Raw genomic sequence first — 56247 nt, forward strand, 5'->3', positions numbered from 1 at the left:
TTACGGGCGTGTGGTGACGGTCGACGACCCGTGGGGTTTCGGGAACTCGCTGGAGTGGGCGACGTCGTGCCCGCCGCCGCGGCACAACTTCACCGAGCTGCCGCGTATCCGGTCCGAGCGGCCGGCGTTCGAGCTGCACTATCCGCACCTGGTCGAGCAGTTCCGACGTGAGGCGCACGCAGGCGGTCATGCGTCGCCGTACGAGATGGCGGCATCGGCGACGGGTCAGGAAGTGATGTCGGGCGACGACCCGAAGGACCGTTGACCCCGCACAGTTCGTCGCCGACCCCGGGGCAGTGCCGGTGAACGACTCGACCGGTACCCGCGAGCTGGACACGGTGCTCGTCACCGTGTCCGGCCCGGACCGCCCCGGGGTCAGCTCCGTCCTCTTCGCGGCGCTGACCGCGCACGGGGTCGACCTGATCGACATCGAGCAGGTCGTCGTGCGCGGCAGGCTCACCCTCGCCGCACTGGTCGCCGCGCACCGCGACCCCGAGGGGTTGCAGGAGTCGGTCGAGCAGGCGATGGACAGCATCGGCATGGAGGTGCAGACGTCGCTGCACCACGGCGACGACCCCAACCCGAGGCCCACCTCCACGCACGTCGTCGTCGTGCTCGGGCGGCCGATCACCGCACGCGCGTTCGGCGCGGTCGCCCAGGAGCTGGCCGCGGTCGGTGCCAACATCGACTCCATCCGCCGGGTCGCCGACTACCCGGTGACCGGCCTGGAGCTGCACGTCTCGCCCGACCCCGACGGTCGCACCGACTACCCGCACGGGACGCTGCGCGCCCGTCTCGTCGAGGTCGCCCGCTCCGCGGGTGTCGACGTGGCCGTCGAGCGCGCGGGGCTGGCCCGCCGGGGGAAGCGGCTCATCGTCTTCGACGTCGACTCCACCCTGATCCAGGGCGAGGTCATCGAGATGCTCGCCGCCCGCGCCGGCAGCCAGGCCGAGGCCGAGGTCCGCCGGGTCACCGAGGAGGCGATGCGCGGCGAGCTCGACTTCGCCGAGTCGCTGCGCCGGCGAGTCGCCGTGCTGAAGGGGCTGCCCGCGAGCGTCCTCGACGACGTGGCCGCCGAGGTCGAGCTCACCCCCGGCGCCCGCACGACGGTCCGCACCCTCAAGCGGCTCGGCTTCCGCACCGGCGTCGTCTCCGGCGGGTTCACGCAGGTCGTCGCGGGCATCGTCGACGAGCTGGGCCTCGACTTCTGCGCCGCCAACGAGCTCGAGGTCGTCGACGGGACACTCACCGGCCGCGTCGTCGGCGAGATCGTCGACCGCGAGGGCAAGGCCGTCGCGCTCCGCCGGTTCGCCGAGTCGTTCGGGGTTCCGCTGGCCCAGACCGTCGCGGTGGGCGACGGCGCCAACGACATCGACATGCTGTCGAGCGCCGGGCTCGGCATCGCGTTCAACGCCAAGCCCGCGCTGCGCGAGGTCGCCGACACCGCGCTGTCGCAGCCGTATCTCGACGTCGTGCTGTTCGTCCTGGGGATCACGCGCGACGAGGTCGAGCGCGCCGACGCGGCCGAGGGTGTGCTGCGCCGCGTCCCGATCGCGTGAGCGCCAGCGTCCTCGACGCCGTCGTACGCCGGTACGTCGGCGCCCGCGAGATCGCCCCGGAGGCCGACGGGGTCGTCCGGGCCATGCCGGTCGTGCTGCGCATCGAGCGCGAGCTGCCCGGGCGCACCGCGCTGCTGGAGGCGGCGGCCCGCGCCGCGCTCGCGGTGTGCGTGGACCCGCGTGCGCAGCCGGACGGGGAGTGGCACGACCAGGTCCTCACCTGGGTCGACGGCCGCATCCGCAAGATCGCCCGGCGCGCCCGCGGCGCGCACTGGGCCGCGGCACAGGACCTCCCGGGGATCACGGTCGCCGTCGACGGCGCCGAGGCCCGCGCGTTGCTGCCGGGCCCGGTCGACGACGTCCCGAAGGCGGTGTCGCGCCTGCAGATCGGCGGCACCGACCTCCCCGTCGACGAGCCCGGCCCGCCGCCCGCCGGGGCGCCCGTGATCTGGCTGAACCCGACCGTCGCGATGACCGTCGGCAAGGCGGCGGCACAGGTGGGGCACGCGTCGATGATCGACGCGGCGGTCCGCGGCCTCGTCGACGTGCCCGCCTACGCCGTGCGCGTCCCCGGCCGCGAGCGGTGGGCCGCGCTGCAGGGCGACGTCGAGGCCGGTGCCGCCGTCGCCGTCCGCGACGCGGGGTTCACCGAGGTCGACCCCGGCACGGTGACCTGCGTGGTCACCGCGTCCGGCTGACCGACGGTCCGCGGCTCACCGGGCGTGCGTGACCCCGCCCTCGCGGTCCTCGGGCATCACGTATCCCGGTTCCAGCAGGCCCCGGTCGTCGACCAGCCCGCTCAGCGCCGCGACCCAGTGCTCGTAGTACTCCCAGCGGCCCCGGGCGTCCGACGGTGCTTCCTGCCAGGCTCCGATGGCGCCGATCAGGCGCTGCTGGAACTCCTCCCACGGGTAGTGGCCGAACTCCGACAGCGCCACGGCCAGCCCGAACGCCCGCCGCTGCCACGGGGCGTCGAACTCGGGCCGGCCCACGTCGCCGACGCAGGACGGGTGGAACCCGGCCTCGGGGTCGAAGTCGTCGTCATGGTCCCCGGACATCAGCGGGTCCCGGCCCCTGGCGCCGCCGCCAGCGCGACGCCCATCATCGCCTCGGTGGTGACCAGCTCGGCCAGCTCGTCCTCGGTCATCCCGTCGGTACCGGCCGGCCGCTGGGGGACGACGAACCACCGCGAATGGCCGCTGGAGTCCCAGACCCGGACCTCGGTGTCGTCGTCGAGCGGGACGCCGAGCTCGGTGAGCACGACCCGGGGCTCCCGTGCGGCGCGGGCCCGGAACACCGGGTCCTTGTACCAGTAGGGCGGCAGCCCGAGCACCGGCCACGGGAAGCACGAGCACAGCGTGCAGATGACGACGTTGTGCACGCCCGGCTCGTTGCGGACCGCGGCGAGGTGCTCGCCCTCGGCGCCCGCCATCCCGACCGGCAGGTCGAGCTCGGCGACGGCCTTCGGGGTGTCGGCGACGAGCCGGTCGGAGAAGGCCGGGTCGACCCAGGCCCTGGCGACGATCCTGCGCCCGTTGAGCGGGGTCATCTCCGACTCGAAGTAGCCGAGCACCTTGTCGACGGTCTGCCCGGAGATGACGCCCTTCTCGATCAGCAGCGCCTCCAACGCGCGCACCTGCGCGGCGCTCGCGGCCTCGCGGTCGTCGGGATAGGAGAACCGCTCGGTCATCGCCGTGCCTCCGGGCCGGGGGTGAGATAGGACTGGTACAGCTCGGCGTAGAGCGGACCGGCGTGCGCCTCGGCGCTCGCACCCCACAGCTCGTGCGGGTCGAACCGGACGACGTAGACGGGGACGGGGTCGCCGAGCCCGTCCTCCCCGGTGGAGTGGAAGTACGCGTAGTTGCCCTCGAAGACGCGCTCCACCGTGCCGCGGCGTCCGCGCAGGTAGCCGGGGAGTCGGGTGTGGTCGGCGGCGGGCGGGTCGGCGACGACGACGGTGTCGCCCACGGCGAAGTCCGGGGTCGCGGGGCCGCGCCGGGGCGAGTCACCCTCGCGCAGGTACCGCTGCACCTGGGCGTCGATCGCCGGCTCCGCGCGGCCGGGCAGCGGGGCGTCCGGGTCGGCCCGGTAACGCGCGGTCGCGGCGGCGAACTCGTCGCGGTCGACGTAGCCCTGCTCGACGAGGAACGCGGAGATGCCGCCGAGCCACTTCTCGTAGTAGCGGAGCCGGAAGTAGTCGAACGGGTCCATCGCCTCCGCGCCGGTGCGCAGGTCCGCCCACGTCCAGGTGCTGTCGAACGTCGTCGGCACGGAGTCGATGTCGTAGCCGGGCAGGGCGTCGCGCAGCGATGCGCTCAGCCCCATCATCGCGGTGTGGATCCCGAAGATCCGTCTCTCCCAGTCCTCGACGAAGACTCGTCGCTCGAAGTCGATCGGCCCTTCGAGGCCCTCGAGCCCGCCCAGGTGGTGCTGCAGCTTCACGATGCCCCCGTCTCGATGCGGCGGTTCGGGACGCTACCGGCGGCGGCGCGGCGCGATGGGCCAGAAAGCGATCACATCCGGCCATCCGACTGCGTTGTCGCCGGGCCCGGATACGCCCGGATGCCGATCCGGCTCCGCCTTGCCGCGAGCCGCCCGGATCACCGAGCCCATCGACGGCGATCCGTCGGACACCCTTAGGCTCCGGCGGTGCCTGCCGCGCCCCGACCCGCACGGCGGCCGACGCTGCCCGTCGCCGTGCTGGTGGTCGACGGCGTCCGGCTCCTCGACGTCACCGGCCCGCTGGAGGTCTTCGACGTCGCCACGACCCTCGGCGCGCCCTACGAGGTGGTCGTCTGCTCTCCCGACGGCGCCGACGTGCGCGCGTCGAGCGGACTGCGCATCGGCGTCGACCACGCGGTGGCCGACGTCGGTGCCGTCGACACCCTCGTCGTGCCCGGTGGTGAGTTCCTGGTCTCCGCGGCCCCGCCCCCGGCGCTGCTCGACGGCGTGCGCGCGCTGGCCACCGGTGCCCGCCGGGTCACGTCGGTCTGCGCCGGGTCGTTCGCGCTCGCCGCGGCAGGGCTGCTCGACGGGCGCCGGGCCACCACGCACTGGCGGCACACCGCGACGTTCGCCCGCCGCTACCCGGCCGTCGAGGTCGACGAGGAGTCGATCTACGTCCGGGACGGGGCCCTGCTGACCTCGGCGGGCGTCACCGCGGGGATCGACCTGGCGCTGGCGCTCGTCGAGGAGGACGCCGGCGACGACGTGGCCCACGCCGTCGCCCGCGACCTGGTCGTGTTCATGCGCCGGTTCGGCGAGCAGCCGCAGCTCTCGGTGCCCTCGCGGACCCTGCGGCCCCGCCGCCGTCCGCTCGCGGCGCTGTGCGACGAGATCGCCGCCGACCCGGCCGCCGACCACAGCGTGCCGGCGCTGGCCGCCCGGGCGGGGCTGAGCGTGCGGCACCTCAGCCGCACGTTCCGGGCGCAGATCGGCTGCAGCCCGGCCGAGTACGTCGCCGAGGTCCGCCTGGAGGCCGCCGTCGCCCTGCTCCGCTGCGGCGAGACCGTCGCGGCCGCGGCGCGGCGCGCCGGCCTGGGCAGCGAGCAGACGCTGCGCCGCCGGCTGCGGACCCGCACGGGTGACTGAGCCGGCTCCCGCGCCTGGTCCGGTGGCACCGCTGCCCCCTGCACCCGGGGAGACGCCCACGCGCGTGCGGGCAGCCGCGAGGTTGTTGCGGCCGGCCGTTCGGGCGCAACCTGGCTGCTGTCGCCGGGCGCCCGCACAGCAGTGAGGTTGCGGCCGGGTTCGTCAGGCGTCGCGCAGGCGGGTGAGCGCGGCGCGGACCTTCTCCGGATCGTGCGTCTGCCAGAACGGCGGCAGCGAGGCCCGCAGGAAGCCGCCGTAACGGGCGGTCGCGATGCGGGAGTCGAGGATCGCGACGACCCCGCGGTCGTCCATCCCGCGCAGCAGCCGACCCGCACCCTGGGCCAGCAGCAGCGCGGCGTGGGTGGCCGAGACCGTCAGGAACCCGTTGCCGCCGCGGGCGTCGGTGGCGCGCTGCCGGGCGCCGACGAGGGGGTCGTCGGGCCGGGGGAACGGGATCCGGTCGATGATCACGCACGACAGCGACGGTCCCGGCACATCGACGCCCTGCCACAGCGACAGCGTGCCGAACAGTGAGGTCTCGTCGTCCTCGGCGAACCGCTTGACCAGCAGCATCGTCGAGTCGTCGCCCTGGCACAGGAGGGGGGTGGACAGTCTGCCCCGCAACGCCTCGGTGGCCTGCTTGGCCGCGCGCATCGACGAGAACAGGCCCAGCGTGCGCCCGCCGGCCGCCTCGACGAGCCCGGCGATCTCGTCGAGGTAGGCGGGCGGCAGCCCGTCGCGCCCGGGCGGGGGCAGGTGCCGAGCGGTGTAGAGGATGCCGCTGCGCGCATGGACGAACGGCGACCCGACGTCGAGCCCCGACCAGCGTGGCGCGTCGGGGTCCGGGACCGGATCGCCCGCCGTGGCGGCGACCGCGGCCGCGGGCGGGAGCCCCCACTGCCGGGCCAGCGCGTCGAAGGAGCCGCCGAGGGTCAGCGTCGCGGAGGTCAGGATCGTGGTGGACCGGCCGAAGAGCCTGTCGCGCAGCAGCCCGCCCACCCACAGCGGGGCGGCCCGCAGCACCCGGGTGCGTGCGCCCTCGGGCCCCTGCTCACCCAGCCACACGACGTCGCGCCGCACGGCCGGGTCGTCCTCGGCGAACGCCCCGAGCACCCGGACGGCGACGTCGAGCACCTCGTCGACCAGCGCGAGCGCGACCTTGCGACCCGCGGCGCCCTCCGGGTCCTCCCGGCGCTCGCCGCCGAGGCCCTGCTTGCACGCGGCGGCGGCGTCGCGGATCACCGAGAGGATGCCGGAGACGCCCTTGGGGAGCTCGTCCCAGCGCCCCGGCTGCAGGTCCTCCAGGACCAGCGCGAGGCCCTCGCCTGCCTCGGCCAGCCGGTCGGCGGTCTTCTGGTCGACGAGCTTGCCGCAGCGCCGCGCGGCCGCCGCGACCGTGGCGGGGGTGAGCTCGGCCGTCGCGGCCCCGGTGACGCGGTCGACCAGCTCGTGCGCCTCGTCGACGACGACGACGTCGTGCTCGGGCAGCACCTGCGCCTCGCCCATGGCGTCGATCGCGAGCAGGGCGTGGTTGGTGACGACGACGTCGGCCCGGCCGGCCTCGGCGCGCGCCTTCTCGGCGAAGCAGTCGTCGCCGACGGGGCAGCGGGCGGCGCCCAGGCACTCGCGCGCCGACACCGAGACCTGCCGCCACGCCGAGTCCGGCACCCCGGGGACGACCTCGTCGCGGTCGCCGGTCTCGGTGTCGGACGCCCACTCGTGCAGGCGCTTGACGTTGCGCCCCATGGCCGAGATGGCGAACGGGTCGAACAGCTGCTCCTCGACGTCGTCGAGCATCGACTCGTCGCCGTGCAGCTTGTTGAGGCACAGGTAGTTGCGCCTGCCCTTGAGGATCGCGAAGGTCGGCGTGCGCCCGAGCAGCGGCGTGAGGGCCTTCGCCAGCCGTGGCAGGTCGCGGTCGACGAGCTGGCGTTGCAGGGCGATCGTCGCCGTCGACACCACGACGGTGGAGTCCGCGGCGACGGCGTGCCGGATGGCGGGCACGAGGTAGCCCAGCGACTTGCCGGTACCGGTGCCCGCCTGCACGGCGAGGTGCTCGTGGTCGGCGATCGCCTTGCGCACCGCCTGCGCCATCGCGTCCTGCCCCTCGCGACGGGCCCCGCCGAGCGACTCGACCGCCGCCTCGAGGAGCTCGGCGACGCCGGGGAGGTCACGGGTCGACGGCAGCGCAGCGGGCACCCGGGGAGGCTACCCGGCGCACCCGACGGTCCCGAGCCGCGCGGGCGAGGTGTTCACCATCGCAGTGACGGGCCTATCTCCGGGCCGACCGGGTATACACGGAACCGTCCGGCACCGATCGTGATCCGCTTCCGCGGGTCGGGGGCGCCGGAATCCCGCACCGCCGCGGGACGCACGAGAAGAGACCGCCGACGATGATTCCTGCCTTCGCACCGCCGCGACAGGAGCCGTCGCTGTACCCGGTCCTGTTCGACCGCACGCCGCGCTACCACGAGCTCGAGCCGTGCGGCGCCGTCGCCCGCACCTCGGTGCTGCGCTGGTTCGAGCAGGCCCGCCGGGCCGTCGAGCGCCGCGCGTTCGGTGAGCAGCGGCCGTTCGTCCGGCCGCCGCTGGCGGCCGAGCGCGTCGAGGTGCTCGGCCCGCTGCCCTCGCACGGTGACTACCAGGTCGGCGTGGGGGTCAGTGCGATCAACGGGTCGTCGTTCTCCTGCACGTACGGACTGTTCGTCGCGGGGGACTGCGTCGCGCTCGGCGACTCGGTCAGCGTCCACTCCCGCGACGGGATGCCCGCCGAGCTGCCGCCCGACGTCCGCGACCGGCTCGCCGCGATGGACAGCACCCGGATCCCGGTGCGGGTCGTCGACCGCGACCCGGCCCGGCTGGTCCGCGACGCCTACCCGTTCGGCGTCGACGTCCGGGCCCGGTTCGGCGACCTCGACCCGGGACGCACCGTCGGCAACGTCGCGCTCGCCGGCTGGTACCTCGACGTCCTCGCCGAACTGCACGTCGACGTGCTCGGTCACGAGCTGCACGGGCCGGTCGGCTGCACGGTCGACGGCCTGGCACCGCGGTCGCTCTCGGTCGACCATCTCACCGACGTCGCCTACCCGGGGAGCTACCGGGTCGGCGTCGCCGTCGTGTGCCTCGACGACACGTCGGTGCACTACGCCTGCGGGCTGTTCGACGGCGCGCACTGCCTCGGGCTGGCCGAGGCGATCGGCGCCCGCACCGTCGCGGCGACCCGCGAGCGCGCGGCGATCGACCTGGGCCCGCGGTTCGAGGCGCTGCGGCTGCGGCCCTGATCTTCGTCGGCCCTGACCTTCGTCGGCCCTGACCTTCGTCGGCCCTGACCTTCGTCGGCCCTGACCTTCGTCGGCCCTGATCTTCGTCGGCCCTGACCTTCGACGGCCCCGCCTGCGGTCAGGCCCCGGCCCCCGGCGCCGACCCCGGTCGGCCCCGACTGGTCAGCGGAGTGCGACGCCCGCCCGCCGCAGCTGCTCCAGCGCCGCCCTCGTCGTCTCCGGCGCGACGCCCGCGCAGTGTTCGAGCAGCACCGTGGTCGCGAAACCGGCGGTGACGGCGTCGAGCGCGGTGGCGCGCACGCAGTGGTCGGTCGCGAGCCCGACGACGTGCACGTCGTCGACGCCCCGGCCGCGCAGCCAGTCGGTGAGCCCCGCTCCGCGGGGCTCGCTGCCCTCGAACCCGGAGTACGCCGCGGCGTAGGAGCCCTTGTCGAACACCGCCTCGATCGGCGCCACGTCGAGAGCCGGGTGGAACGCCGCCCCCGGGGTGTCGGCGCGGCAGTGCACCGGCCACGTGTCGACGAAGTCGGGCGTCTCGCTGAAGTGCGCTCCCGGGTCGATGTGGTGGTCACGGGTGGCGACGACGTGGTCGTAGCCCGTCTCGCGCATGTGGGTCGAGATGCCCGCGGCCACCGCCGCCCCGCCCGCGACGGCGAGCGACCCTCCCTCGCAGAAGTCGTTCTGCACGTCGACGACGATCAGCGCGCGCACCTCAGGCACCGCCGCCGGCGGCCGGGAACACCGTCGGGATCGCGGGTTCGCCGCGCGAGAGCTTGAGGCCCTCCCACGGCACCGAGACGAGCGCGGCCCGCAGCCGTTCGCGGCTCTGCTCCAGCGGCTCCAGGTCGGGCACGGGCTCGCCGCCGCGCATCAGTGGCACCGGGATGACGCGGTCGTGCGGGCCGAGGACCGGCGGGCGCCCGTAGGGGTGCACGATCTCCTCGACCGCGGTGCCCGTCGGCTTGTGCGTGCGGACCGCGGACTTGCGGCCACCCTTGGACTCCTTCGACGCACTGCGCTTCGCCACGGCCCGCCCGTCGACCTCGACCAGCTTGTAGACGAGCCCCGCCGTGGGTGCGCCCGAGCCCGTCACCACCGAGGTGCCGACGCCGTAGGAGTCCACCGGCTCGGCGCGCAGCGACGCGATCGCGTACTCGTCGAGGTCGCCGGACAGGACGATGCGCGTCCCGGTGGCGCCCAGCCGGTCGAGCTGCTCGCGGGCCTGCTGGGCCATCACACCCAGGTCGCCGGAGTCGATGCGGATCGAGTCCAGCCCCGGGCCGGCCGCGGTGATGGCGTTCTCGATGCCCTGCCGGATGTCGTAGGTGTCGACGAGCAGCGTCGTCTTCACCCCGAGCGAGGCGACCTGGCTGCGGAAGGCCGAGAGCTCGTCGTCGTGCAGCAGGACGAACGCGTGCGCCGCGGTCCCCGCCGTCGGGATGCCGTAGCGGCGCCCCGCCTCGAGGTTCGACGTCGCCGCGAACCCGGCCAGGTAGGTCGCCCGCGCGGCCGCGACGGCGCTCTCCTCGTGGGTGCGCCGCCCGCCCATCTCGATGATCGGCCTGCCGGCCGCCGCGGTGACCATGCGCGCCGCCGCCGAGGCCACGGCGCAGTCGTGGTTGAGGATCGACAGCGCGAGCGTCTCGAGCATGACGACGTCGGCGAACGTGCCGGTCACCGAGAGGATCGGCGAGCCGGGGAAGTACAGCTCGCCCTCCGGGTAGCCGTCGACGTCGCCGCGGAACCGGTAGTCCGCCAGCCAGTCGAGGGCCGCCGCGTCGACGACGCCCACGAGGGTCTCGAGTTCCGCGTCGCCGAACCGGAACGCGGCCAGCGCGTCGACCAGGCGCTGCGTGCCCGCGACGACGCCGTAGCGGCGGCCGTCGGGCAACCGGCGCGCGAACACCTCGAACGCGCACTGCCTGCCGGCCGTGCCGTCGGCCAGGGCGGCCGCGACCATGGTCAGCTCGTACCGGTCGGTGAACAGGGCCGTACTGACCGACCCCGGATGCCCGTTCATGGAACGGGAGCCTATGTGGCCTGCGCGTCAGGGTGCACGGATGACACCATGTGGGCATGCCCGCGCCGCTACCCGTCCCCACCCGCCAGGTGGAAGAGGTCACCGACGAGGCAGGCACCGCCGACACGCCGTGGCAGGCCATCGTCTGGAACGACCCGGTCAACCTGATGTCCTACGTCACCTATGTCCTGCAGAAGCTGTTCGGCTACCCGGAGCCGAAGGCCACCGCCCTGATGCTCGACGTGCACCACAAGGGCAAGGCGGCCGTCTCGTCCGGCGACAAGGACAAGATCGAGATCGACGTCGCCAAGCTGCACGCCGCGGGCCTCTGGGCCACCATGCAGCGCGCATGAGAGAGCAGGGCACGTGAACGGCTGGAGACGGTCGGGCCGCGGGGCCAAGGCGCGCCTGGTCGCGACGTTGGAGCAGCAGGAGGTCGTCGTCCTGCGCGGGCTGGTGGGCGAGGTCCGCGAGATGCTCGCGGCCCGCTCGGCCGACGCCCCGGCCGACGAGCTGGCCGAGCTCACCGGCATCCGCACCGGCTCGTCCACCCCGCCGGAGGACCGGGTGCTCGCCCGGCTGCTGCCGGAGTTCTCGCGCGACGACCCTGCGCTCGCCGGCGCCCTCCGCTCGCTGCACGAGCCGGCGCTGATCGAGGCGAAGGACGGCGCCGCGGTCACCGTGCTGGAGTCGCTCCCCGACGGCGGGGGCCGCGTCGAGCTCACCCCCGAGCAGGCCGACGCCTGGCTCACCGCGCTCAACGACGTCCGGCTCGCGCTGGGCACCGCGCTCGACATCCAGGAGGACATGCCCGAGGAGCTGCCGCCCGACGACCCGCGCGCCGCGCACCTGGGCGTCTACCACTGGCTGACGTTCGTCCAGGACGCGCTGGTGCAGTCGCGGATGCAGCTGCTCCAGCGCTAGCTCTTCCTGTCGGAGTGCCCGAGGTCGCGATCGGGCGCCACGCGGTCGCGGACCAGCTGCTTGAGCACCGGCAGCTCGGGGAACCCGCCCTGCTCGCGGCGGTCCCACAGCATCTCGTCGTCCAGCCTGACGGTGAACACCCCGCCCGTGCCCGGGACGAGGGCGACCTCGCCGAGGTCGGCGGGGAACGTCGTCAACAGCTCCTGGGCGGTCCAGCCGGCGCGCAGCAGCCATCGGCACTGGGTGCAGTAGGTGATCTCCAGGCGGGGCGCGGGCACCCGCAGATCATGCCAGCCGAGCATGCCGTTCCCACTATTCGGGAAATGTGAGCGGCGACCGAGTCGTTCGCCGTGGCCCGGCCCGGCAACGTACCCTTGGGATCGTGCTGGTGATCCGGAGAGACCTGGTGGACGAGATCGTCGCCCACGCCCGTCGGGACCATCCCGACGAGGCCTGCGGCGTCATCGCCGGTCCCGAGGGCTCCGATCGCCCCGAGCGGTTCATCCCGATGCTCAACGCGGCGCGCTCGCCCACGTTCTACGAGTTCGACTCGGGCGACCTGCTGCGCCTCTACCGGGACATGGACGCCCGCGACGAGGTGCCGGTCGTGATCTACCACTCGCACACCGCGACGGAGGCCTACCCGTCGCGCACCGACATCTCCTATGCCTCCGAGCCGTTCGCGCACTACGTGCTGGTGTCCACGCGCTCGCAGAACGACGAGGCGAGCGGGCCCGGGGACGAGGCGGAGTTCCGGTCCTACCGGATCGTCGACGGCGTGGTCACCGAGGAACAGGTCGAGGTCGTGGAGACTTATATGTTCGCGCACACCGGCGCGGACGACGTCCCCGACAACGCCTGAGCTGCCGCGTCCGCGGCCGTCCGACCACCCGAGTCCGATCCCAGTACGACCGACCAGGAGCACACCGAATGGCCACCGTTTCCATCCCCACCATCCTGCGCACCCACACGGGCGGCGAGAAGGCCGTCGAGGCCACCGGTGGCACCGTCGGCGAGGTGATCGAGGACCTCGAGTCGCGGCACAGCGGCCTGAAGAACCGCCTGATCACCGACGGCGCCCTGCACCGGTTCGTCAACATCTACGTCGACGACGAGGACGTCCGCTTCGCCGGTGGCCTCGACGCCCCGGTCAAGGACACCTCCACCGTCACGATCCTGCCCGCCGTCGCCGGCGGGATGCGCTGACGCAGGCCCGCGTGGGCGGTGTGCGCACGGGGTAGTCCCGTCGTACGCCGCCCCGGCCGGCCGACGTCGTGTCGATCTCGGCGGCTCGCCGCCCCAGGGAGAAGCCATGGCCCGCTACGACTCGCTGCTCGACGCGGTCGGCGACACGCCCCTCGTGGGGCTGCCGCACCTCTCACCCGCACCCGGTGTGCGGCTGTGGGCGAAGCTCGAGGACCGCAACCCCACCGGCTCCATCAAGGACCGCCCCGCGCTGGCGATGGTCGAGCGCGCCGAGGCCGACGGCCTGCTCACGCCGGGCTGCACCGTCCTGGAGCCGACGTCGGGCAACACCGGCATCTCGCTGGCCATGGCCTGCAAGCTCAAGGGTTACAAGCTGATCTGCGTCATGCCGGAGAACACCTCGGTGGAGCGCCGCCAGCTGCTGCAGATGTACGGCGCGGAGATCATCTCCTCGCCGGCCGCGGGCGGGTCGAACCAGGCCGTCGCGATGGCCAAGGAGCTCGCCGCCCAGAACCCCGACTGGGTCATGCTCTACCAGTACGGCAACCCGGCCAACGCCGACGCGCACTACCGGACGACCGGCCCGGAGATCCTGCGCGACCTGCCCACCGTGACGCACTTCGTCGCCGGCCTGGGTACCACCGGCACCCTCGTCGGAACCGGCCGCTACCTGCGCGAGCACAAGCCCGACGTGCAGATCGTCGCCGCCGAGCCGCGCTACGGCGAGCTCGTCTACGGCCTGCGCAACCTCGACGAGGGCTTCGTGCCCGAGCTCTACGACGCCGAGGTGCTCACCTCCCGCTACTCCGTCGGCTCGCACGACGCGCTGCGGCGCACCCGCGAGCTCGTCGAGAAGGAGGGCATCTTCGCCGGCATCTCGACCGGCGGGATCCTGCACGCGGCCCTCGCCGTCGCCGAGAAGGCCGCGGGGGCGGGGGAGACCGCCGACATCGTGCTCGTCGTCGCCGACGCGGGCTGGAAGTACCTGTCGACGGGTGCCTACTCCGGAACGCTCGACGAGGCCGCCGACGGCATCGAGGGCCACCTCTGGGCCTGACCCCCGCGCGCGCCGATGGTCGCCATGGCGACGATCGCCGCTCACGACCTCCCGGCGCTCGCTGTGGGTGAGCTGAGCGGCGGCTGAGTGGGTGCCGACACGCGTACGCTGCGCGGTATGGACGCGACCGTGCCTCCGCTCGGCCCGACTCCCGCTTCTCCGGCGCCGCGCCGTTCGACGGCCCGCATCATCCCGGCCAGGCCGGTGCCCGCGGCGATCACGATGCTCGCGTTCACCGTCGTGCTCTACCTGATCGAGCTCGTCGACCAGCTGACCCCGCTGCACCTCGACGACGACGGCATCCACTCGCGCAGCGTCAGCGGCCTGACGGGGATCATCTGGGCGCCGCTGCTGCACGGCGGCTGGGCGCACCTGGCCGCCAACACGATCCCGTTCCTCGTGTTCGGGTTCCTCGTGATGGCGGGCGGGATCGGGCAGTTCGTCGCCGTGACCGCGTTGATCTGGGTGGTCAGCGGGCTGGGCGTCTGGCTGCTCGGGCCCTCGAACACGTCGACGATCGGGATGTCGGGCGTGATCTTCGGCTGGCTGGTGTTCTTGCTGGTCCGGGGGTTCTTCGCGCGCAGCCTCGCGCAGATTGCCGTCGCCGTCGTGCTGTTCGCGGTCTGGGGGAGCGTGCTGCTCGGCGTGATCCCGGGGCGACCGGAGATCTCGTGGCAGGCGCACCTGTTCGGCGCCCTCGCCGGGCTGCTCGCGGCGTTCCTGGTGGCGCGGGCGGACAGATCGGTCGGGACGCGGGCCACCGGGGTCGACGCGTGACCGATCCCGACCGCGACGCCCCCATCGGCATCTTCGACTCGGGCGTCGGGGGCCTCACCGTGGCCCGCGCCGTGATCGACCAGCTGCCCGCCGAGCGCATCGTCTACGTCGGCGACACCGAGCACGGCCCCTACGGTCCGCTGCGCATCCCCGAGATCCGGCGGCACGCGCTCGCGATCGGCGACGAACTGATCGAGCGCGGGGTCAAACTGCTGGTCATCGCATGCAACACCGCGTCGGCGGCCTGCCTGGCCGACGCCCGCGAGCGCTACCCGGTGCCCGTCGTCGAGGTCGTGCTGCCCGCGGTGCGCCGCGCCGTCGCCGCGACCCGCAACGGTCGCATCGGTGTCATCGGGACCTCGGCGACGATCACCTCGGGTGCCTACGCCGACGCCTTCTCCGCGGCCCGCGACGTCTCGGTCACCTCCGTGGCGTGCCCGCGGTTCGTCGACTTCGTCGAGCGCGGTGTGACGAGCGGGCGTCAGATCCTCGGCATCGCGCAGAGCTACCTCGAGCCGTTGCAGCGCGCCCGCGTGGACACCGTCGTGCTGGGCTGCACGCACTACCCGCTGCTGTCCGGGCTGCTGCAGATCGTGCTGGGGCCGGAGGTCACGCTCGTCTCCAGTGCCGACGAGACCGCGAAGGACGTCGTCCGCACGCTCATGGCCGCCGACCTGCTGCGCGACCCCGAGACCGACCCCCCGCCCGGCCCGCACGAGTTCCTCGCCACGGGCGACCCGGAGCCCTTCCGGCGCCTCGGCCGGCGGTTCCTGGGCCCGGAGATCGGGCCGGTCGTGGGGCGGGCGGGGTTGCAGCGCCTCTAAGCCGTGCCGCGGGGGCGTCCCCATCGGCACGCGCCGCGGTCCGGCCCGGCCTCGTCCGGTCCGGGGCGGTCGGCCGTGTCCCGCACGGTCCGGCTGCGGTCGGGCGAAGTCCGGGCGTGGCCCGGCGCGGTCGGGGTCGCGTCCTGGGTTCGGCGTGGTCGGGGTCGCGTTCTGGGTTCGGCGTGGTCGGGGTCGCGTTCTGGGTTCGGCGCGGTCCGGGCCGAGCCACGGGTCGGTCGCGGTCCGGGTCGAGCCCCGGATCCGCGCGCAACCTCACTGCTGTCCCGCGGCCGCAGAGCAGCAGTGAGGTTGCGCGGAAGAGGGCGGCCAGGACCACGGCGCCGGGTGCGCGGGGGGCTCGGGTAGCGTCGCCGCGTGATCGGCGCGCTGGTGATCGTGGTGTACGTGGCGACGGGGCTGCTCGCCCTGTACGGCCTCGTCCGCACGGTGCAGGGCCGTCATCCCGGGCGTGACATGCGGATCGCCGTCGGCGTCGTCGAGGCGTTGCTCGTCGTCCAGGCGGCGATCGCGGCGTTCCGCGTTCTCGGTGGTGGCGTGACGTTGCCGGAGCAGGGCACGTTCCTGATCTATCTCGTCGTGTCGGTCTGCGTGCTCCCGATCGGGCTGCAGTTCGCCGTCACCGAGCCGACGACGCGGTGGGGCGGCGCGGTCGTCAGCGTCGCGGCGATCGGCACCGGCGTCGCCGTGTGGCGGCTCGCCGAGCTGTGGGCCGCACATGTCTGAGTCGTCGGGATCGCCGTCGTCGGGCTCGGGGTCGTCGGGCTCGGGGTCGTCGGGCTCGGGGTCGTCGGGCTCGGGGTCGTCCGGGTCCGGCCACGGGCCCCGGCCCACGTCCAGCGGGCCCGGGCGGGTGCTGATCGCCGTCTACGCGATCTTCGCCCTGTCCGCGACCGCCCGCGCCGGCGTCCAGATCGCGACGAACTTCTCCGAGGCACCCCTCGCCTACCTGCTCTCGGCGTTCGCGGGCGTGGTCTACATCCTCGCGACGATCGGCCTCGCGGGCACCGGCCCCGGCAGGCGCAGGCTCGCGTGGGTGGCCGTCGGGATCGAGCTCGTCGGCGTCCTCGCGGTCGGCACCCTCACCGCGCTCGACACCGCCGACTTCCCCGACGACACCGTGTGGTCGCTCTACGGCCGCGGGTACGGCTTCGTGCCGCTCGTGCTGCCGTTGATCGGCCTGTGGTGGCTGCGCCGCACGCGCGGACGTTAGCGGCGGCCGTTAGCGTCTGCGGCCATGCGGCTCACCGTCCTCGGCTGTTCGGGCAGCGGACCCGGCCCCGACTCGCCCGCCTCCGGCTACCTCGTCGACGCCGGCGGCACCCGCGTCGTCGTCGACCTCGGGAACGGCACCGTCGGTGCGCTGCAGCGGCACCTGGACCCGTGGGAGCTCGACGCCGTCGTCCTCTCGCACCTGCACCCCGACCACTGTGCGGACGCCTCCGCGCTGGTCGTGCACCGTCGCTACCACCCGTTCCCGCCGTTCGACGCCACCGCCCGCCCGCTGCCGGTGTACGCGCCCGCGGAGGCGCCCGAGCGGCTCGGCGCCGCCTATGCGCCGTCGGCCGCCGAGCGAGCCGAGACCGACCTGACCGACGTCTGCGCGTTCCATCCCCTGACCGACGGCGCCACCGCGACGGTCGGGGCCGACGTCCTGCTCCGCGCGGGCGCGGTCGACCACCCCTGCGAGGCCTACGCGATCCGGCTGGAGCACGGTGGGCGGACGCTGGTCTACAGCGGCGACACGGGGCCGAGCGCCGGGCTCGTCGAGACGGCACGCGGCGCCGACGTCCTGCTCTGCGAGGCGACGTGGCCGCACGTGACGCAGTGGTGGGACGAGCCGCCGCCCGGGGTGCACCTGTCCGGGAGGCAGGCGGGGGAGCACGCCGCGGCCGCCGGGGTCGGGCGGCTCCTGCTCACCCACGTTCCGGTGTGGTTCGACGGCGAGGCCTTGCTCGCCGAGGCCCGCGAGGTGTTCGACGGTCCGGTCGAGCTCGTGCGGCCGGACGCGACGTACGAGATCTGACTCGCACCTTCTCGCTCTCGGGGTGATCGTCGGTTGCGCGACGTGCGGCGCACCCGGGTGCTGTGGGCCTGTTCTCGGCGTGATCGCCGGTTCCGGGACATCGGCGCACCCGGATGCGCTCTCGTCCCCCTTTCGACGATCAGCGGCGGGATCAGCCGCCGACGCCCTGCCAGACGGACTGGGCCCCCGCGTCGCCGATCCAGACGACGAGCGCGGCGACCGCGATTCCCGCGAGCGCGGCGAGGAGGCCGGCGGTCGTCGCGACGCGACGCAGGGTCACCGCCCGGGTCGCTGCCCGCGTCGCCGTCTGTGTCGCCGTCTGTGTCGTCGCCCGGGTCGTCGCCCGGGTCGTCGCCCGGGTCGTCGCGGGTGCCGTCGCTCCGGTGCGGGGCCCGCCGCCGCCCGCGGCGATCGGCTCGACCTCGGCGACGGCCGCCGCGGCCCGGTCGGCCATCCGAGCGACGACGACGCTGACCAGCACGAGCAGCCCGAACAGGACCGCCCAGGGCAGCAGGTTGTCCGCGCGCTCCTCGTGGACCTCGACGAGCGGGCTGCCGCCGCCGAGGGCCTCGCGGAGCTGGTCGCCGGTGCGCGTCGCGATCGGCACGGCGAGCACGCCGACGATCGTCACGAGCGCGAGCGGGATGCCGAGGGAGCGACGTAGCGACGGGCGCAGCGCGACGACGACCGCGCCGATCGCCGCGAGGGGGAGCAGCACGACGACGGCGTGCACGACGAGCGGATGGGCGGGGATTCCGCCGACCGTAAGCATTTGAACATTCAAGCAGGGTGCGTGTGAGGTGTCCGTGTGCGGCCGTTCGGCCCCTGCCTAAGCTGTCGCGGTGACGCGAGCAGACGGCAGGGCCGACGACGAACTGCGCCCCGTGCGCATCACCCGCGGCTTCCAGAAGCATCCGGCGGGCTCCGTGCTCGTCGAGTTCGGCGACACCAAGGTGCTGTGCGCGGCGAGCGTGACCGACGGCGTCCCGCGCTGGCGCAAGGGCAGCGGCCTGGGCTGGCTGACGGCCGAGTACGCGATGCTCCCGTCGGCCACCAACACCCGCAGCGACCGGGAGTCCGTCCGCGGCCGGATCGGCGGCCGCACGCACGAGATCAGCCGCCTCATCGGCCGGTCCCTGCGTGCCTGCATCGACCTCAAGGCGTTGGGCGAGAACACGATCGCGCTCGACTGCGACGTCATCCAGGCCGACGGCGGCACCCGCACGGCGGCGATCACCGGGGCCTACGTGGCACTCGCCGACGCGGTCACCTGGCTCGCCGCCCACAACCGGCTCGCCGACCCGAAGCCGATCTCCTGCCAGGTGGCCGCGGTGAGCGTCGGGGTCGTCGACGGACGCGTCCGGCTCGACCTGCCCTACGAGGAGGACTCGCGGGCGGAGGTCGACACCAACGTCGTCGCCACCGACACCGGCACGCTCATCGAGGTGCAGGGCACCGCGGAGGGCGCGACGTTCTCCCGCCGCACCCTCGACGCGATGCTCGACTCCGCGCTCGCCGGCATCGCCACCCTCGCGACGCTGCAGGCCGAAGCGCTCGCCGCCCCCTACCCGGGCACCCTGCCGGGGGTCACGGCGTGACCGCACTGCTCGTCGCCACCCGCAACACCGCCAAGCTCTCCGAGCTCCGCCGCCTGCTCGACGCCTCCGACCTCGGCGGCATCGCCCTCTGGGGGCTACGCGACGTCGAGGAGTTCCCCGAGGCCCCCGAGACCGGTGCGACGTTCCAGGAGAACGCGCTGGCCAAGGCCCGCGACGCGGCCGCTGCCACCGGGATGCCTGCCGTCGCCGACGACTCGGGCCTGGCCGTCGACGCCCTCAACGGCATGCCGGGGGTGTTCTCGGCCCGCTGGTCGGGCCGCCACGGCGACGACGCGGCCAACCTCGATCTCGTGCTCGGCCAGATCCACGACGTGCCCGACGAGCGCCGTGGCGCCGCATTCGTGTGTGCGGCGGCGCTCGTGGTCCCGGGGGGCGACGAGACCGTCGTGGTGGGGGAGTGGCGTGGGCGGCTCGTCCGGGAGCGGCGGGGCACCAACGGCTTCGGCTACGACCCGATCTTCGTCCCCGACGGCGAGCAGCGGACCTCCGCCGAGCTCGCTCCCGAGGAGAAGGACGCCGCCTCGCACCGCGGCATCGCCATGCGCGCGCTGCTCCCGCACCTGCGCTCCCTGACGGCCGCCGCCCGCTGAGCGGCCGCGCCCGGGTCGCGCACGGGAGTCCGCCACGGCCCTGGGCGCTGCCGCACGCCCCCACGCCGGGCGCAACCTCACCGTCGACCCGATGGCTCGGAGCAGCAGTGGGGTTGCGCTCGGGTGCGTCGGCCGCGCTCGTCGTGGGTGGGGCGCTCGGCTCAGTCCCGGGGGTCGTCCTCGGCGAGGACGCGGCGCGCGACGGCGAAGGCCGAGTTCGCGGCCGGGACGCCGGAGTAGATCGCGCACTGCAGCAGGACCTCGACGATCTCCTCGCGGCTCAACCCGTTGCGCAGCGCGCCGCGCAGGTGCAGCTCCAGCTCGCCGAGATGGCCGTGCGCGACGAGCGACGTCAGGGTGATCGCGCTGCGCATGCGGCGGTCGAGGCCGGGACGCGTCCAGATCCCGCCCCACGCATAGCGGGTGATCATCTCCTGGAACGCGGCGGTGGTGTCGTCGGCGCGGGCCAGCGCCGCATCGACGTGCGCGGGCCCGAGCACCTCGCGGCGCACCGCGAGGCCGTCGGGGTCGAGGTCGAGAGGGATCGCGTGGTCGGGGGTCGTCACACACGGACGCTAACGCCGCGACCCCCGGCATGCCCCACAACGTTCCCGGATGGCGGAAGCGGAACCCGCCGCGACGTCGCGCGACCCGGGGGTGCGGCGCCGCCGTCACGGGTCGGTACCGTCGAGGTCGTGCGGTGGTGGCGCCCGGCGGGCACGGTTCTGGGCGTGGTCGTCGCCCTGGCCGTCGCGCTGCTGCTCCTGCGGCTCTACGGGGTGCCCGGGATGTCCGACGTCCGCGCCACCGTGGCGGCTGCGGGGGTGTGGGCACCGCTGGCCTTCGTCGCGCTGCAGGCCGGGCTGACCGTCGGGCCGGTACCCCGGACGGTGTTCACGCTCGTCGCCGGGGCGCTGTTCGGGTGGGCCGCCGGGCTCGTCCTGACCCTCGTGGCGACGACCCTCGCCGCGGTCGTGGCCTTCGCCCTCGTGCGGGTCACCGGCGGGCGGCTGGTCGAGCGCTACGCGCGCGGGCGCGCCGTGGACTGGGTGCGGTTACGGCTGGACCATCACGGGCTGCTGGCGGTGACGTCGCTGCGGCTCGTGCCCGCGGTGCCGTTCGCCGCGCTCAACTATGTCGCCGGGCTGTCCGCCGTGCGGTTCTGGCCCTACCTGCTGGGGACAGCCGTTGGCATCGTGCCGGGGACGGTCGCGATCGTCGTGCTGGGTGACGCCGTCACCGGGACGCCCCCGCCCGCCCTGGTCGTCGTGTCCGCGGTCTGCGGGCTGGTCGGGCTGGCCGGTGTGGTCGTCGCGGCCCGCCGACCGATCCCGGAGGACGTCCCCGAGCCCGAGCCGTTCCAGCACCCTCTGCAGCACCCTCTGCCCTTTGGGAAAACGACCCGTTAGTGCTGGTCGGGTGGTGCCGGCGGCGGGATTCGAACCCGCACTGACGGTCTCCTAAGGACCGCGCCTCTGCCAGTTGGGCTACGCCGGCGGCTCGCGCCACACCAGGTCGGGGTCAGCGCGTGGCAGTTCGGACACAGGATACGGAGGTTTGCCAGGCGGTTGTCGGTGTGGTCACCGTTCACGTGGTCGAGCTGCAGCGGAAGCGGCGTGCCGCGCCACTCCGTAAGTCCGCACTCCTGACAGTGGGCGGGTCGGAGGCCCTCGGCGATGAGGCGCTTGCGTAAGGTCGACGTGGGGTACGTCGATCCGCGCACGAGGATCTCGGCGAGCTTCCGTGTCCTGCGCCGCCGTGCCTCCTCGGCCCAGCGCATCCTGGTGAAGTGGCTGGTGTCGAGCCGGAGGCGGCGGATGTGTGCATTCATCATCCGGTGGACGCCTCCGTTGGGGGTGTACCCGAGCCTGCGGCTGACCTCGGAGACGGAGTCGCTCACGCGGACGACCTCTGCGAGCTTCTCGTCCGTCCAGGACCGCCGCGGCTCCCTGCTGGAACCCACACCCGACCCGGGGATGTGCCGCGCTTCGACGCCGAGCCGCGCGATGTGCCGGCGCAGGTGGTCGTACCTGCCGGGTCTGGTGCCGAGCCGCCGGCACACCTCCGCCAACGTTGCGCTCGCCGCGACCGCCTCGGCCAGCTGTTCGTCGGTCCATCGTCTCGCTCTGGGCATGCGCTGATCTTCACGAACATCCGTTCGATGCGGAACGGAAATGTACGCGAAGATCACACCTTGAGGTCCTTGCGGAGCTTGGCGACGTGACCGGTGGCGCGGACGTTGTACATCGCCTTCTCGATCTTCCCCTCCTCGTCGACGAGGAAGGTGGAGCGGATGACACCGGTGACCTTCTTGCCGTACATGGTCTTCTCGCCGAAGGCGCCCCAGGCCTGCAGGACCTCCCGGTCGGGATCGGAGAGCAGCGGGAAGGTGAGGTTCTGGGCGTCGCGGAACTTCGCGAGCTTCGCGGGCTTGTCGGGCGAGATCCCGACGACCTCGAGCCCCGCGTCGCCGAGCTCGGCGAGGTTGTCCCGGAAGTCGCAGGCCTGCTTGGTGCAGCCGGGGGTGCTGGCGGCGGGGTAGAAGTAGACGATCACCTTGCGGCCGCGGTAGTCGGCCAGCGAGACGGGCTTGCCGTCGGCGTCGGGCAGGGTGAAGTCGGGCGCCGGGTCGCCCTCGGCGAGTCGCTCGGTCATGGGCGACGATCCTTCCAGGTTCGGCGCCGTCGTGGCGCAGGTACGGCCTCGGCGCGGCCCGCCCGACGCCGGCGGGTGCTGTGATCTACGGTGTTGCCTCGCAGGCCCTGCGGACCGCAGCGGGGCCACCCGCATCCGAGGAGGAGTCGTGGCGCGCGACCCCGAAGCCATCCAGCGTGAGATCGAGAAGACGCGCGACCAGCTCGCCGAGAGCCTCGACGCCCTCACCGAGCGTGCCCACCCGAAGCGCTTCGTCGACCAGGGCAAACAGCAGGTCGCGGCGAAGCTCGAGGACCCGAAGATCAAGTATGCCCTGATCGGCGTGGGTGCCGTCCTGGCGCTCGCGGTGCTGCGCAAGCTGTTCCGCTGACCCGCCCGGGTCAGCCGAGCGTGCGGGCCAGCTCCTCGACCTCGGCGAGCCCGACCCCCGCGGCCACCAGCGCCCGGTAGCGCGCGACGCGGCGCGCGGCGCCGAAACCGGCGACGGCCACGAGGGTGTCGTCGCGCAGCAGCCCGACGACGGTGCCCTTGACCGGGCCCCCGTCGAGCCCGTCGCCGTGCAGCGGGATGCGTCGCGTCGCCTCGGTCGGTCGCCCGAACAGCTGAACCTTCATGCCGAACTGGTCGGACCAGAAGTACGGCACCGCGGGGGGCGGGGCCTCGCCGCCGGCGATGGCGGCCCCGACGGCGGCGGCCTGTTCGACGGTGTTGGTCCAGTGCTCGCGTCGGACGGGACGCCCGGCGACGTCGTCGTGCCACGCCGCGACATCGCCGACGGCCCACAGCGCCTCGGCGCCCTCGACTCGACCGGCGGCGTCGCACACGAGCCCGCCCGTGACGTCGATCCCGCTGTCGGACAGCCACTCCAGGCGCGGGACGCCACCGATGCCGACGAGCGTGACGTCGGCGTCGACGCGGTCACCGTCGGCCAGCAGCAGGGTGTCGCCGTCGAAGCCGTCGATCCCGACGCCGGTGCGCAGCGTCGCGCCCGACTCGGTGAGCAACCGCGCGCACAGGCCCCCGAGCTCCTCGCCCAGCGCCCGCGCGAACGGCACGGACAGGGCCTCGAGCACGGTCACCTCGATGCCCCGGTCGCGCGCGGTGCTGGCCACCTCCGCGCCCACGAACCCGGCACCCACGATCGCCAGCGACGACGCCTTGTCCAGGGCAGCGCGCAGGGCCAGCGAGTCGTCCAGGGTGCGCAGCGTGAACACCGAGTCGGGCTGGCCGGGCAGCCTGCGTGCCGACAGCCCGGTCGCGACGACGATCGCGTCGGCGTACATCGTCGCGCCGTCGTCGAGCACGACCTGACCAGGCCGCCAGCCGACGGCCCGCGTGCCGAGATAGGTGCGCACGCCGAGGTCGTCGTAGGTGTCCTCGGCGCGCAGCCGGACCCGGTCGGGCTCCCACGAGCCGGCGAGGAGCTGCTTCGACAGCGGCGGTCGGTCGTACGGCAGGTGCGGCTCGTCGCCGACGAGGCTGATCCGCCCGTCGTATCCGTTGGCGCGCAGCGCTTCGACGGTCCTCAGACCGCCGAGACCGGCGCCGACGACGAGCACGTGCTGGACGGGGGCGGCTCGCACCTCGTGGGCTCCAATCCGCCGGGTCGGCGCCCGGCCGCGACCATCTTCGCCGATGCGCTCCGCGACGCCGAGCCACGGTCGGGGGACGCGCGCTCAGCCCGGCGCGGAGTCCTGGTCCAGCCGCGACCGCAGCCGGTCGAGGGTCTGCGCGAGCAGCCGCGACACGTGCATCTGCGAGATGCCGACCTTCTCCGCGATCTGGGTCTGCGTCATGTTGCCGAAGAACCGCAGCATGACGATCGTGCGCTCGCGCTCGCCCAGCTCGGCGAGGACGGGGCGCAGCGCCTGCCGGGTGTCGACGCGGTCGAGCTCCGCGTCGGCCTCCCCGACGAGCTCGCCGACCGTGGCGCTGCCCTGCTCGGAGGAGAGCATCTCGTCGAGCGAGGAGCTGCGGTAGGCGTCGGCGGCCTCGAGGCCCTCGAGGACGTCGGCGACGGGCATGCCCAGGTACTCGGCGATCTCGGTCGGCTTGGGGGCGCGGCCGAGGCGCTGCGAGAGGTCGGAGACCGCGCCGTTGAGCGAGACGTGCAGGTCCTTGAGCCGCCGGGGCACCCGCATCGACCAGCCCAGATCGCGGAAGTGCCGGCGTACCTCGCCGCTGATCGTCGGGACGGCGAAGGAGAAGAAGTCGGAGCCCTTGTCCGGGGCGAACCGGTCGATGGCGTTGATCAGCCCGACCGTCGCGACTTGCGTGAGGTCGTCGAGCGGCTCGCCACGGTGCGCGAAGCGCCGGGCGATGTGCTGGGCGACGGGCAGGTACCCGCGGACGAGCTCGTCGCGCAGCGCCTCGCGCCGCGGGTCGTCGGGGGCGAGCCCCGCGTACTCCTCGAGGAGCGGGACGAGATGGCCGTACTCCGGGTCGGTTCGGCTCACCTCTCGGTCGCGCCGGCGCTCTTGCCCAGGACGATGCCGACGACGGGGCGGCCGTCGGGCCCGTCCGTCCGGCTGACCGAGACCTCGTCGGTGAGCGTCTCGAGGACACGCCAGCCGAACGTGTCGGTCGCGACGGTCGTGTCGACGCCCGCGCCCTCCACCTCGGCGCTGACGTCGATGCGGTCCTGGCGGACCTGGAAGCGGCAGCGCAGGGCCGAGCCCGGCGCGGCGACGTCGACCAGCGTCGCGCAGGCCTCGTCGACGGCCATCCGCAGGTCGGAGATGGCGTCGAGGTCGAAGTCGGCGCGGGCGGCGAGATCCGAGGCCACGGCCCGGATCGTCGGGATCAGCGCGGCCGACGCAGTGGTCCGGACCTCGACCGTGGGGCTGCCGTCCCCGGCGGCGGGGTCGGTGAGTTCGGCGGGGTCCCAGTCGTCCCTGTCGGACACGCGGGCGCTTCTCCCTTCGCGGGCTGTGCGGGTGCGGCCCGGGCGTGGCCCGGTCACGGTCGTGGGTGCTCTCGGGCATCTTGCTACCCGTGACGGGGACGGATCAATCATCAGCCGCCGACACGCCACACGTGGGCGCCCGAGGGGCCGCCGGTGCGGGGCCGGGAGGTCGCCGTCCCGGCGGGCGGGAGGGCTCGGCCGGCGCCGGGACGCCGTCCGGACGCCGTCAGCGGTCGTCCCGCGGGACGGTGCGACGTCCGCGTCGGGGGCACGCGCCGCGCGGCGTGCGGCCGTGCCGTTCGTCCTCGTGGGCACGCCGGTGCGGGCCGTCCCGACCGGTGGTCGACGGGGCGGTTCCGCTCACGGATCACGTCGGACCGTTCGCCGTTCGGCCCCGCCCGGACGCCGGGGACGCCCGTACGGCCGTGTTGACTTCGGAGGTAGAGACCTGCGGCAGCGCCGCCGCCGGGTCGACGTCAGCAGGGGGAATTCACGGTAATGACAGCGGTTCCGGAGATGCGTGTGTCCGGTCCGGTGGTCGCGTTGCCGGCCCGGACGGGCCTGCGCACGGGCCCGGCCCGCATCGTCGCCGTGGCGGGGTCGATCACCGAGCTGACGCGCCCGGAGTCGGATCTGGCGCGCATCCTCGACAGTGTCGGCGTCGCGGACCTGCTGGTCGCGTGTGAGGACGGCCCCGGCCCGCTGTGCGCGCCGACGCCGCTGTTCAGCTACCTCGACTACCCGGACTACGACGACGACCCGGACCCCGTCGATGTGGATCCTGTCGATCTGGACTACGACGAGGACGAGGACGAGGACGACCAGGGCGGTACCGGGTGGACCGCCCCGGAGCCGCGCGAGCCCGTCGAGCCGATGGCCGCCCGCGACGGGGACGAGCTCCCCGGTGTGCGGCTGCACCGGCTCGGCCTGCCGCAGCTGTCGGCCTCGTCCGAGGACGATCTCGTCGCCGCGATGAGCGAGCTCGTCGGGTTCGATCCCGAACCCGGGGTGTACTGCCTGGCGCCGATCACCGCGCCCGACGACGCGGCCCGATCGGTCCTCGTGCGCGCCGCCGAGCGGATCGCGCAGGTCTACGGTTTGCCGCTGCTCAGCTACCGCTGCCTCGAGCTCGCCGTCGTCCCCGGCGAGGGCTGAGCTTCCGGACGCTCGCGCACGTCGCCCCGGCCCGTTCGGCAGCCTGGCCGGCACCCGACCCGTACGCCTGCCCGCGCCCGGGACCCGGCGACCCGCCCGGCGGGACCCGGCGACCCGCCCGGAAGACGACTCGACCGGGCCGGCCGCGGCGCGGCCGACCCGGTCGTGACGCCGGTATCCCGTCGTCCGTCCTGCCCCCGACGGTCGGGACGGACAGGGACCGTCAGCTGGCGGCCGCGAGCTCGCGCCGCTCGATGATCGCCCGGCGCTCGGCCTCGGCGAGCCCACCCCAGACGCCGAAGGGTTCGCGGGTCGCGATGGCGAACTCACGGCACTGCTCAAGCACGGGGCAGCGGTGGCAGACCTCTTTGGCCTGCGCGGTGCGGCGGGCGCGCGAGGGGTTGCGCTCCCCGTCGGGATGGAAGAAGACCGCGCTGTCCATGCCCCGGCAGGAGCCGAGTCGCTGCCACTGCCACGCATGGTCCATGGGGCCGGGGAGTCGTGACACGTCGCTCATCGCACGTCCTCGCTGAGGATCGGGCGGCGCTGCGCGTCCGCGCTGTCTCCACCGTTCGCTCGCTGTCGCTCACTCATGGCGGACCCACCTCGCTCTTCGTTCTGACCCGGCCGCATACCGGGTGGCCGACGACGTTCTTCCCGGGGGATCCGGGCTCCAAACGCGACGGACGGCGACGACGCGGACACGCTGACGCGACGGCGCAGCGCCGCGACCCGAGCGAGGTGGCGACGGCGCCGGGCCGGGTGACGCTGCTGAGGATGTTCTCCCAGCTCAGGCCGCGTGCGGGCGAGATCGAAAAGCTGGCGAAGTGTGCGCTCTGTGGTCGCTACTCGCGCGTTGGAACGCAGAAAAAGTGACGTACGTCACTCTGAGATGGTGCCCGATCAGGTGGGGGCGAGCGCCGCCTCGACGGTGTCGTGGATGTCGAACATCGGCAACAGCCCCGCGATCGACAGCGGCCGCAGCACCCGGCGGCCCGTGCACGCCAGCCGGAGGCCGACGCCGTCGGCGTGCGCGGCCTCTCGAACCTCGATGAGCGCGGCCAGCCCGCTGGTGCCGAGGAACGTCACGCCGTCGAGGGCGACGACCACCAGTTCGACCGCCTCGTCGTGCACCTGCTCGAGCAGCGCCGCCCGCAGCTGCGGCGAGGTGAGCATGTCCACCTCGCCGCCGACGGTCACCACCACCGCGCCCGCCTCCGGGTGCGTGACGCCGACCGCGATCTGGTCGGGTCCGTCGGTCCGGGACGACGCCGCGGCGGGGTCGGAGGCGGAGGAGGCCTGCATTGCGGTCACGGTAGGGCCGGGACCGCCGTCGTGCCAGTCCTGGCGCCTCATCGCAGGCGGTGCGCCCCGTCGGCTGTCCGGATCGTGCGTCCCGTGCGCCCCAGGTGTTCCATGAGCGGCACGGCCACCCGGCGCGACGTCCGCAGCGCCTGCCGGGCCTCGCTGACGGTGAACTCCTCCCCGAGCCCGGCGAGTATCTCGATCGCGCGGTCGTCCGCGTCGGCGAGCAGCACCACGCCGTCGGCGAGCCTGAGGACCGCCCGGGCTCGCACCAGCGACGCGATCTCCCGTGGACCGAGCCCCAGCTCGGCGAGGCGCTCGGCGCTCGGGGCGGCGAAGGGGTCGTCGGCGAGGTCGGCACGCAGCCCGTCGAGACCGCGTCGGACCGCCGCCGGCAGCTCCGCCGTGGCGGAGCGGGCGACGCGGCCCTCCCGGTGCACCAGCCCGGGAGCCGTCGACGCACCGAGCAGCGCGTCGAGCAGCCGGGCGTCGGGCAGGTCCGCGGCACGGCGGGCCGCCTCCGTGGACAGGCCGGGGTCGACGGGGTCGGCCGCGTCGTGGTGGTCGACGGCGGCCCGCAGCCTCTCGACGATCCCGTCGACGGCACCGGGGTCGAGGAGCCATCCGCCGGCCGCGGGGACGCGCGCCGCGAGATCGGCGACCTCGGTGCGGGGGACGCCCATCGCGACGAGGTCGGCCGCCCGCACCAGCGTGCGCCGTGCCAACTCGCCCGCGCCGTCGGCGACGCCCGGCATCGTCGCGAGCTGCGCGGCCCGCGCGACCGCGGCACCCCGTCGGCGCAGCAGGGGCGGCGCGACGTCGAGCACGAGCCCGCCCGCGGCCACCCGCCGCCTGCCCGGGTCACGCAGCACGACGACGTCGCCGATGCGCAGCGGCAGCACCCGGGCGAGCCGCAGCCGGGCGGTGTCCGCACCGAGCGGCCGTACCCGCACCGGGACCGCGGCGGATCCGATGTGGAGGCTCAGCCCGGCGGGCAGCGTCCCGGCGTCGGCGGGGGCACCGCGAGGATCGCGCAGCCGCACGTCGACCACGTCGGTCCCGGCGAACGCGCCCGGCGTGACGAGCAGGTCGCCGCGGCCGACCGCCTCCCGCGGCGTCCCGCGCAGGTTCACCGCCACCCGCGCCACGCCCGTCACCTCGGGTCGCGCCTCACCGAGCGCCTGCAGCCCGCGTACGGCGACCCCGCGCGGGCCGTGCGCCCCGACCAGCTCGAGCTCGTCGTCGACCCGGACGGTGCCCGCCGGCAGCGTCCCGGTGACGACGGTGCCCGCGCCGCGGATGGTGAACGCCCGGTCGATCCACAGCCGCACGTCGGCCCCGGGGTCGGGCTCGGGCAGCGCGGTGGCGAGGTCGTCGAGCGCGGCGCGCAGCGCGTCCATCCCGTCGCCGGTGACGGCCGAGACGCAGACCGCGGGCGCGTCGGCGAGACCGGTGCCGGCGAGGCGGTCGCGGGCCTCCTCCAGCGCGAGGGACGGATCGAGCAGATCGGCACGGGTGATCACCAGCAGGCCCTGCCGGACGCCCAGTGCGGCGAGTGCGTCGAGGTGCTCGGCGGACTGCGGCATCCAGCCCTCGTCGGCGGCGACGACGAACAGCGCCGCGGGCACGGGCCCGACGCCGGCGAGCATCGTCGTGACGAAACGCTCGTGCCCGGGGACGTCGACGAACGCGACGGTGTGCCCGCCCGGCAGCCTCGTCCACGCGAAGCCGAGGTCGATGGTCATCCCGCGGCGGCGTTCCTCGGCGAAGCGGTCGGGTTCCATCCCGGTCAGCGCGCGGACCAGCGTCGACTTGCCGTGGTCGACGTGGCCTGCGGTGGCGATCACCTGCACCCGATCACCCCTTGCGCGGGGCCGGGCCGACGGCCAGCACGGCGGCGGCCAGGGCCGCGTCCGACCCCGGGGGCAGCGCACGCAGGTCGAGCAGGCAGCGGCCGTGCTCGAGCCGTCCGACGACGGCGGGCTCCCCGGCCCGCAGCGCCGCCGCGAAGCGCTCCGGCAGCGACACCGCGGCGCTCTGCAGCGTCACCCCTGGCGCGCCGCCCCCGCCGACCGTCGCGACCGAGTCCACGGCGTGCGCGTCGACACCGGCCGCACCGAGCTGCGTCGCGAGGTCGCGGGCCCTGCGGCGCAACGACTCCGGGTCGGCGTCGAGCGCGGCGCGGGTGGGGGTGGGCGGGCCGGTGAGGGTGGCCTCGACGGCGGCGAGCGTCAGCTTGTCGACGCGCAGCGCGCGCGCCAGCGGGTGCCGGCGCAGGGCCGCGACGAGCTCGGCGCCCGGCCCGGGCCCGCCCAGCAGCAGTCCGGCCTGCGGCCCGCCGAGCAGCTTGTCGCCCGAGGCCGTGACCAGGTGCGCGCCCTGGGCGAGCGTGGTCGCGGCGTCGGGCTCGTCGGGCAGCAGCGGGTGCGGGACGAGCAGCCCCGACCCGATGTCGGCGACGACGGGCACGCCGTGCGCACCGGCGATCCGTGCCAGCTCGGCCACCCCGACGGACGCGGTGAACCCGGTGATCGTGAAGTTCGACGGGTGCACCTTCAGCACGAGGCCGGTGTCCGGGCCGATCGCCTCGGCGTAGTCGCGGGGATGCACGCGGTTGGTCGTGCCGACCTCGCGCAGCCGCGCGCCCGTCGACACCAGCAGATCCGGGATGCGGAAGCCGTCGCCGATCTCGACGAGCTCACCGCGCGCGACGACGATCTCGCGGCCGGCCGCGAGGCCCGTCGCCACCAGGGCGAGGGCGGCGGCGCCGTTGTTGACCAGGTGCGCGGCGCCCGCGCCGGGGACCGCGGCGAGCAGGGCGTCGACCGTGGCGGCTCCGCGGCGGCCGCGTCCGCCCGACGCCAGGTCGAGTTCGACGTCACAGGTCCCGGCGGCGACGGCGAGCGCGTCGACGGCGGCGGCCGAGAGCGGGGCCCGGCCCATGTTGGTGTGCAGCAGGACGCCGGTGGCGTTGAGGACGCGGCGCAGCGACGTCGCCGAGGGCGGGAGCGCGGCCAGCGCGGCGTCGGCGACGGCGTCGGGGGCGATCTCGCCGAGCCGTGCCCGCTGCTGGGCCGCGGTGACCGAGCGCTTCACCAGGTCGCGGCCCAGCCGCGCGACCGCCGCGGCGACGCGGGGCTCGGCGAGGACGGCGTCCGTGCGCGGCACGAGCCGTCGATGATCGGCACTCACTCGGTCACCCTATTCACGACCTACTCTGACAGCATGCCCGTCGCGCGCCGCCTCACCGAGTTCAGTCACGGCGGGGGGTGCGCCTGCAAGCTGGCCCCCGGCCGACTGGCCGACGTCCTCGCCCGCATCACCCCGCCCGCGCACCCCGACCTGCTGGTGGGCACCGAGACCGGTGACGATGCGGCCGTCTGGCGCCTCGACGCCGACCGCGCGCTCGTCGCCACCACCGACTTCTTCACCCCGATCGTCGACGACGCGCGCACGTGGGGCCGGATCGCCGCGGTCAACGCGGTCTCCGACGTCTACGCGATGGGCGGCCGCCCGCTCTTCGCGCTCAACCTCGTGGCGTGGCCGTCGGACGACCTGCCCGAGGAGCTGCTGGCCGAGGTGCTCGCCGGCGGGGCCGACGCGGGCGCGGAGTGCGGCTTCGCCGTCGTCGGCGGGCACTCGATCGACGATCCCGAGCCGAAGTACGGCCTCGCCGTGGTCGGGGAGGTGCATCCCGACCGGGTGCTCACCAACACCGGCCTGCGCGACGGCGACGCGCTCGTGCTCACCAAACCGCTCGGGGTCGGGATCGTGTCGTCGGCGGTGAAGGGCGGGACCGCGCCCGCCGAGGTGGTCGCGGCCGCCGTCGCGTCGATGACCTCGCCCAACGCCGAGGCCTCGGCCGCGGCACTCGCCGCCGGGGCGACGGGCTGCACCGACGTCACCGGGTTCGGGCTGCTGGGGCACCTCAAGAAGATGGCGGCGGCGTCGGGTGTGGACGCGGTCGTCGAGGTCGACTCCGTACCCGTCGTCGACGGCGCCCGGACGCTGCTGGAGTCCGGCGTCGTGCCCGGTGGGACGCGGCGCAACCGCGACTGGACCGTCGACGTGGTCGACGTGGGGGAGCGCTCCGAACACGACCGGCTGCTGCTCGCCGACGCCCAGACCTCCGGCGGCCTGCTGTTCGGCGCGGAGCCCGCCGCGGCCGCCGACGCCGTCGCGGCGCTGCGGGAGAAGGGGCTGACCGCGGCGGTCGTCGGCCGCGTGTCCGCCGGCACCGGCCGGATCGCGCTCATCTAGCGGGAGTGGGGATCACCGGCCACGCCGGTGACGACCCCCACGGGCGTCATCCGGCGCGGCGGCCCCACGCCGAGACGATCGCGCCGCCGGGCACCCACGTCCGCGGCTCGCGCAGCGCCGCCTCCCAGCGGGCGAACGTCTCCTCGTCGGCGAGGCCGCCGGTGGCCTCGTGCAACTGCCCGACGGTCAGCAGCATCCACTCCGCCTCCGGACCGCCCCCCTCAGCGAACGGCACGTGGCAGTCGACGCCGATCCCGTCGAGCCCGCGGGACGTCAGCATCCCGGGCAGCGCGCGTCCCATGTCGACGTCGATCAGCTGCCGGAGAACCCGTTCGGCATGGCGCATCATCGTCTCGTGCGGAGTGCCCGGGACCATCGCGGCGGTGCTCACCGAGTCGCACTCCTCGACGAGCAACCATCCGCCCGGTCGCAGTGCCGCGACGAACCGGTCGAGCACCTCGTCGCGTTCGGCGAGGTGGGCCAGCAGGAACCGGACGTGCACGAGGTCGAACCCGTCGCCCGGCAGCGGGTCGACCCGCACGTCGCACTCGTGCACCGACACCGGCGGTGGCAGGTCGGAGAGGAACCGGACGTCGATGTCGACGGCTGCGACCTCTCCTCCGGGACCGACCCGGTCGGCCAGCCAACGGGCGATCGACCCACCGCCCGCGCCGACCTCCAGGCAGCGCATGCCGGGCCCGACGCCCAGGGCCGTCAGGTGCCGGATCGTCCCGGGGTCGTAGGTCGCCTCCATGCAGTCCATCCGCCGCCGCGCCCGGTGCCAGGAGTTCTGCAGCGAGTACTCGGTGCTCATGCCTCCCGATGGTCGTACCGTTCGCATCCGGACGGAGGAGCGACGTGAAGCGCGTCACAGCCGATTTCGCGGCGGCGGGCCGCTGCCCTTCGTGAGTGGCGATGGTCGCTACAGCGACCATCGGCGCTCACAGGAGGCAGGCAGCCGTCGCGAGCAGGAGCGGTTCGCTGCCGGGGCGCCCGACCAGCTGCACCGGCACCCGCGTCGCGCCCCAACGGACCGGGACGACCAGTGCGGGCAGCCCGGCGAGGTTCCAGGCCTGTGTGTACGGGACCGGGACGGGCCGCGTGCCGCGCATCGTCGCGGTCGTGGAGCCGACGGCGGGCAGGACGAGGACGTCGTAGCGCCCGCCGTCGAGCCAGCCGGCCATCCGGTCGCGCCATGCCGTGGCCACGCCGGAGCCGATCCGGTCGCGGCGCAGCTCGCGCCGGCCCCGCCGCACGACACCCGACGTGCGCCTGCCGAGAACGTCGGCGTCCAGGCCCACGTCCGCTGCCTCCTGCGCGACCCCTGCGCGCCAGCGCCGTGACCATTCGCGCGCCAGGCCCGACGGGTAGGGCGGGTCGGTGTCGACCGTCGCGACGCCCAGCTCCGCGAACCGTCGGGCGGCCTTGCGGACGGCATCGTGGTGGTCCGGGTCGAGCCGTCCACGGCCTGCGGGGCTGCGCACCGAGACCGCGACCCGGCGCGGGATGCCGACGGCGTCCAGGTCGCCGATCGTGGTGCCGGACAACGCCTCGAACATCAGGGCGGCGTCGGCCGGGGTGCGCGCGAGCAGTCCGGTCTCGGCCAGCCCGAACCACCGCTGCGACGCGGCGCCGGGGAGGGGGAGCACGCCGGGGCCCGGCTTGAGCCCGACGAGCCCGCAGTAGGCCGCGGCGAGCCGCACCGATCCGCCGCCGTCGCGGCCCAGCGCCAGCGCAGCCATGCCGGCGGCGACGGCCGCGGCGCCCGCCCCGCAGGGGTTCGACGGCGGCAGCGCGATGTCGACGGGCCCGCCCGCGCCGGGGGCCTTCCGGGTGAACCCGCACACTCCGAGCTCGGCCGTCCGGGTCCGGCCCAGGACGATGGCGCCGGCGGCACGCAGCCGGCGGACCAGGGTGTCGTCGCGGCGGGCCGGCTCGCCGGACGCGCCGCAGCCGTGCCCGGTGACCAGCCCGGCGAGCGCGACGTCGTCCTCGACCGCGACGGGCACGCCTGCCAGCGGCAGCGCGAAGCGGTCGGGCCGGGCGTCGATGCCGGTGGCCTCGGCGCGCACCCGATCGGGGTCGATGCCGGCGAACCCGGTGGCGTGGAACGCCCCGACCCGGCGGTCGACGTCGGCGGCGCGGGTCAGGTGGGCGTCGGCGACGTCGGCAGCGGTCGCGTCGCCGTCGCGCACGCGGGCGGCGATCGTCGCAGCCGGGGCGCCCGCGAGCCCGGACATGTCCGGGCCCGCTCGGTCGGAGAGCGCGCTGGCCATCGACCTACTCTGGCATCCGCGCCGGTCGACGCCGTTCCGACCCGCCGGGGGCGGGCCGATGTCGATCGCCCCGAATGGGCGTGTTCACCCGGATGGCGGGGCGGTCGCGGCCCTCGGGTACGGCGTGGACGGGCTCAGGCGGTGGGGCTCAGCGCTTCCGGCACACCGTCGGCGGTGTCGAAGAGACCGAGCAGGCCGGTCGCCTCCAGCGCGCGCGTGACGATCCGCGACCCGCACACCAGCGTCAGGCGGCGGCCCTGCTGCTGCACGTCGTCCTTCGCGGCCACGAGCGCCGCCAGCCCGGCCGACCCGAGGAACGTGACCGACGACAGGTCGAGGACCAGCAGGTTCGCGGACGGGAGCGTCGCGGCGATGCGTTCGGACAGCATCGGAGCGGTCAGCGTGTCGACCTCTCCACTGACCTGGAGAACCACCGCTCCGTCGCCGTGGTCGACGGCGTCGAAACGGATCACCTCGGCGGAGGACTCGCCGACTTCTTCGGCGGAGTCGCCCGACTCACCGCTCATGCGCACGGCGCTCCCTCGATGGCGTCTGCGGACAGGGCGCGACTGTGGTCTCAACCGCCCGCCAACCCTACGGCGCCCGCCGGAAGGCACACAACACGGCCCCCGCCGCGACGGTCGACGCCGCACGGACACGGAGGTCGGAGGCCCTTTCCGCGCGACGCCGACCCGACGCGCACCGGGTCGTGGTGTGGGTGGCCGCACCCCCGCTGACGAGGAGCCCCCCGCCCGGCCCCGCCGGGCAGCATGATCGCGAGCGACTCCCCGCGACCGGCAGGTTCGTCCCCGTCACCGGACGGCAGCAGCGCCGACCGGACGAGTCGACGAGGAGGCCGCCATGAGCGTCCCGACCCTTCCCGAGGCCACCCACCCCGGCCTGCGGCCCGGCGCCGTCCCGGCCCCCCGCACCCCGGCCGACGACCTGCCGACCGTCGAGTTCCGGCCGCAGTTCCCGTCGCCGCGCCACGTGGCCCGCACCGTGCAGGGTCCGCCGGCCGCGGCACCGCCGCCCGGCGCGGGACCGGGCGCCCACCCCGCCGGGTACACCGCGGCGGCCACACCGCGGTTGGGCCGCAGGGCGTTGCGCCGTGAGCAGGAGGTCACGCTGGCGGCCCCGCGGCGCCGCTACGGGCTCGTCGCGAGACTGCTGTTCGTCACGATGGACCTGCTGTACGGCAGGCGCCGGACGTTCGAGAAGTTCCAGGTGCTCGAGATCGTCGCGCGCATCCCCTACCAGATCTGGGAGAACGCCGCCTACCGCGCGCTCACCCGTCGGCACCGCGACGCCGGTGTGGCGCACCGCATCCGCGAACGGATCGAGGAGAACCGCGAGCAGCAGGACAACGAGCAGTGGCACCTGTTGATCACCGCGGAGCTGGTCGCCCGGGGCGGCCGCCGGCTCGGCGCCTTCCGGTACCGCTTCCTGCCGTGGCTGATGGCGGTCGGGTACTACCACACCGCGTGGCTGCTGTTCGTCGTCGCGCCGCGCTGGAGCTACCGGCTCAACGCCGACTTCGAGGACCACGCCGAGCACGAGTACGCGCTGTTCGTCGCCGAGCACCCCGAGTTCGAGACGTGCGCCCACGGCTCGGTCTTCGCCGAGCAGTACGGCGCGCACCCCTCGGTCGCCGACCTGTTGCGTCAGATCGGGCACGACGAACGGATGCACAAGCAGGAGTCGGAGCGCTACCTGCGGGAGGGGAAGCCGGCGTGACCCCTGCCGGCACGGGCCGTCGGATCGGGCGTCCGGTAACGCTTTCGGTGTCCGATCCGACGTTGTCGTCGTCGGGCCGTGGAACGGTGCGACGATCCCGGTGTGCCCGCCGGGGGCACGTCGGGGACTGTCGGTGGGACCGGTGAACGCGATGTACGACGCGACGACGCGCGAGGTCGAAGCGCCCGTGCCCGACGAGTCCGTCGCCGCCGCGGCGACCCCCGACCCGGCGCCGCCGGAGCTGGTGGTCCGCGGGCTGCGCAAGACCTACGAGGCCGAGACGGCCCCGGTGCGCGCGCTGCGCGGGGTGGACCTGACCGTCGGGCGCGGCGAGTTCGTCGCACTGATGGGCCCGTCCGGCAGCGGGAAGTCGACGTTGCTGCACCTGCTCGCCGGCCTCGACCGCGCCGACGAGGGCTCGGTGAGCATCGCCGGCATCCGCACCGAGGAGCTGTCCGCGACGCGGCTCGCCCGGCTGCGCCGCCGCCACGTCGGGCTGGTGTTCCAGTTCTTCCACCTGATCGACCACATGTCCGCGCTGGAGAACGTCGCGCTGGCCGCGCTCGTCGCGGGCGCGAAACCCGCCGAGGCGACCGAACGGGCCCGCGACCTGCTCGACACGCTGGGCCTGCTGGAGAAGGCGGGGGAGAGCCCGGCGAACCTGTCCGGCGGGCAGCGGCAGCGGGTCGCGATCGCGCGGGCCCTGGCCAACCGGCCGACACTGCTGCTGGCCGACGAGCCGACCGGTGCGCTGGACTCCGACGGCGCGGCCGAGGTGCTCGACCTGTTCACCCGCATGCACCGCGTCGGCCAGACGATCCTCATGGTCACCCACAGCGCCGACGTGGCCGCGGGCGCGCAGCGCATCGTGCGGATGCGCGACGGCGTGCTGCTCGGGGAGATCGCGACCACCGGGGAGCAGAGGTGATCCGGCCGGCGTCGGCGGCGCCGGGGCGGCGGGCCCGCCGGTCGCTGCTGCTGTCGGGTCTGATCGTCGCGGTCGGTGTCGCGTCGGTGGCCGTCTGCGTCGGACTGCTCGGCGGCGGTCCGCCACTGTGGGTGTCGGCGCTGATCGCCGTCGCCCCGCTCGTCGTGGCCGTCGTGGCGGGGTTCAGCGGCCGGGTGCGCCGGGCGAGCACCACCGTGCTGGTCGCCGCGTCGGACTTCGCGGGGCTCGCCGTCGCCGTCGATGCCGGGCTGATCCTCACCCTGCTCGTGCTCGGCCGTTTCCCCTCGCCGGCCCAGCACGACCTGGTCGACGCCGCGATGCTCGGCATGCTGCTCGTCGCGACGCTCGCGGGGCCGCTCGGCAGGCGGGCCGGCCGCTCGGCGCGGATGTCGTTGCTGGGCACCCGGCGGTCGCCCGACGAGCTGCTCGCCGAGTTCGCCGAGCGCGCGGGCCGCGGCACCCCGGTCGACGACCTGCTGCGCCGGCTCGCCGAGACCATGCGCCGTGACTGGCGGTTGTCGTCGGTACAGATCTGGACGTTGGTGCCCGACGAACCCGGGCTGCACCGCACGCTCGTCGTCCCCGAGCCGTACGAGGAGTCCCCGCCGCCCGCGCCGCTCGACGCCGCCGAGCTGGCCACGCTCGAACGCGCGGGCGTCGCCGGGCCGGGGTGGCTGCGGCTGTGGCTGCCGCGGCTGGTTGCCGAACAGGACGAGGCCGGCGGGCAGCCCCAGCTGCGGCTCGCGCCCGCCGTGCACGGCGGCCGGGTGCTGGCGCTCGTCGTCGTCGAACGGCCCGCCGACGCCGACCGCTTCACCACCGTCGACGAGCGGGCACTGGCCGAGGTGGCCCGCAGGCTCGCGATCGTGCTGCGCAACCGCGACCTCGACGAGGCGTTGCAGGCCACGCTGGCCGACCTGCGGCGCAGCAACGCCGACCTGCAGGCCTCCCGCGGCCGGCTCGTCCGCACCGCCGACGCCGAGCGCCGGCGCATCGAACGCGACCTGCACGACGGCGCCCAGCAGCACCTCGTCGCGCTCGCCGTCGGGCTGCGGCTGGTGCGCGACGGGCTGTCGCAGTCCGCGGCCCGGCCCGAGGGGACCGTCGACCCGAACCTCGAGATGCTCGACGAGCTCGACCGCGGTGTCCGGGAGTCGATCCAGGCGCTGCGCGACCTCGCGCACGGCATCTACCCGCCGCTGCTGCGCGACTCCGGGCTGGGCGAGGCGCTGCGCGCCGCGGCCAAGCGCAACCCGCTCGACGTGTCGGTGCAGGCCGCCGGGCTGTCCCGGCACTCCGAGCAGCTCGAGGCCGCCGTCTACTTCTGCTGCCTGGAGGCCCTGCAGAACGCGGCGAAGCACGCGCCGGAGTCGTCGGTCGTCGTCACGCTGGAGGAGGACCCGGACGGGCCCGACGCCGAGCTGCGGTTCGCCGTGACCGACACCGGTCCGGGCTGCGACGTCGACAACATGGCCGCGGGCGCGGGCATGCAGAACATGGCCGACCGGCTCGGTGCGATCGGCGGGACGCTGGAGCTGAGCTCCGCCCCCGGCCGGGGGACGACCGTCAGCGGCCGGGTCCCGCTGAGCGGCGCGCCGCTGCCCGTCACGACGGTGACCGGCCCCGTCACGCTGCCGACCGACGTGCGCGAGCAGCGTCGGGCCGCCGTCGGGTCCGTGCCGCCCCCCGGAGGCTGACGTGGGCGGCGGTGGGTTCGGCGCCGTCCGCGCCGTCGCACGCGCCGAGCTGCGCACCGGCTGGCGGGCGCTGCTGCTCATGGCACTGGTGTTCGGGTTGGTCGGCGGCATCGCCACCGGGGCGATCGCGCTGGCCGAGCGGACCGCGACGGCCTACCCGCGGCTGGTCGAGGCCGTCGCCCTCGACGACGCCCGGGTGCTCGTCGCCGCCGACCAGCCACAGCTGGCCGCGGCCGTGCCGTCGCTGCCCGGCGTCGCCGAGGTCCGTACCGACCAGGCGTGGATCGCCCAGATCGACGGTCCGGCGCTGCGCTTCGTCTCGATCGGGGCGCCGACGACCCAGCACGACGACCTGGTGCGGCCCGTCGTCGTCGCCGGGCGGATGCCCGCCCGTGAGGCGCCCGACGAGGTCCTGCTCAGCGAGTCCATCGCCGCCGACAGCGGGCTCGGTGTGGGCTCGCGGATCACCCTGCGGATGCTGACCCTGCAGCAGGTCTCGATGTTCGACGTCGGCTTCGGCCCGCCCGCGGGCCCGACCACGCAGGTGACGGTCGTCGGCATCGGTCGGATGCCGACGTGGGGCGGGGCGCTCGCGGCCGTGCAGGCGGGCCCCGCGTTCGCGGCGAAGTTCCTGCCCGACATCGTCGGGTACGCCATCTACGCCCGGTTCGCGCCCGAACCCGATGCGGCGCAACGCTTCGGGGCCGCGTTCGCGCGGACCGCCGCCGTCGTCGACCAGATCTCGCCGTCGGTGGTGGCCCAGTACGTCCCGCACAGCGTCGAGCTGCCGGGGGCGGCCGTCGACCCGGCGGTGCGGGCGGCCGAGCAGGTGCTCGTCGGTGGGCTGGTGGTGTTCGTGATCGTGCTCGGCCTCGGCGGGCTGCAGGTACTCGGGCAGAGCCTGTTGCGCCACCACTCCGCGCGGCGCGCCACGCAGCGCGTCGAGTCGGCGCTGGGCATGGACGTCGTGGAACGCACGGCCGCCCGGGTGCTCGCCGCGGCGGGGGCGGGCGTGGTCGCCGGGATCGTCGGTGGGGCCGTCATCCTCGCCGCGGGCTGGCTGGAGCCGCTCGGCAGCCAGGCCAGGTTCGAGCCCGCGCCGGGGTTCCGCCCCCAGTGGGAGCTGGTGATCATCGGCGGGCTGGGCATCGGCGTCGTGTTCCTGATGACGGTGGCCGTCACGGCCGCGGTCGCCGGCCGGGCCCAGCAGCCGACCGTCACCCGGCCCCGCCCGGGCGGCACGCGGCTGCTGCGCCGCTGGCCCGCCGCGCTCCTGGGCACTCGGCTCGCGCTGCACGGTCGCGTGGGCAGGCGGGGGCTGCCCGCGGGCACGACGGCCGTCGCCGCCTCGCTCGCCATCGCGGGGGTCGTCGCGGCCGTCGCGCTGGGCGCGAGCCTGGAGCGGCTCGTCGACACCCCGGCGCGGTACGGGCAGGGCGCGGACATGACGATCGTCGACGCCCGCGAGGCCGACGTCGGCCGGCTGGTGGCCGATCCGCGGGTCGCCGCGCTCGACGTCGGCGCCAGCGGAACGGCCACCCTCGCCGACGGGACGCCGATCGAGACGACGAGTCGCGAGGTGCGCAAGGGCAGCCTGCCGGTCGCTCTCGCGGGAGGACGGCTACCCGTCGGGCACGACGAGGTCGCCGTCGGTCCGCGCGCCGCGTCGACCCTGGGCGTCAACGTCGGGGACACGCTCGACATCCGCCGGGTCCACGGCGGCACCTCGACGCTGCGGATCGTCGGGGTCGCCGTCCTCACCTCGCAGAACAACGGGGCCGTCGGCGACGGCCTGCTCGTCGCGCCGACCGTGATGCGCGAGCTCGTGCCCGGCCAGCCGCTGTTCGACGCGGCGGTCGTCGCCGCGCCCGGCGCCGCCGACGCGCTCTACGCGGAGCTGGCGCAGAACCTGGAGGTCTTCCCGCGCCAGGTGCCCGACGCGGTACGCAACCTCGGCGACCTCGTCACGCTGCCGGAGATCCTCGCGCTCGTGCTGGCCGTCGTCGCCGGCGCGGGGATGGTGCACGCGCTGCTCACCGCGGGCCGCCGGCACGCCCGCGAGGTCGCGGTGCTGTCGGTCCTCGGGGCGACCCCCGGCCAGGTGCGCTCGACGCTGGCGGTGATGGCCGCGGCGACCGTCGTGCCGGCGCTCGTCGTCGGCGTCCCGCTCGGGCTCGGCGCCGCGCGCGTGCTGTGGTGGCAGCTGGCCACCGCGACGGGCGTCGCGGGCGACCTCGCGGTGCCGTGGCGGCTGCTGCTCGTCGTGGTCCCCGCGGTGCTGGCGGGGGCCCTGCTGCTCTCGCTCGCCCCGGCGACGCGCGCCGCGCGGACCCCGCCCGCCGTCGCGCTCGCGGGCGGCTGAGCCGCAGCCCGGGGAAACCCGGCGCGCGAGCCGCTCCGCTCGCGCCCGCGGGGGTGCGGGCTCGAGAGTCAGCTGCGGCCGTCGTCCGGTCCGTCGGGGCGGTCGGCGGACTGCTGCATGGCGTGGAGGCGCTGCTGCGTGAAGACGTCGGCCGGCCCGTCCTTCGTCCGCGCCGGGTCGAGCGCATGCCGCAGCCAGGACTCGGACGCGCTCACGTGGACCGTGGACGCTGCGCTGGCCAGGAACGGGTCCCGGGCGATGATCGCTTCGACGATGCGGCTGTGCTGTTCGAAGGTGAAGTTCTTGGTGCCCTGCTGGATGACGCCGCGGGCGACTCGCGCGTTGATCGCCCGCTTTCCTATTGCATCCATCAGCGTGCAGAGGGTGGCGTTCCCGGTGATGGATACGACCTGGCGGTGGAACTCCAGGTCGAAGGCGATGAGCTCTTCGTCGTCACGGGCGTCGTTGAGGCGGTGGAGGCTCTTGGTGAGGATCGTGATGTCCTCGTCGGTGGCCCGTTGCGCGGCGAGGCCCGTCGCCGCCGGTTCCAGGAGCCTGCGGACCTCGAAGATCTCGAGGAGGGTGCCGTCGTGCATGAGGTCGAGCGCGAAGCCCAGACCACCGAGCAGGGTCTCGGGCTGGAGGTTGGAGACGAAGGTCCCGTCGCCGCGGCGGATCTCCAGCACACGTGCCTCGCACAGGGCACGGACCGCCTCCCGCAGGGCGTTGCGGGAGACCTGCAGCTTCGCAGCCAGTTCGGACTCCGCAGGCAGCCGGTAGCCGGGGCCGAGCTGGCCCTCGACGATCAGGTCGCGGATCTTCTGGATGGCACGGTCGGCGGCAGACACGACAGCCCTTCACTCGGCGTGGAGGATCCAGTATTACCAGGTCGGGTGGCCTGTCCCCACTTTTCGAGCGGACCCGCCAGGGCGGTGTGCCCCGGCGGGCCGGCCGGTCAGGGTGCAGCGGCGAGGACGCCGCCGTCGATTGTGAGCACGGATCCGTTGCAGTAGGACGCCTCATCGGAGGCGAGGAAGAGCACGCCGTTGGCGATCTCCTCGGGATTCCCCATCCGGCCGCTGGGGTTCCACTGGTAGCGGTACTCCTCGCTGTTGAGGTAGTCGACGAACTCGGCGACCATCGGCGTCTCGATGTAGCCGGGGGCGACCGTGTTGGCCCGGATGTTGTGGCGAGCGTATGCGGTCGAGAGCGACCGGGTGAGGTTGACGATCGCGCCCTTGGCGGTGGTGTAGGCGTGGGCGTCGCGGTTGCCGACGAACCCGAGGATGCTCGCCACGTTCACGATCGACCCGCCGCCGCGTTGCAGCATCGCGGGGATGGCGTGCCGCGAGCAGTTGACCACCGAGCCCAGGTTGATGTTCATGACGTGGTCCCAGTCCTCGACGGTGGCGTCGCCGAGGGTGTCCATGCTGCCCGGGCGTACGTCGCGGTAGGAGTATCCGACGCCGGCGTTGTTGACCAGGATGTCGAGCCCGCCGAACTTCTCGGTGGCGGCCCGGATCGCCGCGCCGGCCTGGCCGTCGTCGGAGAGGTCGGACGAGTGCGTGGCGAGGGCCGCCCCCGCATCGAGCTCCTTGGCCAGGTTCTCGAGCTTGTCGACGCTGCGGCCGACCGCGACGACCTGTGCTCCCTCGGTGAGGAACCGTTCGGTGACGGCCCGGCCGATGCCCGAGCTGGCGCCGGTGACCACGGCGACTTTGCCTTGCAGTCTGCTCACCTTGACTCCTGAGGTGTGGTCTGGACGGTGGCGGGTCCTCGGACATGTCCGGTGGGCCAGCCTGTGACGAGAGACAAACCTAGACATGGGATGTCTGCTGTGTCTACAGTCACGGCCGTTGTTCCTCACGTCGTATGGAGGGTTGCCGGATGCCGGTCGGTCAGGATGGCCTAAAGCGCGTCCTAGATGCCTTTGAACAGGGAGATTGGGACGAGATTCACCTGGTCGCCGACGACGTCGAGGTCCACCTCGTCGCGCGAGGGGCGGATTCAAAGGTTCAGGCGACATCCCATGTCACTGCGCCCGAAGAGACCCCCGCGAGGACTACCGACGTCGCCCCGTCTGCTCCGATGACAGCCACCGCCGAGGACGCCACCACCGTCGTCGCCCCCTCGCCGGGGCTCTTCTGGCGGGCCCCGAGCCCCGGGGCGCCGCCGTTCACCGACATCGGCGGGCACGTGGAAGAGGGCACCGCGCTGTGCATCGTCGAGGTCATGAAGCTGATGAACACGCTCCCGGCTCCGGTCGCCGGGACCGTCGTCGAGATCTGTGCGGAGAACGGCGAGCAGGTCGACACGGGAACTCCGCTGTTCCGCATCCGGGCGGACGGGAGCTGACGTGGTGCAGCGAGTGCTCGTCGCCAACCGGGGCGAGATCGCCATGCGGGTCGTGCGGGCGTGCTTCGACGAGGGCGTGACCAGCGTGCTGGCCGCCTCCGAGGCCGACCTCGACAGCCTGCCCGCCCGTGTGGCCGACGAGGTCGTGCAGATCGGACCGGCGAGTGCGACCGCGAGCTACCTCGACGTCGGCGCGGTGATCTCGGCGGCCCTGCTCACCGGCTGCGACGCCGTCCATCCCGGCTACGGATTCCTGTCCGAGCAACCCGAGCTCGTCGAGCAGTGCGCCCGGCACGGCATCACCTTCGTGGGCCCGAGCGCGGAGTCCATCCGCCGCGGCGGGGACAAGATCGCCGCCCGCGAGTTGGCCCGTGGCCTCGACATCCCGCTGGGAGCGGGCTCGGACGCGATCGACACCGTCGAGGAGGCCGCGGACCTCGCCGCCCGGGTCGGCTACCCCGTCCTGCTCAAGGCAGCGGCAGGTGGCGGCGGCCGCGGCATGCGTCGGGTCGACGCCCCCGCCCAGCTCGCCGACGCCGTCGTACGGGCCCGGGCCGAGGCGCAGAGCGCGTTCGGCGACGGGCGGCTCTACATCGAGCACTACGTCGAGCACGCCCGCCACGTCGAGGTGCAGGTGCTCGCCGACGCGCTCGGCACCACGGTGCACCTCGGCGACCGGGACTGCTCCTACCAACGGCGGTATCAGAAGCTGGTGGAGGAGGCCCCGGCGAGTGCGGTACCCGAGGAGCTGCGTCGCCGGATCGGGGAGGCGGCGGTCGCGCTGATCTCGGCGCTTGACTACGTCGGCGCCGGCACCGTCGAGTTCCTCGTCGACGTCGACCGAGACACCTTCTCCTTCCTGGAGGTCAACACTCGTGTCCAGGTCGAGCACCCGGTGACCGAGATGGTGACCGGTGTCGACATCGTCCGCGAGCAGCTGCGCATCGCTGCCGGGAAGCCACTGTCCTTCGCCCAGGGCGACGTCCGGGTCTCGGGGCACGCGATCGAGTTCCGGATCAACGCCGAGTCCCCGGATCGCGGCTTCGTCCCGTCGCCGGGCGAGCTGCGCGTGTGGCGGCCCCCCGTCGGGACGGACGTCCGCGTGGACAGCCACTGCTTCGCCGGCTACCGCGTCCCGCCGCACTACGACTCGTTGCTCGGCAAGCTCATCTGCCGGGGCGACACCCGCGACGAGGCCCTGGACCTCGCGGCGCGCGCGCTCGACGCGTTCGACGTCGCCGGGGTGGACACCACGCTGCCCCTGCATCGGGAGTTGGTTCGCCATCCCGACGTCCGGGGCCACCGCATCACCACCCGCTGGGTCGAGGAGTCGTTCCTCCCCCTCTGGACCGCCGACCGAGCTCGCACCGCGCGAGCGGAAAGGGCCGCCACCCCATGACGCACGTCGAGTTCGTCGACCAGACGCTGCGCGACGGGCAGCAGAGCCTGTGGGGCATGCGGATCCGTGCCGGTATGGCCGCCGCCGTCGCCGAGGACATCGACCGCACGGGGTTCCGGACCGTCGACGTGACCGGAAGCTCGATGTTCGAGTGCATGATGCGCTACTCGCGCGAGGACCCGTGGGAGGGTCTCGACCTCTGGCGCACATGGCTGCCGAACGCGCAGCTGCGCGCCGGAAGCCGCAGCAACTGCATCGCGAAGTTCGGGCTGACGCCGGACTCGCTGATGGACCTGTGGATCCGGACACTGACGCGCCACGGCATCCAGTCGTTCTGGATTTACGACTGTCTGTACAACATGGACCAGATGCGGCGGTTGTGCCAGACGGTCCACGACGCGGGCGCCGAGGTCGTCCCGGCGATCATGTTCGGGATCAGCCCGGTGCACACCGACGAGTGGTTCGCGGCCCGCGTCCGGGAGATGGTGTCATGGGGCATCGTCTCGGCGATCTACGTCGAGGACGCTCCGGGCATCCTCGCGCCGGAACGGGGCGCGACGCTGATTCCGGCGCTCGTCGACGCCGCCGGTGACGTACCCGTCGAGCTGCATTGCCACAACACCGTCGGGGTCGCCCCGCTGAACTATCTGACGGGGCTGCGCAGCGGCGTCCGCATCCTGCACACGGCCTCCCGACCCCTCGCGAACGGCCCGTCGTTGCCGTCGACCGAGGCCATGGTCGAGAACCTCCGCTGGCTCGGCCACGACCACGGCCTCGACACCGCCCGGCTGGACCCGGTGGCCCTGCACTTCGCCCGGGTGGCGGCGCAGGAGGGTTGGGCGACGGGCACCCCGAACGAGTTCTCCACGTTCGCCTACCACCATCAGCTCCCGGGCGGCATGACCGGCACCCTGAAGGCCCAGCTCGCCCAGTACGGGATGGAGGACCGGCTGACCGAGGTGCTCGAGGAGGTCGTCCGGGTCCGGGAGGAGCTGGGACACCCGATCTCCGCCACTCCGTTCTCGCAGCTCATGGGCATCCAGGCGGTACTGAACATCGTCACCGGCGACCGGTACTCGATGGTGCCGGACGAAGTGATCATCTACACGCTGGGGCACCTCGGTACCCCACCCGCACCGATCGACCCCGACGTGCGGGACCGGGTCCTGTCGTCCCCGCGGGCGAAGGAGTACCTGGCCTGGGAGCCCCCGCAGCCGTCGCTGAAGGAGCTGCGGATCCAGTTCGGCGACGCCCGCATGAGCGACGAGGAGCTGCTGTGCCGCTACCTCGTGCCGCGGGAGGACTTCGAGGCGACGCGGGCGGCGGGAAAGGTCTCGCCGACCTACGTCTTCCGCGACGCGGTCGCGTCCCGGCAGCTGATCGAGACGGCGCTGACCATGCGCCGGCCCACGTACGTCAGGGTCCGTCGCGGCGACCTCGACCTCACCCTGCGGCGCAGCCGCACCGACTGAGGGCGCGCCGGCCCGCGGCACCCGCACCCGTCTCCCACATGTCAACGATGCCTGAAGAGGAGGGCCATGAGCAGTGACGCGCACGCCCTGACCGAGAAATGGGCGAAGAAGGCCATGACGCCGACCGTGGAGGCGTTCCACTCCCGGATCCGGGCCCGGGTCGCCGAGCGGCTCGCCGCCTCGGGCAAGAGCTGGGAGGAGGCGGTGGCCGACCCCGACCTGGAGCTCACCGTCGACGACTTCACCGCGGTGGAGCAGGAGTTCCTCGACACCGGCTACCGGTTCGAGATGTCGGCGCAGATCTCGCTGGAGGAGGCACCGGAGAAGTACCGGGCCCCTTCCGGAATCCAGGACACCGGCACCGCGCAGACCGACGAGGACGGCAACCGCATCGTCGGCACGGGCGCCAACGTGTTCCGTGTCCCCGCGGACGTGGTCGGCACGGCCCGTCTGGTCAGCACGGTGGACGTCGTGCTGGACATGCTCACCAACGGGGTCCCCGACGACACCATCGCGATCATCGACGACTCCGGCGGGACGTTGACCGCGCCGATCCTGCAGAGCTTCACCGGCGTGGTGTGCATGGGCGGCACCGTCCGCTCGCACCTGGGGATCCTCACCCGCGAGTACGGCGTGCCGTGCCTGATGGACGCCCGGCTCGACGGGCTGCACGACGGCGACCGGATCAAGGTCGAGTACACCAAGCCGCCCGTCGACGTCTACGCGACCGAGAACGACCCGAGCGCGCGGGCCCGCATCGTCAAGCTGGAGGGAACCTCCGATGCCGAGTGACCACACCTATGCGGAACTGCTCGACCTCAACGCCTGGATCCGCAAGAACAGCGACGCCTTCCACTGGCAGTGCACGGCCCGGACGGTGCAGGAGTCGAAGCTCTTCCCGGTCAACCCGTACATCGCGATGTCCTACCTCAACGCGTGGTACCGGTACCCGTCACTGTTCCGCACGCTGGAGCAGACCATGACCGCCGAGGAACTCGGCGACCGTGCGCGCGAGGTGTCCTCCGCCTCCGGGATCATCCAGAACGGGATCATCCCGCAGTTCTACCTCGGCGGGCGGCAGATCCTCATCGACATGGGCATGCTCAGGCCCACGGACGCCCTCGACGACGTCGCCTACGTCCTGGACTTCACCAAGCGGCTCAACCTCTCCTACCACCGCCACCACGCCCACATCCTGCCCAGCGACGCCGGGCACCGCGCCCAGGTCCTGCCGGAGCGGGTGGTCCAGGTGTTCCACGCCGACGCGTTCGGGGTGAAGCCGGGCGACCGGCTGCACACCGCGGCCGGGCGGTTCCTCGCCCAGCTGTCGCAGTACGCCTTCCTGTCGCACTGCGAGTGCCGGTTGGGGATCAACAACAGCGGCCCGTACAAGATCGGCGAGTCCGGCGAGATGCTGGTGCGCGACGTCGTGGACCTGGCCGAGGGCGACTACCCGTGGCTGGACGGGGTGGCCGCCGAGGTCGCGTTCAACAACTACACGATGCCGGTGATCCTCAAGGACACCCACTTCTCCATCGTCGACGACTGGGCGAGCTTCGAGGCGACGCCGTCCTACAGCCACGACAACGTCACCGCGATCGGGCTCTACACCTCCGACTACCTCTCCGACGGCTACGTGCCGGTGGCGATGGACAACCCCGCCACCCTCGCGGACTTCCTCGAGCACGAGCGAGAGGTCCTGGCCAAGGCGACGTCGGACCTGTGGAACGTCATGGCGGGATGGACACGCGAGCAGCTGGTCGACTCGGGGCTGCTGGTCTACTACGCCGTTCCGAAGGACCTGTTCCACATCGCCGGGATCTACGACCAGTCCGACTGGATGCTGGTCGAGGACCGGGCGCAGCGGTTCAAGCCGCTGATGAACGACGAGTACGGCCGTGACCTGATCGCCGAGCTCGTCGGCTACATCTCGCTGACCTCCCAGCAGGGCAACGACTACACGATGAGCAAGCACTCCGGTGCCCCCGGGGACATGTGGTCGACGATTCCGTACTCGGTGCTCGCCGACGACGAGTTCACCCGCGGTGTCGGCCCGATCCGAAGCGGCAGCACCTCGCTGCCGGCGAAGAGCTCCACCTGGACGACCACGGAGGGCCGGCTCACGCTCGACGACGCCAACCGGCGCGCCGCGGCGCTCAGGCCGCTCCCGGCGCAGGAGCCCTACCGGTTCCTCGACGACCGCTGGATCAAGGACCACCCCGGCGACGAACGCGCCGAGGAGCTCTACCGGCACACCCAGCGGCGTTCCCGGCTGCTCGCCGGCAAGGGCGCCGGGCTCAGCGGCGCCGACATCGAAGTCCTGCGGGCCTGACCGGCCATCAGGACGCCAGGACGCAGGACCGCCCGCGGCGGCGGCAACGCCGCCGCGGGCCTCACACGTGATCGAGGAGTTCTGCAGTGGAGATCGGTGATCTGATCAGGCGTGCGGCGGCCCGGTTCGGGGACGCGCCCGCAATCACCTGCGGGGACCGGTCGATGAGCTTCACGGAGTTCGACGAGGCCACCGACCGGCTGGGCAACGCGCTGATGGCCCGGGGCCTGCGAGAAGGCGACCGGGTCGCGGTGCTCCTGCCCAACGGCATCGACGGGCTCGTCGCCTACTACGCGCTGGCCAAGTCGGGACTGGTACGAGTGTCGATGAACGTGCGCGACACCGTGGAGGACCACGAGTACCGCATCGCCGACTCCGGCAGCCGCGCGCTGATCAGCGACCGGTCGACCTCCGCCGCGGCCGAGCTGAACATCGGTCTCGACGACCTCGCGGCGATGATCGCGGACGGTCCCGACGGCCCATGCGACGTGCCCCGCGCCGCGGAGTCGCCCTACCGGCTCGGCTACACCGGCGGCACCACCGGCCGCCCCAAGGCCGTCACGCTGTCCATGCGCTCCGAGCACGCCGAGGTCACGAACTACCTGCTCGACCTCGTACCTGACATCGGCCCCGGCGACGTGATGCTGCACGCGGCGCCGGTCACCCACGCCAGCGGCTCCTTCTTCCTGCCGCACCTGATCCGCGGAGCGCACAACGTCGTCCTCCCCTCGTTCACGCCGGGGGAGTACCTCGAGGAGTTGCAGCGCAGCCGGCCGACGGCGACCTTCCTGGTCCCGACGATGCTCGCGATGGTGCTCGACCACCCAGGGGTCACCGAGGTGCGGACCCCACGACTTCGCCACCTCTGCTACGGCGCCTCACCGATCGCCCCGACGACGGTCGAGCGTGCCGAGCAGGTGTTCGGAAAGGTGCTCGCGCAGACCTACGGCCAGTCAGAGGCCCCGATGACGATCACCTTGCTGCGGCCCGACGAGCACGACCGCGTCGGCTCGGCGGGGCGGCCGTACAGCATGGTCGAGGTGCGCGTCGTCGACGAGGACGACCGTGAGGTCCCGGTCGGCACCAGCGGGGAGGTCGTCGTCCGCGGCCAGATCCTGATGAGCGGGTACTGGAACCGTCCGGAGGAGACGGCGCACACGCTGCGCCACGGCTGGCTGCACACCGGCGACGTCGGGACGTTCGACGACGACGGCTTCCTCTACCTGCTCGACCGCAAGAACGACGTGATCATCAGCGGCGGGTTCAACGTCTACCCCCGTGAGGTCGAGGACTGCCTGTTGGGCCACCCCGCGGTCCGCGAGGCCGCCGTGATCGGCCTCCCCGACGAGAGGTGGGGCGAGGTGGTGCACGCCGTGGTCGCCACCCGCGAGCCGATCACCGCCGACACCCTGCTCGGCTGGGCCCGGGAGCGCCTCGCCGGCTACAAGCGACCCCGTTCGGTGATCTTCAGCGACGACCTGCCGAAGAGCTCGGCAGGCAAGATCCTGCGTCGGGCGGTCCGTGACCAACTCTCGCCCGCCGGATCCGACGGGAAGGACTGATCTCATGCAGACGACCGAGCTGGTCCTGCACGGCCTCGTGGTGAAGAAGGCGGGCACCGCCGAGCAGATCGCCGCCGTGCTGGGACTCGACGAACCAGAGGTCCGAGCCGCGCTCGACGACGCGCTCGCCACCGGTGACGTGGCCGGTGCCCGTGGGACCTTCATGCCGACCCCGGCGGGGCGGGCGCGTCTCGACGCCGCCTACCCGCAGGCCTACGCGCAGGTCCGCGAGGACACCACCGTCACCTCCGCTGCCGATCGCTTCGAGGTGATCAACCGCAAGCTGCTCGCGCTGCTCACGCGCTGGCAGTCGGTGCCCCAGGCAGGGTCGACCGTGCCCAACGACCACAGCGACCCCGCCTACGACAACGCCGTCCTCGACGAGCTCGGGGACCTGCACGAGCGCACCGAGCCGATCCTGGCCGTGCTTGCGGGCGCGGTACCTCGGCTCAAGGTCTATGCCGACCGCCTCGCCGCTGCCTACGACCGGGCACTCGGCGGCGAGCACGACTACGTCAGCGGCGTGCGCGTCGACAGCTACCACACGGTGTGGCACGAGCTGCACGAGGACCTGCTGCGGATCCTCGGCCGCACCCGGCAGGAATGAGATCGGGCAGGAGTGAGATGAGTTCGTGGTGTGTGCTGCTGGACGGCAGCGAGGTACCCGGCCGCGACGAGATCGGCGGAAAGGCCTGGAGCCTCGCGCAGATGCGCCGGCTGGGCCTGCCCGGTCCACCGGCGTTCGTCCTGCCCACCCGGGTGTGCCGGGAGTACCACGCGGCCGGTGGTGAGCTGTCCGAGCCGGTCGAGGAGGCGCTGCGCACCGGGATAGCCCACCTCGAGGCCGAGACCGGGCGTCGGTTCGGGGGCGCCGAGCGGCCGCTGCTCGTCTCCGTGCGCTCCGGTGCCCCGATCAGCATGCCAGGGATGATGGACACCGTCCTCAACCTGGGCTTCGACGAGCGCGTCGAGCAGGCGCTCGCCGCAGAGGCGGGCAGCGCCGAGTACGCCGCCGACACCCACCGCCGGTTCGTCGCCGGGTTCGCCGCCGTCGTGCTGAAGGCCGACCTCGACGACGAGTCGCTGCCCGCGCAGGAGCTCCGCCGGCAGGTGGCGGCCCAGCTCGGCCGATCAGTACCCGAGGACCCGTGGGAGCAGCTGCGCGAGGCGGTGTGCGCGGTCCTGGGCTCGTGGCACTCACGGCGCGCCACGGCCTACCGACGTCACAGCGGGATCCCCGACGACCTCGGCACCGCCGTGACCGTGCAGGCCATGGTGTTCGGGAACATGGGCCACGGCTCCGGCACCGGCGTGCTGTTCAGCCGCAACCCGCTGACCGGGGATCCGCAGCCGTACGGCGAGTACCTGCCGGGCGGCCAGGGCGAGGACGTGGTGTCCGGGGCGCACGACCCGCTCCCCCTCGCCCAGCTCGCCGAGCGGCACCCAGCGGTGCACGACGAGCTTCTCGCGGCCGCCCGCCTGCTCGAGACCGCCCACGCAGACGTGCAGGACATCGAGTTCACCGTCGAACGCGGACGGCTCTACCTGCTGCAGACCCGCGACGCCAAGCGCAGCCCGCAGGCCGCGGTGCGGCTGGCCGTCGACCTGGCCGACGAGGGGTTGATCACCCCGGCCGACGCGGTCGCCCGGGTCAGCGCGGAACAGGTGCGCCGACTGCTGGAGCCCCGCCTCGACCCGACCGACCGGGCGGGCGCCGCCGTCCTCGCCACGGGGGAGCCCGCGTCCCCCGGCGTCGGGGTCGGGACCGCGCTCGCCGACGCCGACGAGGTGGTCCGCCGGGCCGCCGACGGCGAACCGGTGGTGTTCGTCGCGCGCACCACCAGCCCCGAGGACGTGCACGCGATGATCGCTGCGACGGCGGTGTGCACGGAGACCGGCGGCTCGACGAGCCACGCCGCGGTGGTCTGCCGGGGTCTGGGCCGCCCCGCCGTGGTCGGCTGCGGCGCCGGGACGGTCGAACGGCTCACCGGCCGCGACGTCACGATCGACGGCGGGACCGGCACGGTCTTCGACGGGCTCCTGCCGCTGCGCCGGATCGACGCCGACGGTGACGACCGCCTTCGCAGGCTCCAGTCGTGGGTTGCCGAACAGGCCGGGATCGAGGTCGTCACCGACACGAGCGCCGAGGTCCTCGACCTCGACGAGCTCGGGGTCGTCGAGGCGGGAGAGGTGGCGGCCGCGGTCGCCGACGCCGGGACGGGCGCGGTGGCGGTGCGCGGCAGCGTGGTCGAGACCGCGGACGGGGTCGGCGCGGCGATCCGCGCCGGCGTGCGGCGGATCGTCGCCGCAGAGCCGCTGCCCGTCCTGCTCGCCGCTGCCGCGCACCGGCGCGCCGAGCAGGGCTCGCAGACCGCTGCGCGACTGCGGAGGAGCGCATGAGTGGGCGCCGACCGGTCGTGGTCGAGGTCGTCCGCAGCCCGTTCGGGAAGGGACGCAGCGGCGGGGCGCTCGCCGGCGAGCATCCTGTCGACCTGCTGGCCCATGTCCTGCAGGCACTGCTGCAGCGGACCGGCGTGGACCCCGCCAGGATCGACGACGTCATCGCCGGCTGCACACTCCCCGTCGCCGAGCAGTCGGGCAACATCGCCCGCCACGCGCTGCTCGCGGCCGGCCTGCCCGTCGAGGTGCCCGGGGTGTCGATCGACCGCAAGTGCGGGTCGTTCCAGCAGGCCCTCCACTTCGCCGCGCAGGGCGTGGCCGCAGGCGCCTACGACATCGCGGTCGCCTGCGGCGTCGAGATGATGAGCACCGTCCCGATGCGCACCAACCGGATGGGACGCGACGACCAGGGGCCCCGGTTCCGGGCCCGTTTCGGTGACACACTCGTCGGCCAAGGCATCTCCGCCGAGTTGATCGCGGCGCGCTGGAAGATCGAGCGCGACGAGCTCGACGCGTTTGCACTGCGGTCACACCGGCTCGCCACCCGGGCCGCCCAGGAGGGCCGGACGGCGGCCCGCATCGTCTCCGTGCAGCGTTCGGACGGGCGTGAGGTGAGCCGCGACGAGGGGATTCGGCCGACCACCACAGCCGAGGCCCTCGCGTCGCTACGCCCGTCGTTCCGCGACGACACCATGGCCGCGCGGTTTCCCGAGATCGGCTGGCGCATCACGGCGGGCAACGCCTCCCCACTCACCGATGGCGCCGCCGCGACGCTGGTGATGGCCGAGGAGACGGCTGCCGGGCTGGGGCTCACCCCGCTGGCGGTCGTCACCGGCTACGCCGTGGTCGGGGACGATCCGCTGATCATGCTCACGGGGGTCGTTCCGGCGACACGCAAGCTCCTCGACCGCCACCACCTCGATACCGGCGACATCGACCTCTACGAGGTCAACGAGGCCTTCGCGAGCGTCGTGTTGGCCTGGGCCCAGGAGCTGGGTGTCGAGCTCGACCGGGTCAACGTCGACGGCGGTGCGATCGCCTACGGCCATCCCGTCGGCGCGTCCGGCGGCCGGTTGCTGGCCGCCGTCGTCGACAACCTTGCGCGTCCCGGGGTGCGCCGGGCGGTGATGACCATGTGCGAGAGCGGTGGCATGGCCAACGCGACCCTCCTGGAGGCACCGTGACGAACGCCGACCCGTTCCGAACCGATCTGCCGACGTTCACGAACTTCCGCGACGTCGGCGGGCTGCGGACCGTCGACGGCCGGACGCTGCGCTCAGGGGTGTTGTTCCGCTCGGACAGCGTGCAGGACATCACCGAGGCCGAGGCCGAGGTGCTGGTCGACAAGCTGGGTCTGCGCTATCTGATCGACCTGCGCACCGGCCCGGAGGCCGTCCAGCAGGGCCGCGGACCGCTCGCGAACCTGCCGGTGGGCTACCTCAACATCCCCCTCGTCGACGTCGACGGGCCCAAGGGCCCACCCGGGCGGGTGCTGCTCGACTCGTACATCGACCACCTCGAGCACGACCAGAACCTGCCGGTCGCCGTCGAGGCCGTCGCCCACACGGTGCGTCACCCGACACTGGTGCACTGCGCCGCAGGCAAGGACCGCACTGGGATGACGATCCTGCTCGTCGAGCTCTTGTGCGGCGTCACCGTCGAGGACACCACCGCCGACTTCCTCGTCACGCGTAGGAACATGGAGGCGATCAGGACCCGCCTGCGCGGATGGCCACGCTACGCCGCCAACATGGCCCGGCTGAGTGCCGAGATCTACGACTGCGAGGAGCACACGATCGTCGGGCTCCTCGACGAACTGCAACGGCGCTACGGAACCGCCGCCGGCTGGGCCCGTGCAAAGGAGATCCCGGAGGAGTCGATCGCGCTGCTCCGCCGGCGCCTCGTCGAGCAGCAACCGCGATGAGCCACGCCGACCCGGTTCCATGAGGAACCTCCGTCGGGTCGCCCTCGCGCTCGTCGACGTCGCGGCGGACCACAGGCCGGGCGGACGTCCCGTGGTGTAGCCAGCCACACCAGGGCGTGCGGTTCGGCACACCCGCGGTTGGCCTGGAGACCACCTCGGTCGGAGCCCCGCCGGACGGCATCGTTCCCGGTGTCAGGACGACAGACCCCGAGCGCCGCGCGAGGCGTCACTCGGCCGAGGAAGGACCCCGATCATGGCTTCTCGCACCCTCTCCCGTGTCGCGGCGGTCGGCGCCGCCGTGCTCGCGGCGGCGCTGCTCGGCGCCGGTCCTGCGCTGGCCGAGACCCCGGCGCCACCCCCACCCGCGGCCGGCTCACCCCAGCAGGCCACCCCCACCGAGAAGGCCGCCTCCCAGGTCCGTCCGGCCATCACGTACCTGAGCAGCACGTTCACCGGCTACGTCGCCGACGAGACCGGCACCTTCTTCAACAACGGCCAGCCTTTCCAGCTCACCGCGACCTGCACCGGCTTCGGCGTCAACCCGAACGGCTACGTCGCGACGGCGGGGCACTGCGTCGACACCACCAGCCCGAACGGCGTGAAGTCCGACTTCGTCATGGCCGCCTCCCAGCAGGTCGTCGCGGCGATCCCGAGCCTGGACCTCGCGACCGTCTACGAGTTCGGCATGGCCAACTGGACCGTCGAGGGCACCGCCAAGGGGTCGCCGATCGACGCCCAGGTCGCCGTGATCTCCGGGGCCACCAGCGGTGCCGGCGCCGCGGTCAACGCCCTGCCTGCCCGCGTCGTCGACTTCCGGCCGATCGACCAGGGCGACGTCGCCCTGCTGAAGATCGAGACCACCGACCTGCCGACGGTCGAGCTCGCCACCGACGCCGACGTCCAGATCGGCACCCCGGTCCTCTCGATCGGCTACCCGGCCAGCGCCGACGCCGTCACCGACCCCAGCCTGGAGCCGTCGAACAAGGACGGTCAGGTCAGCTCGAAGAAGACCCTCGGCACGGTCCCGGTCTACGAGACCAGCGCCGCCCTCTCGCCGGGGATGAGCGGCGGCCCGACGATCGCGCTCGACGGCCGGGTCGTCGGCGTGAACAGCTTCAAGCCGGCCGCCGAGTCGCAGGCGTTCAACTTCATCGCGCCGTCGCAGGGGCTGTCGGAGCTGTTGTCGCGCAACGGTGTCCGTAACGAGCTGGGGGCCGACGACAAGGCCTTCCGGACCGCCCTCGACGCCTACTACGCGGGCCACTACACCGACGCCATCGCCGGTTTCGACAAGCTCCTGCAGGTCCACCCGCAGTACGCGCAGGCCACCCAGTTCAAGACGCTGGCGGCCAAGGCCCGGGACCGCTTCGGTGACACGCCCGTCGCGCCGCCCGCGCCCGAGGGCATGTCCCCGGTCCTGATGTGGTCGCTCATCGGCGGCGGGGCCGTCGTCGTGATCGGCGGCGTGCTCGCGGTGGTCCTGGTGTCGCGCAAGCGCCGCAACGGTGGTTCGGCGACCCCGGTCGGCGCGGGTGGGCCGGTCCCGCCCGCCGGCTACGGCGCGCAGCAGTTCGCCCAGCCGTTCGCCCAGCAGTCCCCCGCCCAGCAGTCCCCCGCCCAGCAGTCCCCCGCGCAGCAGTACGGCCGGCAGCAGCCCGCGCAGCACTACGGCCAGCAGTTCGCCCAGCAGTACGGGCAGCAGCCCGCCCAGCCCTTCCAGCAGTTCGGTGAGCCGCAGTTCGGGCAGCCGCAGTTCGGGCAGCAGCAGGTCGGGCCGAACGGCGCGGACTCCGGCCGGATCGGTACCGGCGGCAACGGGTTCCCGCAGCACGGCCCGGCGGCCCGTCCCGACGGCCCGCCGCCCGCGGCGCCCGTCGCGACCCCGGTCAGCCCGGCCGCGGGCATCCCGGTGGTCCCGCAGGCGCAGGGTTGGCAGCAGGACGGCACGGTCTACCGCCCGGCGTCCGCGGTCGCGTCCGCCCCGGCGCCCGTCGTCCCGGCGCCCGTCGA

Annotated in this window: 57 protein-coding genes, 1 tRNA gene and 1 pseudogene (1 of these 59 only partly in view); 36 read left to right on the plus strand and 23 right to left on the minus strand. The window is 73.8% G+C overall.

What is annotated here, in order from left to right; genetic code table 11:
- The 3 genes and pseudogenes from PSD17_RS27730 to PSD17_RS27740 form a co-directional block, all read left to right on the plus strand.
- A pseudogene (locus tag PSD17_RS27730) lies at positions 1-265 on the plus strand (cytochrome ubiquinol oxidase subunit I); the annotation flags it as partial.
- 31 nt (positions 266-296) lie between these two features.
- Entirely contained in the window at positions 297-1559 is a 1263-nt protein-coding gene (serB, locus tag PSD17_RS27735; protein ID WP_013673670.1) for a phosphoserine phosphatase SerB, read from the plus strand.
- Complete coding sequence (locus PSD17_RS27740) at positions 1556-2257, plus strand: hypothetical protein (protein ID WP_013673671.1); 702 nt, start codon at positions 1556-1558, stop codon at positions 2255-2257. The genes serB and PSD17_RS27740 overlap by 4 nt, the downstream gene beginning before the upstream one ends.
- Before the next feature lie 15 nt (positions 2258-2272).
- Here the strand turns inward: PSD17_RS27740 and PSD17_RS27745 are convergent, their stop codons facing one another.
- The 3 genes from PSD17_RS27745 to nthB are packed head-to-tail and all read right to left on the minus strand — an operon-like array spanning position 2273 to position 4001.
- Positions 2273-2617, minus strand: a complete 345-nt coding sequence (locus PSD17_RS27745; protein ID WP_103381694.1) for a nitrile hydratase accessory protein — start codon at positions 2615-2617, stop codon at positions 2273-2275.
- Positions 2617-3249, minus strand: a complete 633-nt coding sequence (nthA, locus tag PSD17_RS27750) for a nitrile hydratase subunit alpha (protein ID WP_339125231.1) — start codon at positions 3247-3249, stop codon at positions 2617-2619. Before nthA ends, PSD17_RS27745 begins: the two co-directional genes overlap by 1 nt.
- A complete protein-coding gene (gene nthB, locus PSD17_RS27755) occupies positions 3246-4001 on the minus strand; it encodes a nitrile hydratase subunit beta (RefSeq protein ID WP_339125233.1) in 756 nt (251 codons plus the stop codon). Before nthB ends, nthA begins: the two co-directional genes overlap by 4 nt.
- 207 nt (positions 4002-4208) lie before the next feature.
- Between nthB and PSD17_RS27760 the strand changes: the two genes are divergently transcribed.
- Positions 4209-5150, plus strand: a complete 942-nt coding sequence (locus tag PSD17_RS27760) for a GlxA family transcriptional regulator (RefSeq protein WP_013673675.1) — start codon at positions 4209-4211, stop codon at positions 5148-5150.
- Positions 5151-5312: 162 nt separating this feature from the next.
- Here PSD17_RS27760 and PSD17_RS27765 read toward each other — a convergent pair whose 3' ends face one another.
- Positions 5313-7337, minus strand: a complete 2025-nt coding sequence (locus PSD17_RS27765) for an ATP-dependent DNA helicase (protein WP_339125285.1) — start codon at positions 7335-7337, stop codon at positions 5313-5315.
- 206 nt (positions 7338-7543) lie between these two features.
- Between PSD17_RS27765 and PSD17_RS27770 the strand changes: the two genes are divergently transcribed.
- Positions 7544-8431 (plus strand): acyl-CoA thioesterase, encoded by an 888-nt coding sequence (locus tag PSD17_RS27770; protein WP_339125236.1) that lies wholly within the window; start codon positions 7544-7546, stop codon positions 8429-8431.
- A 162-nt stretch (positions 8432-8593) separates the two neighbouring features.
- Here PSD17_RS27770 and PSD17_RS27775 read toward each other — a convergent pair whose 3' ends face one another.
- The gene (locus PSD17_RS27775) at positions 8594-9142 is read right to left on the minus strand and encodes an isochorismatase family protein (protein ID WP_013673678.1); all 549 of its coding nucleotides are present in this window, start codon (positions 9140-9142) and stop codon (positions 8594-8596) included.
- 1 nt (position 9143) lies between these two features.
- Positions 9144-10451 (minus strand): nicotinate phosphoribosyltransferase, encoded by a 1308-nt coding sequence (locus tag PSD17_RS27780; protein ID WP_339125238.1) that lies wholly within the window; start codon positions 10449-10451, stop codon positions 9144-9146.
- Between the two features lie 56 nt (positions 10452-10507).
- Between PSD17_RS27780 and clpS the strand changes: the two genes are divergently transcribed.
- Both clpS and PSD17_RS27790 read left to right on the plus strand, forming a co-directional pair.
- Positions 10508-10804 (plus strand): ATP-dependent Clp protease adapter ClpS, encoded by a 297-nt coding sequence (gene clpS, locus PSD17_RS27785; RefSeq protein WP_013673680.1) that lies wholly within the window; start codon positions 10508-10510, stop codon positions 10802-10804.
- A gap of 13 nt (positions 10805-10817) precedes the next feature.
- The gene (locus PSD17_RS27790) at positions 10818-11375 is read left to right on the plus strand and encodes a DUF2017 domain-containing protein (protein ID WP_013673681.1); all 558 of its coding nucleotides are present in this window, start codon (positions 10818-10820) and stop codon (positions 11373-11375) included.
- Here the strand turns inward: PSD17_RS27790 and PSD17_RS27795 are convergent.
- On the minus strand, positions 11372-11653 hold the full coding sequence (locus tag PSD17_RS27795; RefSeq protein ID WP_233899345.1) for a SelT/SelW/SelH family protein: 282 nt from the start codon (positions 11651-11653) through the stop codon (positions 11372-11374). The genes PSD17_RS27790 and PSD17_RS27795 overlap by 4 nt on opposite strands.
- A gap of 104 nt (positions 11654-11757) precedes the next feature.
- Here PSD17_RS27795 and PSD17_RS27800 point away from each other — a divergent pair, with 104 nt between their 5' ends.
- From PSD17_RS27800 to PSD17_RS27835, 8 genes are all read left to right on the plus strand, one after another.
- Positions 11758-12237 carry a Mov34/MPN/PAD-1 family protein gene (locus PSD17_RS27800; RefSeq protein ID WP_041759392.1) on the plus strand — a complete coding sequence of 160 codons (480 nt, stop codon included), beginning with the start codon at positions 11758-11760 and terminating at the stop codon, positions 12235-12237.
- A 68-nt stretch (positions 12238-12305) separates the two neighbouring features.
- Positions 12306-12581, plus strand: coding sequence for a MoaD/ThiS family protein (locus tag PSD17_RS27805; protein ID WP_013673684.1), 276 nt, complete (start codon positions 12306-12308; stop codon positions 12579-12581).
- Between the two features lie 106 nt (positions 12582-12687).
- Positions 12688-13638, plus strand: coding sequence for a PLP-dependent cysteine synthase family protein (locus PSD17_RS27810; RefSeq protein WP_013673685.1), 951 nt, complete (start codon positions 12688-12690; stop codon positions 13636-13638).
- Positions 13639-13755: 117 nt separating this feature from the next.
- Positions 13756-14415 carry a rhomboid family intramembrane serine protease gene (locus PSD17_RS27815; RefSeq protein WP_083845113.1) on the plus strand — a complete coding sequence of 220 codons (660 nt, stop codon included), beginning with the start codon at positions 13756-13758 and terminating at the stop codon, positions 14413-14415.
- Positions 14412-15239: a glutamate racemase gene (gene murI / locus PSD17_RS27820; RefSeq protein ID WP_013673687.1), complete on the plus strand. Its 828-nt coding sequence runs from the start codon at positions 14412-14414 to the stop codon at positions 15237-15239. Before PSD17_RS27815 ends, murI begins: the two co-directional genes overlap by 4 nt.
- A 375-nt stretch (positions 15240-15614) precedes the next feature.
- The gene (locus PSD17_RS27825) at positions 15615-15983 is read left to right on the plus strand and encodes a hypothetical protein (RefSeq protein WP_013673688.1); all 369 of its coding nucleotides are present in this window, start codon (positions 15615-15617) and stop codon (positions 15981-15983) included.
- The gene (locus PSD17_RS27830) at positions 15976-16470 is read left to right on the plus strand and encodes a hypothetical protein (protein ID WP_339125245.1); all 495 of its coding nucleotides are present in this window, start codon (positions 15976-15978) and stop codon (positions 16468-16470) included. The genes PSD17_RS27825 and PSD17_RS27830 overlap by 8 nt, the downstream gene beginning before the upstream one ends.
- A gap of 24 nt (positions 16471-16494) precedes the next feature.
- Positions 16495-17283 (plus strand): MBL fold metallo-hydrolase, encoded by a 789-nt coding sequence (locus PSD17_RS27835; protein ID WP_339125247.1) that lies wholly within the window; start codon positions 16495-16497, stop codon positions 17281-17283.
- Between the two features lie 151 nt (positions 17284-17434).
- On the opposite strand, the gene PSD17_RS27840 is transcribed toward PSD17_RS27835, so the two are convergent.
- On the minus strand, positions 17435-18055 hold the full coding sequence (locus tag PSD17_RS27840; RefSeq protein ID WP_158703334.1) for a DUF2231 domain-containing protein: 621 nt from the start codon (positions 18053-18055) through the stop codon (positions 17435-17437).
- A 70-nt stretch (positions 18056-18125) separates the two neighbouring features.
- Here PSD17_RS27840 and rph point away from each other — a divergent pair, with 70 nt between their 5' ends.
- Together rph and rdgB are read left to right on the plus strand one after the other, a co-directional pair.
- On the plus strand, positions 18126-18881 hold the full coding sequence (gene rph / locus PSD17_RS27845) for a ribonuclease PH (RefSeq protein ID WP_013673692.1): 756 nt from the start codon (positions 18126-18128) through the stop codon (positions 18879-18881).
- Positions 18878-19492, plus strand: coding sequence for an RdgB/HAM1 family non-canonical purine NTP pyrophosphatase (gene rdgB / locus PSD17_RS27850; RefSeq protein ID WP_339125250.1), 615 nt, complete (start codon positions 18878-18880; stop codon positions 19490-19492). Before rph ends, rdgB begins: the two co-directional genes overlap by 4 nt.
- Positions 19493-19653: 161 nt before the next feature.
- On the opposite strand, the gene PSD17_RS27855 is transcribed toward rdgB, so the two are convergent.
- The gene (locus PSD17_RS27855; protein WP_013673694.1) at positions 19654-20058 is read right to left on the minus strand and encodes a carboxymuconolactone decarboxylase family protein; all 405 of its coding nucleotides are present in this window, start codon (positions 20056-20058) and stop codon (positions 19654-19656) included.
- Between the two features lie 129 nt (positions 20059-20187).
- On the opposite strand from PSD17_RS27855, the gene PSD17_RS27860 reads away from it, so the two are divergent.
- On the plus strand, positions 20188-20901 hold the full coding sequence (locus PSD17_RS27860) for a TVP38/TMEM64 family protein (protein WP_339125252.1): 714 nt from the start codon (positions 20188-20190) through the stop codon (positions 20899-20901).
- An 11-nt stretch (positions 20902-20912) separates the two neighbouring features.
- On the opposite strand, the gene PSD17_RS27865 is transcribed toward PSD17_RS27860, so the two are convergent.
- Positions 20913-20989 (minus strand) — tRNA-Leu (locus PSD17_RS27865).
- A gap of 690 nt (positions 20990-21679) precedes the next feature.
- Complete coding sequence (gene bcp, locus PSD17_RS27870; RefSeq protein ID WP_339125253.1) at positions 21680-22147, minus strand: thioredoxin-dependent thiol peroxidase; 468 nt, start codon at positions 22145-22147, stop codon at positions 21680-21682.
- Positions 22148-22295: 148 nt separating this feature from the next.
- Here bcp and PSD17_RS27875 point away from each other — a divergent pair, with 148 nt between their 5' ends.
- Positions 22296-22517, plus strand: a complete 222-nt coding sequence (locus PSD17_RS27875; protein WP_013673697.1) for a DUF3618 domain-containing protein — start codon at positions 22296-22298, stop codon at positions 22515-22517.
- 10 nt (positions 22518-22527) lie between these two features.
- On the opposite strand, the gene PSD17_RS27880 is transcribed toward PSD17_RS27875, so the two are convergent.
- The 3 genes from PSD17_RS27880 to PSD17_RS27890 all read right to left on the minus strand — a co-directional run bounded on the left by PSD17_RS27880 (position 22528) and on the right by PSD17_RS27890 (position 25052).
- The gene (locus tag PSD17_RS27880; RefSeq protein WP_339125255.1) at positions 22528-23730 is read right to left on the minus strand and encodes an NAD(P)/FAD-dependent oxidoreductase; all 1203 of its coding nucleotides are present in this window, start codon (positions 23728-23730) and stop codon (positions 22528-22530) included.
- Between the two features lie 93 nt (positions 23731-23823).
- Positions 23824-24603 carry a SigB/SigF/SigG family RNA polymerase sigma factor gene (locus tag PSD17_RS27885; RefSeq protein WP_013673699.1) on the minus strand — a complete coding sequence of 260 codons (780 nt, stop codon included), beginning with the start codon at positions 24601-24603 and terminating at the stop codon, positions 23824-23826.
- Positions 24600-25052 carry an ATP-binding protein gene (locus tag PSD17_RS27890; protein WP_013673700.1) on the minus strand — a complete coding sequence of 151 codons (453 nt, stop codon included), beginning with the start codon at positions 25050-25052 and terminating at the stop codon, positions 24600-24602. Before PSD17_RS27890 ends, PSD17_RS27885 begins: the two co-directional genes overlap by 4 nt.
- A 522-nt stretch (positions 25053-25574) precedes the next feature.
- Between PSD17_RS27890 and PSD17_RS27895 the strand changes: the two genes are divergently transcribed.
- Positions 25575-26207 carry a hypothetical protein gene (locus PSD17_RS27895; RefSeq protein ID WP_339125258.1) on the plus strand — a complete coding sequence of 211 codons (633 nt, stop codon included), beginning with the start codon at positions 25575-25577 and terminating at the stop codon, positions 26205-26207.
- A gap of 223 nt (positions 26208-26430) precedes the next feature.
- Here PSD17_RS27895 and PSD17_RS27900 read toward each other — a convergent pair whose 3' ends face one another.
- From PSD17_RS27900 to selA, 4 genes are all read right to left on the minus strand, one after another.
- A complete protein-coding gene (locus PSD17_RS27900) occupies positions 26431-26724 on the minus strand; it encodes a WhiB family transcriptional regulator (RefSeq protein ID WP_013673702.1) in 294 nt (97 codons plus the stop codon).
- A gap of 386 nt (positions 26725-27110) precedes the next feature.
- A complete protein-coding gene (locus PSD17_RS27905; protein WP_041759398.1) occupies positions 27111-27512 on the minus strand; it encodes an STAS domain-containing protein in 402 nt (133 codons plus the stop codon).
- A gap of 47 nt (positions 27513-27559) precedes the next feature.
- Entirely contained in the window at positions 27560-29365 is a 1806-nt protein-coding gene (gene selB / locus PSD17_RS27910; protein ID WP_339125260.1) for a selenocysteine-specific translation elongation factor, read from the minus strand.
- Positions 29366-29369: 4 nt separating this feature from the next.
- On the minus strand, positions 29370-30704 hold the full coding sequence (gene selA, locus PSD17_RS27915; RefSeq protein ID WP_339125262.1) for an L-seryl-tRNA(Sec) selenium transferase: 1335 nt from the start codon (positions 30702-30704) through the stop codon (positions 29370-29372).
- Between the two features lie 33 nt (positions 30705-30737).
- Between selA and selD the strand changes: the two genes are divergently transcribed.
- Positions 30738-31772 carry a selenide, water dikinase SelD gene (gene selD / locus PSD17_RS27920; protein WP_339125264.1) on the plus strand — a complete coding sequence of 345 codons (1035 nt, stop codon included), beginning with the start codon at positions 30738-30740 and terminating at the stop codon, positions 31770-31772.
- 46 nt (positions 31773-31818) lie between these two features.
- Here selD and PSD17_RS27925 read toward each other — a convergent pair whose 3' ends face one another.
- The 3 genes from PSD17_RS27925 to PSD17_RS27935 form a co-directional block, all read right to left on the minus strand.
- Positions 31819-32586 (minus strand): class I SAM-dependent methyltransferase, encoded by a 768-nt coding sequence (locus PSD17_RS27925; RefSeq protein ID WP_013673707.1) that lies wholly within the window; start codon positions 32584-32586, stop codon positions 31819-31821.
- A 127-nt stretch (positions 32587-32713) separates the two neighbouring features.
- Complete coding sequence (locus tag PSD17_RS27930) at positions 32714-34048, minus strand: amidase family protein (RefSeq protein WP_013673708.1); 1335 nt, start codon at positions 34046-34048, stop codon at positions 32714-32716.
- Positions 34049-34182: 134 nt separating this feature from the next.
- Entirely contained in the window at positions 34183-34575 is a 393-nt protein-coding gene (locus PSD17_RS27935; RefSeq protein ID WP_013673709.1) for an STAS domain-containing protein, read from the minus strand.
- A gap of 334 nt (positions 34576-34909) precedes the next feature.
- Here PSD17_RS27935 and PSD17_RS27940 point away from each other — a divergent pair, with 334 nt between their 5' ends.
- The 4 genes from PSD17_RS27940 to PSD17_RS27955 all read left to right on the plus strand — a co-directional run bounded on the left by PSD17_RS27940 (position 34910) and on the right by PSD17_RS27955 (position 40793).
- A complete protein-coding gene (locus tag PSD17_RS27940; RefSeq protein ID WP_013673710.1) occupies positions 34910-35785 on the plus strand; it encodes an alternative oxidase in 876 nt (291 codons plus the stop codon).
- 133 nt (positions 35786-35918) lie between these two features.
- On the plus strand, positions 35919-36713 hold the full coding sequence (locus tag PSD17_RS27945; RefSeq protein ID WP_234027765.1) for an ABC transporter ATP-binding protein: 795 nt from the start codon (positions 35919-35921) through the stop codon (positions 36711-36713).
- Positions 36710-38431 carry a GAF domain-containing sensor histidine kinase gene (locus PSD17_RS27950; RefSeq protein WP_339125270.1) on the plus strand — a complete coding sequence of 574 codons (1722 nt, stop codon included), beginning with the start codon at positions 36710-36712 and terminating at the stop codon, positions 38429-38431. The genes PSD17_RS27945 and PSD17_RS27950 overlap by 4 nt, the downstream gene beginning before the upstream one ends.
- 1 nt (position 38432) lies before the next feature.
- Positions 38433-40793: an FtsX-like permease family protein gene (locus tag PSD17_RS27955; RefSeq protein WP_103381961.1), complete on the plus strand. Its 2361-nt coding sequence runs from the start codon at positions 38433-38435 to the stop codon at positions 40791-40793.
- Between the two features lie 68 nt (positions 40794-40861).
- Here the strand turns inward: PSD17_RS27955 and PSD17_RS27960 are convergent, their stop codons facing one another.
- Positions 40862-41641 carry a FadR/GntR family transcriptional regulator gene (locus PSD17_RS27960; protein WP_013673714.1) on the minus strand — a complete coding sequence of 260 codons (780 nt, stop codon included), beginning with the start codon at positions 41639-41641 and terminating at the stop codon, positions 40862-40864.
- Positions 41642-41748: 107 nt separating this feature from the next.
- Positions 41749-42531 carry an SDR family NAD(P)-dependent oxidoreductase gene (locus PSD17_RS27965; RefSeq protein ID WP_013673715.1) on the minus strand — a complete coding sequence of 261 codons (783 nt, stop codon included), beginning with the start codon at positions 42529-42531 and terminating at the stop codon, positions 41749-41751.
- 350 nt (positions 42532-42881) lie between these two features.
- Here PSD17_RS27965 and PSD17_RS27970 point away from each other — a divergent pair, with 350 nt between their 5' ends.
- The 11 genes from PSD17_RS27970 to PSD17_RS28020 all read left to right on the plus strand — a co-directional run.
- Positions 42882-43148, plus strand: a complete 267-nt coding sequence (locus tag PSD17_RS27970; RefSeq protein WP_049803333.1) for an acetyl-CoA carboxylase biotin carboxyl carrier protein — start codon at positions 42882-42884, stop codon at positions 43146-43148.
- 1 nt (position 43149) lies between these two features.
- The gene (locus tag PSD17_RS27975) at positions 43150-44547 is read left to right on the plus strand and encodes an acetyl-CoA carboxylase biotin carboxylase subunit (RefSeq protein ID WP_013673717.1); all 1398 of its coding nucleotides are present in this window, start codon (positions 43150-43152) and stop codon (positions 44545-44547) included.
- On the plus strand, positions 44544-46019 hold the full coding sequence (locus PSD17_RS27980) for a carboxyl transferase (RefSeq protein ID WP_013673718.1): 1476 nt from the start codon (positions 44544-44546) through the stop codon (positions 46017-46019). The genes PSD17_RS27975 and PSD17_RS27980 overlap by 4 nt, the downstream gene beginning before the upstream one ends.
- Before the next feature lie 66 nt (positions 46020-46085).
- Positions 46086-46811: a PEP-utilizing enzyme gene (locus PSD17_RS27985; RefSeq protein ID WP_013673719.1), complete on the plus strand. Its 726-nt coding sequence runs from the start codon at positions 46086-46088 to the stop codon at positions 46809-46811.
- Positions 46801-48351, plus strand: a complete 1551-nt coding sequence (locus PSD17_RS27990; protein ID WP_013673720.1) for a hypothetical protein — start codon at positions 46801-46803, stop codon at positions 48349-48351. The genes PSD17_RS27985 and PSD17_RS27990 overlap by 11 nt, the downstream gene beginning before the upstream one ends.
- 86 nt (positions 48352-48437) lie before the next feature.
- Positions 48438-49913, plus strand: coding sequence for a class I adenylate-forming enzyme family protein (locus PSD17_RS27995; RefSeq protein WP_339125276.1), 1476 nt, complete (start codon positions 48438-48440; stop codon positions 49911-49913).
- A 4-nt stretch (positions 49914-49917) separates the two neighbouring features.
- Complete coding sequence (locus PSD17_RS28000; RefSeq protein ID WP_013673722.1) at positions 49918-50520, plus strand: hypothetical protein; 603 nt, start codon at positions 49918-49920, stop codon at positions 50518-50520.
- Between the two features lie 17 nt (positions 50521-50537).
- The gene (locus tag PSD17_RS28005) at positions 50538-52313 is read left to right on the plus strand and encodes a pyruvate, phosphate dikinase (RefSeq protein WP_013673723.1); all 1776 of its coding nucleotides are present in this window, start codon (positions 50538-50540) and stop codon (positions 52311-52313) included.
- Entirely contained in the window at positions 52310-53497 is a 1188-nt protein-coding gene (locus PSD17_RS28010; RefSeq protein WP_013673724.1) for a thiolase family protein, read from the plus strand. The genes PSD17_RS28005 and PSD17_RS28010 overlap by 4 nt, the downstream gene beginning before the upstream one ends.
- Positions 53494-54237: a tyrosine-protein phosphatase gene (locus tag PSD17_RS28015; RefSeq protein WP_013673725.1), complete on the plus strand. Its 744-nt coding sequence runs from the start codon at positions 53494-53496 to the stop codon at positions 54235-54237. The genes PSD17_RS28010 and PSD17_RS28015 overlap by 4 nt, the downstream gene beginning before the upstream one ends.
- A gap of 253 nt (positions 54238-54490) precedes the next feature.
- Positions 54491-56247 carry the 5' portion of a serine protease gene (locus PSD17_RS28020; RefSeq protein WP_339125279.1) on the plus strand. It continues 121 nt past the right edge of the window, so 1757 of the gene's 1878 nt are visible here — the first part of the coding sequence; it begins with the start codon at positions 54491-54493; the stop codon falls past the right edge of the window.

This window comes from Pseudonocardia sp. D17 (assembly GCF_036984265.1).
GTDB classification, from domain to species: domain Bacteria; phylum Actinomycetota; class Actinomycetes; order Mycobacteriales; family Pseudonocardiaceae; genus Pseudonocardia; species Pseudonocardia benzenivorans.

What these genes read in the sequence shown, in the direction of transcription:
- PSD17_RS27745 (WP_103381694.1), bottom strand. Translation starts at nt 2,617, where the DNA reads ATGTCCGGGGACCATGACGACGACTTCGACCCCGAGGCCGGGTTCCAC.
- nthA (WP_339125231.1), bottom strand. Translation starts at nt 3,249, where the DNA reads ATGACCGAGCGGTTCTCCTATCCCGACGACCGCGAGGCCGCGAGCGCC.
- PSD17_RS27770 (WP_339125236.1), top strand. Translation starts at nt 7,544, where the DNA reads ATGATTCCTGCCTTCGCACCGCCGCGACAGGAGCCGTCGCTGTACCCG.
- PSD17_RS27780 (WP_339125238.1), bottom strand. Translation starts at nt 10,451, where the DNA reads ATGAACGGGCATCCGGGGTCGGTCAGTACGGCCCTGTTCACCGACCGG.
- clpS (WP_013673680.1), top strand. Translation starts at nt 10,508, where the DNA reads ATGCCCGCGCCGCTACCCGTCCCCACCCGCCAGGTGGAAGAGGTCACC.
- PSD17_RS27805 (WP_013673684.1), top strand. Translation starts at nt 12,306, where the DNA reads ATGGCCACCGTTTCCATCCCCACCATCCTGCGCACCCACACGGGCGGC.
- PSD17_RS27810 (WP_013673685.1), top strand. Translation starts at nt 12,688, where the DNA reads ATGGCCCGCTACGACTCGCTGCTCGACGCGGTCGGCGACACGCCCCTC.
- PSD17_RS27815 (WP_083845113.1), top strand. Translation starts at nt 13,756, where the DNA reads ATGGACGCGACCGTGCCTCCGCTCGGCCCGACTCCCGCTTCTCCGGCG.
- PSD17_RS27830 (WP_339125245.1), top strand. Translation starts at nt 15,976, where the DNA reads ATGTCTGAGTCGTCGGGATCGCCGTCGTCGGGCTCGGGGTCGTCGGGC.
- PSD17_RS27835 (WP_339125247.1), top strand. Translation starts at nt 16,495, where the DNA reads ATGCGGCTCACCGTCCTCGGCTGTTCGGGCAGCGGACCCGGCCCCGAC.
- PSD17_RS27840 (WP_158703334.1), bottom strand. Translation starts at nt 18,055, where the DNA reads ATGCTTACGGTCGGCGGAATCCCCGCCCATCCGCTCGTCGTGCACGCC.
- bcp (WP_339125253.1), bottom strand. Translation starts at nt 22,147, where the DNA reads ATGACCGAGCGACTCGCCGAGGGCGACCCGGCGCCCGACTTCACCCTG.
- PSD17_RS27900 (WP_013673702.1), bottom strand. Translation starts at nt 26,724, where the DNA reads ATGAGCGACGTGTCACGACTCCCCGGCCCCATGGACCATGCGTGGCAG.
- PSD17_RS27905 (WP_041759398.1), bottom strand. Translation starts at nt 27,512, where the DNA reads ATGCAGGCCTCCTCCGCCTCCGACCCCGCCGCGGCGTCGTCCCGGACC.
- selD (WP_339125264.1), top strand. Translation starts at nt 30,738, where the DNA reads ATGCCCGTCGCGCGCCGCCTCACCGAGTTCAGTCACGGCGGGGGGTGC.
- PSD17_RS27925 (WP_013673707.1), bottom strand. Translation starts at nt 32,586, where the DNA reads ATGAGCACCGAGTACTCGCTGCAGAACTCCTGGCACCGGGCGCGGCGG.
- PSD17_RS27930 (WP_013673708.1), bottom strand. Translation starts at nt 34,048, where the DNA reads ATGGCCAGCGCGCTCTCCGACCGAGCGGGCCCGGACATGTCCGGGCTC.
- PSD17_RS27935 (WP_013673709.1), bottom strand. Translation starts at nt 34,575, where the DNA reads ATGAGCGGTGAGTCGGGCGACTCCGCCGAAGAAGTCGGCGAGTCCTCC.
- PSD17_RS27940 (WP_013673710.1), top strand. Translation starts at nt 34,910, where the DNA reads ATGAGCGTCCCGACCCTTCCCGAGGCCACCCACCCCGGCCTGCGGCCC.
- PSD17_RS27970 (WP_049803333.1), top strand. Translation starts at nt 42,882, where the DNA reads ATGACAGCCACCGCCGAGGACGCCACCACCGTCGTCGCCCCCTCGCCG.
- PSD17_RS27980 (WP_013673718.1), top strand. Translation starts at nt 44,544, where the DNA reads ATGACGCACGTCGAGTTCGTCGACCAGACGCTGCGCGACGGGCAGCAG.
- PSD17_RS27985 (WP_013673719.1), top strand. Translation starts at nt 46,086, where the DNA reads ATGAGCAGTGACGCGCACGCCCTGACCGAGAAATGGGCGAAGAAGGCC.
- PSD17_RS27990 (WP_013673720.1), top strand. Translation starts at nt 46,801, where the DNA reads ATGCCGAGTGACCACACCTATGCGGAACTGCTCGACCTCAACGCCTGG.
- PSD17_RS28000 (WP_013673722.1), top strand. Translation starts at nt 49,918, where the DNA reads ATGCAGACGACCGAGCTGGTCCTGCACGGCCTCGTGGTGAAGAAGGCG.
- PSD17_RS28005 (WP_013673723.1), top strand. Translation starts at nt 50,538, where the DNA reads ATGAGTTCGTGGTGTGTGCTGCTGGACGGCAGCGAGGTACCCGGCCGC.
- PSD17_RS28010 (WP_013673724.1), top strand. Translation starts at nt 52,310, where the DNA reads ATGAGTGGGCGCCGACCGGTCGTGGTCGAGGTCGTCCGCAGCCCGTTC.